At 67.0% G+C, this 53,569-nt stretch carries 67 protein-coding genes and 1 tRNA gene (1 of these 68 cut by a window edge); 55 read left to right on the top strand and 13 right to left on the bottom strand.

Going from position 1 to position 53,569, the window contains the following annotated elements; all coding sequences use genetic code 11:
- Positions 1–118 carry the final stretch of an endopeptidase La gene (gene lon / locus ACZ5IK_RS08640; protein WP_465487192.1) on the top strand. Its footprint begins 2,285 nt before the window's first position, so the window shows 118 of its 2,403 coding nt (coding positions 2,286–2,403); the start codon falls outside the window, past its left edge; its stop codon occupies positions 116–118.
- Between the two features lie 234 nt (positions 119–352).
- Complete coding sequence (locus ACZ5IK_RS08635; protein ID WP_410662976.1) at positions 353–1,513, top strand: alkaline phosphatase PhoX; 1,161 nt, start codon at positions 353–355, stop codon at positions 1,511–1,513.
- Between the two features lie 63 nt (positions 1,514–1,576).
- Here the strand turns inward: ACZ5IK_RS08635 and ACZ5IK_RS08630 are convergent, their stop codons facing one another.
- Positions 1,577–2,227 carry a DedA family protein gene (locus tag ACZ5IK_RS08630; RefSeq protein WP_465487191.1) on the bottom strand — a complete coding sequence of 217 codons (651 nt, stop codon included), beginning with the start codon at positions 2,225–2,227 and terminating at the stop codon, positions 1,577–1,579.
- Positions 2,228–2,361: 134 nt separating this feature from the next.
- On the opposite strand from ACZ5IK_RS08630, the gene ACZ5IK_RS08625 reads away from it, so the two are divergent.
- The 4 genes from ACZ5IK_RS08625 to ACZ5IK_RS08610 are packed head-to-tail and all read left to right on the top strand — an operon-like array spanning position 2,362 to position 4,869.
- On the top strand, positions 2,362–3,513 hold the full coding sequence (locus ACZ5IK_RS08625; RefSeq protein ID WP_465487190.1) for a sensor histidine kinase: 1,152 nt from the start codon (positions 2,362–2,364) through the stop codon (positions 3,511–3,513).
- A complete protein-coding gene (locus ACZ5IK_RS08620) occupies positions 3,504–4,148 on the top strand; it encodes a response regulator (RefSeq protein WP_465487189.1) in 645 nt (214 codons plus the stop codon). The genes ACZ5IK_RS08625 and ACZ5IK_RS08620 overlap by 10 nt, the downstream gene beginning before the upstream one ends.
- A gap of 44 nt (positions 4,149–4,192) precedes the next feature.
- On the top strand, positions 4,193–4,483 hold the full coding sequence (locus tag ACZ5IK_RS08615) for an ArsR/SmtB family transcription factor (protein ID WP_465487188.1): 291 nt from the start codon (positions 4,193–4,195) through the stop codon (positions 4,481–4,483).
- Positions 4,480–4,869, top strand: a complete 390-nt coding sequence (locus tag ACZ5IK_RS08610) for a VOC family protein (RefSeq protein ID WP_101612118.1) — start codon at positions 4,480–4,482, stop codon at positions 4,867–4,869. The genes ACZ5IK_RS08615 and ACZ5IK_RS08610 overlap by 4 nt, the downstream gene beginning before the upstream one ends.
- 52 nt (positions 4,870–4,921) lie before the next feature.
- Here the strand turns inward: ACZ5IK_RS08610 and ACZ5IK_RS08605 are convergent, their stop codons facing one another.
- Together ACZ5IK_RS08605 and ACZ5IK_RS08600 are read right to left on the bottom strand one after the other, a co-directional pair.
- On the bottom strand, positions 4,922–5,302 hold the full coding sequence (locus tag ACZ5IK_RS08605; protein ID WP_465487187.1) for a VOC family protein: 381 nt from the start codon (positions 5,300–5,302) through the stop codon (positions 4,922–4,924).
- A 47-nt stretch (positions 5,303–5,349) separates the two neighbouring features.
- The gene (locus ACZ5IK_RS08600) at positions 5,350–5,493 is read right to left on the bottom strand and encodes a hypothetical protein (RefSeq protein WP_465487186.1); all 144 of its coding nucleotides are present in this window, start codon (positions 5,491–5,493) and stop codon (positions 5,350–5,352) included.
- Positions 5,494–5,589: 96 nt separating this feature from the next.
- On the opposite strand from ACZ5IK_RS08600, the gene ACZ5IK_RS08595 reads away from it, so the two are divergent.
- The 3 genes from ACZ5IK_RS08595 to ACZ5IK_RS08585 all read left to right on the top strand — a co-directional run bounded on the left by ACZ5IK_RS08595 (position 5,590) and on the right by ACZ5IK_RS08585 (position 8,053).
- Complete coding sequence (locus tag ACZ5IK_RS08595) at positions 5,590–6,228, top strand: TetR/AcrR family transcriptional regulator (protein ID WP_465487185.1); 639 nt, start codon at positions 5,590–5,592, stop codon at positions 6,226–6,228.
- Positions 6,229–6,398: 170 nt separating this feature from the next.
- Complete coding sequence (locus tag ACZ5IK_RS08590; protein WP_465487184.1) at positions 6,399–7,613, top strand: DUF4241 domain-containing protein; 1,215 nt, start codon at positions 6,399–6,401, stop codon at positions 7,611–7,613.
- A 17-nt stretch (positions 7,614–7,630) separates the two neighbouring features.
- On the top strand, positions 7,631–8,053 hold the full coding sequence (locus ACZ5IK_RS08585) for a PPOX class F420-dependent oxidoreductase (RefSeq protein ID WP_465487183.1): 423 nt from the start codon (positions 7,631–7,633) through the stop codon (positions 8,051–8,053).
- On the opposite strand, the gene ACZ5IK_RS08580 is transcribed toward ACZ5IK_RS08585, so the two are convergent.
- Positions 8,038–8,574 carry a GNAT family N-acetyltransferase gene (locus tag ACZ5IK_RS08580; RefSeq protein WP_465487182.1) on the bottom strand — a complete coding sequence of 179 codons (537 nt, stop codon included), beginning with the start codon at positions 8,572–8,574 and terminating at the stop codon, positions 8,038–8,040. The two genes, ACZ5IK_RS08585 and ACZ5IK_RS08580, sit on opposite strands and share 16 nt — an antisense overlap.
- A 40-nt stretch (positions 8,575–8,614) precedes the next feature.
- Between ACZ5IK_RS08580 and ACZ5IK_RS08575 the strand changes: the two genes are divergently transcribed.
- On the top strand, positions 8,615–9,166 hold the full coding sequence (locus ACZ5IK_RS08575) for a dihydrofolate reductase family protein (RefSeq protein WP_465487181.1): 552 nt from the start codon (positions 8,615–8,617) through the stop codon (positions 9,164–9,166).
- A 45-nt stretch (positions 9,167–9,211) separates the two neighbouring features.
- Complete coding sequence (locus ACZ5IK_RS08570; protein ID WP_465487180.1) at positions 9,212–9,586, top strand: hypothetical protein; 375 nt, start codon at positions 9,212–9,214, stop codon at positions 9,584–9,586.
- 3 nt (positions 9,587–9,589) lie between these two features.
- On the opposite strand, the gene ACZ5IK_RS08565 is transcribed toward ACZ5IK_RS08570, so the two are convergent.
- Entirely contained in the window at positions 9,590–10,096 is a 507-nt protein-coding gene (locus ACZ5IK_RS08565) for a GNAT family N-acetyltransferase (RefSeq protein ID WP_465487179.1), read from the bottom strand.
- Between the two features lie 349 nt (positions 10,097–10,445).
- On the opposite strand from ACZ5IK_RS08565, the gene ACZ5IK_RS08560 reads away from it, so the two are divergent.
- Complete coding sequence (locus ACZ5IK_RS08560; RefSeq protein WP_465487178.1) at positions 10,446–11,471, top strand: hypothetical protein; 1,026 nt, start codon at positions 10,446–10,448, stop codon at positions 11,469–11,471.
- A gap of 591 nt (positions 11,472–12,062) precedes the next feature.
- Here ACZ5IK_RS08560 and ACZ5IK_RS08555 read toward each other — a convergent pair.
- Entirely contained in the window at positions 12,063–12,905 is an 843-nt protein-coding gene (locus ACZ5IK_RS08555) for a glycosyltransferase (protein WP_465487177.1), read from the bottom strand.
- A 3-nt stretch (positions 12,906–12,908) separates the two neighbouring features.
- Entirely contained in the window at positions 12,909–13,709 is an 801-nt protein-coding gene (locus tag ACZ5IK_RS08550; protein ID WP_465487176.1) for a GntR family transcriptional regulator, read from the bottom strand.
- Positions 13,710–13,854: 145 nt separating this feature from the next.
- Between ACZ5IK_RS08550 and ACZ5IK_RS08545 the strand changes: the two genes are divergently transcribed.
- From ACZ5IK_RS08545 to ACZ5IK_RS08485, 13 genes are all read left to right on the top strand, one after another.
- The gene (locus tag ACZ5IK_RS08545; protein WP_465487175.1) at positions 13,855–14,172 is read left to right on the top strand and encodes a hypothetical protein; all 318 of its coding nucleotides are present in this window, start codon (positions 13,855–13,857) and stop codon (positions 14,170–14,172) included.
- A complete protein-coding gene (locus ACZ5IK_RS08540; RefSeq protein WP_465487174.1) occupies positions 14,172–14,606 on the top strand; it encodes a RapZ C-terminal domain-containing protein in 435 nt (144 codons plus the stop codon). The genes ACZ5IK_RS08545 and ACZ5IK_RS08540 overlap by 1 nt, the downstream gene beginning before the upstream one ends.
- On the top strand, positions 14,603–14,974 hold the full coding sequence (locus ACZ5IK_RS08535) for a hypothetical protein (protein ID WP_465487173.1): 372 nt from the start codon (positions 14,603–14,605) through the stop codon (positions 14,972–14,974). Before ACZ5IK_RS08540 ends, ACZ5IK_RS08535 begins: the two co-directional genes overlap by 4 nt.
- A complete protein-coding gene (locus ACZ5IK_RS08530; protein ID WP_465487172.1) occupies positions 14,974–15,543 on the top strand; it encodes an RRQRL motif-containing zinc-binding protein in 570 nt (189 codons plus the stop codon). The genes ACZ5IK_RS08535 and ACZ5IK_RS08530 overlap by 1 nt, the downstream gene beginning before the upstream one ends.
- The gene (locus ACZ5IK_RS08525) at positions 15,544–15,861 is read left to right on the top strand and encodes a hypothetical protein (protein WP_465487171.1); all 318 of its coding nucleotides are present in this window, start codon (positions 15,544–15,546) and stop codon (positions 15,859–15,861) included.
- Positions 15,858–16,793, top strand: a complete 936-nt coding sequence (locus ACZ5IK_RS08520; RefSeq protein WP_465487170.1) for a hypothetical protein — start codon at positions 15,858–15,860, stop codon at positions 16,791–16,793. The genes ACZ5IK_RS08525 and ACZ5IK_RS08520 overlap by 4 nt, the downstream gene beginning before the upstream one ends.
- Positions 16,793–19,066, top strand: a complete 2,274-nt coding sequence (locus ACZ5IK_RS08515) for a cell division protein FtsK (protein ID WP_465487169.1) — start codon at positions 16,793–16,795, stop codon at positions 19,064–19,066. The genes ACZ5IK_RS08520 and ACZ5IK_RS08515 overlap by 1 nt, the downstream gene beginning before the upstream one ends.
- Positions 19,067–19,313: 247 nt before the next feature.
- On the top strand, positions 19,314–19,835 hold the full coding sequence (locus ACZ5IK_RS08510) for a hypothetical protein (protein WP_465487168.1): 522 nt from the start codon (positions 19,314–19,316) through the stop codon (positions 19,833–19,835).
- Entirely contained in the window at positions 19,835–21,091 is a 1,257-nt protein-coding gene (locus ACZ5IK_RS08505) for a DUF3631 domain-containing protein (protein ID WP_465487167.1), read from the top strand. Before ACZ5IK_RS08510 ends, ACZ5IK_RS08505 begins: the two co-directional genes overlap by 1 nt.
- Positions 21,092–21,191: 100 nt before the next feature.
- Positions 21,192–21,380 (top strand): helix-turn-helix transcriptional regulator, encoded by a 189-nt coding sequence (locus ACZ5IK_RS08500; protein WP_240595884.1) that lies wholly within the window; start codon positions 21,192–21,194, stop codon positions 21,378–21,380.
- A complete protein-coding gene (locus ACZ5IK_RS08495; protein ID WP_465487166.1) occupies positions 21,380–22,747 on the top strand; it encodes a tyrosine-type recombinase/integrase in 1,368 nt (455 codons plus the stop codon). Before ACZ5IK_RS08500 ends, ACZ5IK_RS08495 begins: the two co-directional genes overlap by 1 nt.
- 1,257 nt (positions 22,748–24,004) lie before the next feature.
- Complete coding sequence (locus ACZ5IK_RS08490) at positions 24,005–25,474, top strand: helix-turn-helix domain-containing protein (protein ID WP_465487165.1); 1,470 nt, start codon at positions 24,005–24,007, stop codon at positions 25,472–25,474.
- Between the two features lie 4 nt (positions 25,475–25,478).
- On the top strand, positions 25,479–26,387 hold the full coding sequence (locus tag ACZ5IK_RS08485; RefSeq protein WP_465487164.1) for an NAD-dependent epimerase/dehydratase family protein: 909 nt from the start codon (positions 25,479–25,481) through the stop codon (positions 26,385–26,387).
- Between the two features lie 147 nt (positions 26,388–26,534).
- On the opposite strand, the gene ACZ5IK_RS08480 is transcribed toward ACZ5IK_RS08485, so the two are convergent.
- Positions 26,535–26,894 carry a GntR family transcriptional regulator gene (locus tag ACZ5IK_RS08480; protein WP_465487163.1) on the bottom strand — a complete coding sequence of 120 codons (360 nt, stop codon included), beginning with the start codon at positions 26,892–26,894 and terminating at the stop codon, positions 26,535–26,537.
- A 115-nt stretch (positions 26,895–27,009) separates the two neighbouring features.
- Between ACZ5IK_RS08480 and ACZ5IK_RS08475 the strand changes: the two genes are divergently transcribed.
- The 22 genes from ACZ5IK_RS08475 (at position 27,010) to ACZ5IK_RS08370 (ending at position 41,373) form a co-directional block, all read left to right on the top strand.
- Positions 27,010–27,324 (top strand): hypothetical protein, encoded by a 315-nt coding sequence (locus ACZ5IK_RS08475; protein ID WP_465487162.1) that lies wholly within the window; start codon positions 27,010–27,012, stop codon positions 27,322–27,324.
- Positions 27,324–27,542, top strand: a complete 219-nt coding sequence (locus ACZ5IK_RS08470) for a hypothetical protein (protein ID WP_465487161.1) — start codon at positions 27,324–27,326, stop codon at positions 27,540–27,542. The genes ACZ5IK_RS08475 and ACZ5IK_RS08470 overlap by 1 nt, the downstream gene beginning before the upstream one ends.
- Positions 27,543–27,552: 10 nt before the next feature.
- Positions 27,553–27,771: a hypothetical protein gene (locus ACZ5IK_RS08465; protein ID WP_465487160.1), complete on the top strand. Its 219-nt coding sequence runs from the start codon at positions 27,553–27,555 to the stop codon at positions 27,769–27,771.
- Positions 27,772–27,878: 107 nt separating this feature from the next.
- A complete protein-coding gene (locus ACZ5IK_RS08460) occupies positions 27,879–28,145 on the top strand; it encodes a hypothetical protein (RefSeq protein ID WP_465487159.1) in 267 nt (88 codons plus the stop codon).
- 49 nt (positions 28,146–28,194) lie between these two features.
- Positions 28,195–28,431, top strand: coding sequence for a hypothetical protein (locus ACZ5IK_RS08455; protein WP_465487158.1), 237 nt, complete (start codon positions 28,195–28,197; stop codon positions 28,429–28,431).
- A gap of 10 nt (positions 28,432–28,441) precedes the next feature.
- On the top strand, positions 28,442–28,939 hold the full coding sequence (locus ACZ5IK_RS08450; RefSeq protein WP_465487157.1) for a transglycosylase SLT domain-containing protein: 498 nt from the start codon (positions 28,442–28,444) through the stop codon (positions 28,937–28,939).
- Positions 28,940–29,038: 99 nt separating this feature from the next.
- On the top strand, positions 29,039–29,197 hold the full coding sequence (locus tag ACZ5IK_RS08445) for a hypothetical protein (RefSeq protein ID WP_465487156.1): 159 nt from the start codon (positions 29,039–29,041) through the stop codon (positions 29,195–29,197).
- A gap of 122 nt (positions 29,198–29,319) precedes the next feature.
- Complete coding sequence (locus ACZ5IK_RS08440) at positions 29,320–29,757, top strand: SsgA family sporulation/cell division regulator (protein WP_465487155.1); 438 nt, start codon at positions 29,320–29,322, stop codon at positions 29,755–29,757.
- On the top strand, positions 29,754–30,284 hold the full coding sequence (locus ACZ5IK_RS08435) for an RRQRL motif-containing zinc-binding protein (protein ID WP_465487154.1): 531 nt from the start codon (positions 29,754–29,756) through the stop codon (positions 30,282–30,284). The genes ACZ5IK_RS08440 and ACZ5IK_RS08435 overlap by 4 nt, the downstream gene beginning before the upstream one ends.
- A gap of 33 nt (positions 30,285–30,317) precedes the next feature.
- Complete coding sequence (locus tag ACZ5IK_RS08430; protein ID WP_465487153.1) at positions 30,318–30,668, top strand: hypothetical protein; 351 nt, start codon at positions 30,318–30,320, stop codon at positions 30,666–30,668.
- A 65-nt stretch (positions 30,669–30,733) separates the two neighbouring features.
- Entirely contained in the window at positions 30,734–31,153 is a 420-nt protein-coding gene (locus ACZ5IK_RS08425) for a hypothetical protein (RefSeq protein ID WP_465487152.1), read from the top strand.
- Between the two features lie 2 nt (positions 31,154–31,155).
- Positions 31,156–31,386, top strand: a complete 231-nt coding sequence (locus tag ACZ5IK_RS08420; RefSeq protein ID WP_465487151.1) for a hypothetical protein — start codon at positions 31,156–31,158, stop codon at positions 31,384–31,386.
- Positions 31,386–31,634 (top strand): hypothetical protein, encoded by a 249-nt coding sequence (locus ACZ5IK_RS08415; protein ID WP_465487150.1) that lies wholly within the window; start codon positions 31,386–31,388, stop codon positions 31,632–31,634. Before ACZ5IK_RS08420 ends, ACZ5IK_RS08415 begins: the two co-directional genes overlap by 1 nt.
- A complete protein-coding gene (locus ACZ5IK_RS08410) occupies positions 31,627–32,019 on the top strand; it encodes a hypothetical protein (protein WP_465487149.1) in 393 nt (130 codons plus the stop codon). Before ACZ5IK_RS08415 ends, ACZ5IK_RS08410 begins: the two co-directional genes overlap by 8 nt.
- A gap of 160 nt (positions 32,020–32,179) precedes the next feature.
- On the top strand, positions 32,180–33,358 hold the full coding sequence (locus ACZ5IK_RS08405; RefSeq protein ID WP_465487148.1) for a hypothetical protein: 1,179 nt from the start codon (positions 32,180–32,182) through the stop codon (positions 33,356–33,358).
- Between the two features lie 93 nt (positions 33,359–33,451).
- Complete coding sequence (locus ACZ5IK_RS08400) at positions 33,452–35,686, top strand: ATP-binding protein (RefSeq protein WP_465487147.1); 2,235 nt, start codon at positions 33,452–33,454, stop codon at positions 35,684–35,686.
- 240 nt (positions 35,687–35,926) lie between these two features.
- Positions 35,927–36,418, top strand: coding sequence for a M23 family metallopeptidase (locus tag ACZ5IK_RS08395; protein WP_465487146.1), 492 nt, complete (start codon positions 35,927–35,929; stop codon positions 36,416–36,418).
- Positions 36,419–36,453: 35 nt separating this feature from the next.
- Entirely contained in the window at positions 36,454–37,452 is a 999-nt protein-coding gene (locus ACZ5IK_RS08390; protein ID WP_465487145.1) for a hypothetical protein, read from the top strand.
- A 109-nt stretch (positions 37,453–37,561) separates the two neighbouring features.
- Positions 37,562–38,518 carry a bifunctional DNA primase/polymerase gene (locus ACZ5IK_RS08385; RefSeq protein WP_465487144.1) on the top strand — a complete coding sequence of 319 codons (957 nt, stop codon included), beginning with the start codon at positions 37,562–37,564 and terminating at the stop codon, positions 38,516–38,518.
- A 25-nt stretch (positions 38,519–38,543) separates the two neighbouring features.
- A complete protein-coding gene (locus ACZ5IK_RS08380; RefSeq protein ID WP_465487143.1) occupies positions 38,544–39,515 on the top strand; it encodes an AAA family ATPase in 972 nt (323 codons plus the stop codon).
- Positions 39,516–39,823: 308 nt separating this feature from the next.
- Complete coding sequence (locus tag ACZ5IK_RS08375; RefSeq protein WP_465487142.1) at positions 39,824–40,012, top strand: helix-turn-helix transcriptional regulator; 189 nt, start codon at positions 39,824–39,826, stop codon at positions 40,010–40,012.
- A complete protein-coding gene (locus tag ACZ5IK_RS08370) occupies positions 40,012–41,373 on the top strand; it encodes a tyrosine-type recombinase/integrase (RefSeq protein WP_465487141.1) in 1,362 nt (453 codons plus the stop codon). The genes ACZ5IK_RS08375 and ACZ5IK_RS08370 overlap by 1 nt, the downstream gene beginning before the upstream one ends.
- A gap of 131 nt (positions 41,374–41,504) precedes the next feature.
- On the opposite strand, the gene ACZ5IK_RS08365 is transcribed toward ACZ5IK_RS08370, so the two are convergent.
- A tRNA-Tyr gene (locus tag ACZ5IK_RS08365) sits at positions 41,505–41,586 on the bottom strand.
- Positions 41,587–41,705: 119 nt separating this feature from the next.
- Here ACZ5IK_RS08365 and ACZ5IK_RS08360 point away from each other — a divergent pair.
- The gene (locus ACZ5IK_RS08360; RefSeq protein WP_007030975.1) at positions 41,706–42,197 is read left to right on the top strand and encodes a YajQ family cyclic di-GMP-binding protein; all 492 of its coding nucleotides are present in this window, start codon (positions 41,706–41,708) and stop codon (positions 42,195–42,197) included.
- Between the two features lie 54 nt (positions 42,198–42,251).
- On the opposite strand, the gene ACZ5IK_RS08355 is transcribed toward ACZ5IK_RS08360, so the two are convergent.
- Positions 42,252–42,935, bottom strand: coding sequence for a hypothetical protein (locus tag ACZ5IK_RS08355; protein ID WP_465487140.1), 684 nt, complete (start codon positions 42,933–42,935; stop codon positions 42,252–42,254).
- 183 nt (positions 42,936–43,118) lie between these two features.
- On the opposite strand from ACZ5IK_RS08355, the gene ACZ5IK_RS08350 reads away from it, so the two are divergent.
- Both ACZ5IK_RS08350 and rfbA read left to right on the top strand, forming a co-directional pair.
- Complete coding sequence (locus ACZ5IK_RS08350; RefSeq protein ID WP_465487139.1) at positions 43,119–44,267, top strand: sialidase family protein; 1,149 nt, start codon at positions 43,119–43,121, stop codon at positions 44,265–44,267.
- 53 nt (positions 44,268–44,320) lie between these two features.
- A complete protein-coding gene (rfbA, locus tag ACZ5IK_RS08345) occupies positions 44,321–45,202 on the top strand; it encodes a glucose-1-phosphate thymidylyltransferase RfbA (RefSeq protein ID WP_101612110.1) in 882 nt (293 codons plus the stop codon).
- On the opposite strand, the gene ACZ5IK_RS08340 is transcribed toward rfbA, so the two are convergent.
- From ACZ5IK_RS08340 to htpX, 3 genes are all read right to left on the bottom strand, one after another.
- Positions 45,192–46,508 (bottom strand): NtaA/DmoA family FMN-dependent monooxygenase, encoded by a 1,317-nt coding sequence (locus tag ACZ5IK_RS08340; RefSeq protein WP_465487138.1) that lies wholly within the window; start codon positions 46,506–46,508, stop codon positions 45,192–45,194. The genes rfbA and ACZ5IK_RS08340 overlap by 11 nt on opposite strands.
- Before the next feature lie 3 nt (positions 46,509–46,511).
- Positions 46,512–47,585, bottom strand: coding sequence for an LLM class flavin-dependent oxidoreductase (locus tag ACZ5IK_RS08335; protein ID WP_465487137.1), 1,074 nt, complete (start codon positions 47,583–47,585; stop codon positions 46,512–46,514).
- A 74-nt stretch (positions 47,586–47,659) separates the two neighbouring features.
- A complete protein-coding gene (gene htpX / locus ACZ5IK_RS08330) occupies positions 47,660–48,529 on the bottom strand; it encodes a zinc metalloprotease HtpX (RefSeq protein WP_465487136.1) in 870 nt (289 codons plus the stop codon).
- A 144-nt stretch (positions 48,530–48,673) separates the two neighbouring features.
- On the opposite strand from htpX, the gene ACZ5IK_RS08325 reads away from it, so the two are divergent.
- The 5 genes from ACZ5IK_RS08325 (at position 48,674) to ACZ5IK_RS08305 (ending at position 53,390) form a co-directional block, all read left to right on the top strand.
- A complete protein-coding gene (locus ACZ5IK_RS08325) occupies positions 48,674–49,642 on the top strand; it encodes a YncE family protein (protein WP_465487135.1) in 969 nt (322 codons plus the stop codon).
- 92 nt (positions 49,643–49,734) lie between these two features.
- Positions 49,735–50,922 (top strand): BtrH N-terminal domain-containing protein, encoded by a 1,188-nt coding sequence (locus tag ACZ5IK_RS08320; protein ID WP_465487134.1) that lies wholly within the window; start codon positions 49,735–49,737, stop codon positions 50,920–50,922.
- 10 nt (positions 50,923–50,932) lie between these two features.
- Positions 50,933–51,166, top strand: a complete 234-nt coding sequence (locus tag ACZ5IK_RS08315; protein ID WP_465487133.1) for a hypothetical protein — start codon at positions 50,933–50,935, stop codon at positions 51,164–51,166.
- Positions 51,130–51,327 carry a hypothetical protein gene (locus ACZ5IK_RS08310; RefSeq protein ID WP_465487132.1) on the top strand — a complete coding sequence of 66 codons (198 nt, stop codon included), beginning with the start codon at positions 51,130–51,132 and terminating at the stop codon, positions 51,325–51,327. The genes ACZ5IK_RS08315 and ACZ5IK_RS08310 overlap by 37 nt, the downstream gene beginning before the upstream one ends.
- Before the next feature lie 137 nt (positions 51,328–51,464).
- The gene (locus ACZ5IK_RS08305) at positions 51,465–53,390 is read left to right on the top strand and encodes a S8 family serine peptidase (RefSeq protein WP_465487131.1); all 1,926 of its coding nucleotides are present in this window, start codon (positions 51,465–51,467) and stop codon (positions 53,388–53,390) included.
- Positions 53,391–53,569 lie beyond the last annotated feature (179 nt).

Raw genomic sequence — 53,569 nt, 5'->3', positions numbered from 1 at the left:
CGACGACGTCCCGGCCGAAGTGCTGGCCCAGCTGGACGTCCACGCGGTGGCGAACGTCCGCGAAGTGCTGGACATCGCGCTGGCCCCGGCGACGGCTCCGGTCGCCCAAGCGGCGTAACGGCGCGAGGCCGAAGCCCCGGATCCTGCCCAGGATCCGGGGCTTTCGGCGTCATCACCGCGATGGCGGATGCGCTCCACAAAGCGCGGGAAATAGGGCCGGGTGAAGGGTCCTACGAAAGTTCTCTCTCACCGGTGAATACGCCGCGAATTCACCTGGAAGTCCCGTTCCGCCCGTACTCTCCGATCCGCTCCTTCCCGCACCACCACATCAGCGGATGTCTCGGAGGCACGAGTGAAGCGACGGAATTTCCTGCGCGCGGCCGTGGTCGGCGCCGGCGTCACGGCGTTCGGAAACAGGCTTTCGGGGACGGCACTGGCCGCTCCCGCGCAGAACGGTCCCAGCCCGTACGGCGCGCTCCAGGCCGCCGACGCGAACGGGATCCAGCTGCCGGCGGGATTCACCAGCCGCGTCATCGCGCGCTCCGGCCAGCAGGTCGCGAGCACCGGTTACACCTGGCACAGCGCGCCGGACGGCGGCGCGGTGTTCGCCGACGGCAGTGGCTGGATCTACGTGTCGAACTCGGAGATCACCCCCGGCGGAGGCGCGAGCGCGGTCAAATTCGACGCGAGCGGGAACATCACCGGCGCCCACCGCGTGCTGGCGAACACCCGTCAGAACTGCGCGGGCGGCAAGACCCCTTGGAACACTTGGCTTTCCTGCGAGGAGGTCGACCTCGGGTTCGTCTACGAGTGTCAGCCGAACGGACCGGCCACGGCCGCCGTCCAGCGGCCCGCGATGGGGAAGTTCAAGCACGAGGCCGCCGCGGCCGACCCGGTGCGCAAGGTCGTCTACCTGACCGAGGACACCTCGGACGGCTGCCTCTACCGGTTCGTCCCGACGACCTGGGGCAACCTCTCCGCCGGAACGCTGCAGGTACTGAAGGCGGGCACGGCGACGTCGGGCAGCTTCACCTGGGCGAACGTGCCCGACCCGGACGGCTCGCCGACGGCCACGCGTAACCAAGTGTCCGGCGCGAAGCGGTTCAACGGCGGCGAAGGACTGCACTACGCCAACGACACCGCGTGGTTCACCACCAAGGGCGACAACCGCGTCTGGCAGCTCAACCTGACCACCAGCACCTACGAGCTCGCCTACGACGATTCGCTGGTGAGCCCCGGTTCGGCGCCGCTGACCGGCGTCGACAACGTCACCGGGACCTCGTCGGGCGATCTGTTCGTCGCCGAAGACGGCGGGAACATGGAGATCTGCATCATCACGCCGAACGACATCGTGGCGCCGTTCCTGCGGATCGGCGGCCAGAGCTCGTCGGAGATCTGCGGTCCCGCGTTCACCCCGGCCGGGAACCGGCTGTACTTCTCGTCGCAGCGCGGCACTTCCGGGTCGTCGTCCGGCGGGATCACCTACGAGGTGACCGGTCCGTTCCGCTCCTGATCCCGCGTGAAGGCCCCCTTCCCTCGGCTGAGCCGAGGGAAGGGGGCCTTCACGCGCGTTTCGTCAGGCGTTGGTGCGGTTCTTTTCGCGGACGCGGCTGACGACGAAGAGGATCACCGCGACCGCGACGGCCGCGATCACGAAGTACTGGAAGAACCCGGCGTACTCCTCGACCAGGTGCCAGCTCTCCCCCAGGGCGTAGCCCGCCAGGACGAACACCGTGTTCCAGATCAGGCTGCCCAGCGTCGTCAGGGCCAAGAAGCGCCAGAACGGCATGCGCTCGATCCCGGCGGGCAGGGAGATGAGGCTGCGGAAGATCGGCACCATCCGGCCGAAGAACACCGCCTTGGTGCCGTGTTTCTGGAACCATGCCTCCGTCTTGTCGAAGTCTGCGGCCTTGACCAGCGGGATCTTCGCCATCCAGCGGCGCGTGCGGTCGCGGCCGAGCAACTGGCCGAGGTAGTACACGATGATCGCGCCGGCGACCGACCCGAAGGTCGTCCACACCAGCGCTTCCACCAGGGTGAACGTCCCCTGGCTGGCGGAGAACCCGGCGAGCGGCAGCACCAGTTCGCTGGGGATCGGCGGGAACAGGTTGTCCAGCCCGACGATGATCGCGGCTCCCGGACCTCCCAGTGAGTCCATCAGTGATACCGCCCAGCCGGCGAGGCCGCCCATCGGTTCACTGGCGGCTTGGGCGAGGAGGAGGTTCATGGCGGCCTTTCGTGGTCGTCTTCGGTTTCAACGAACGTACGAATTGCCCGGGTTCCGCACCCTGCGGTGAAGCGGCACAGATCACTGCGGAAAACCTCAGTACCGAGTTCCGGATACCCCGCTAACCTGGCGTTATGCCTGTTCCGGCCGCGACGCGCCGCTACCTGCGCAAGATGCTCCGCGGCACGCTGGGCCTGGCGATCGGCTCCGCGACGGCGTTCGCCGAGTTCTTCTACGTCCTCTTCGGCGGCATCGCGCTCACGGTCCCCGCGCTGCGGCGGCCCGTCTTCGCCGGCGCCCGCGTTCTGTCCGAAGTGGAGCGACGACGGCTGGAGGAGTACCTCGGCGCCGAGAACGCGACGGACTACACCGGCCGCCGCGCGATGACCTATCTCGTTCCGCGCTGTGTCGTCGGCCTGCTCGCCGCCGGGATCTTCGCCCTGATCCTCTGGGGCGTCGTCTCCGGCGTGATCATCGTCGCCCAACTGGTCAGCGGCGAGTCGCCCGGCGGCGGCGCGCCTTCGAGCTGGTACGACTTCATCACCGTCGGCCTCTTCGGCGCTCTGCTTCTCTTCCTTGCCCTGCAAGGGCTCGTCGGGATCGCGACGCTGGAGCGCAAGCTGGCGAGACGTTTTTTCGGGCCCAGCAAGAAAGAACAGTTGCGCCGCCGGGTTTCCGAACTCGCGACGAGCCGCGCCGAAGTGGTCGAAGCGGTCAACGGCGAGCGCCGCCGGATCGAACGGGACCTGCACGACGGCGTCCAGCAGCGGCTCGTCGCGCTCGGGATGCTGCTCGGCCGGGCGCGGCGTGCCGGCGATCCGGAACACTCGTCGGAGCTGCTGCGGCAGGCGCACGAGGAGTCCCAGCGCGCCCTCGAGGACCTGCGCGAGGTCTCGTGGCGGGTGTATCCGATCGCGCTGGACTCCGACGGGCTGCACCCCGCGCTGGAGGCGCTCGCGGAGCGCTCCGGCGTACCGGTCCACCTGCGCGTCGACCTGCCGGAACGGCCACCCGCGGCGATCGAGACCGTCGTCTACTTCGTCGCTTCCGAGGCGGTCACCAATACGATCAAGCACGCCGCGGCGACGCGGATCGACATCGAGGCAGGGCGGGACGGGGACAGGGTGCGGGTGCGGATCACCGATGACGGCGTCGGCGGGGCGCGGGAGTCCGGCGACGGTCTTTCCGGCCTCGCGCGGCGGGTGGCGGCGGCGGACGGGGAGTTCACCGTGACCAGCCCGCCCGGCGGTCCGACCGTGGTGACGGCGGTGCTGCCGTGCGAGTGATCCTCGCCGAGGACTCGACCCTGCTGCGCGAGGGGCTGATCCGGCTGCTGATCGAAGAGGGGCACGACGTCGTGGCGTCGGTCGGCGACGGCGAAGCGCTCCTCTCGACGACCGCCGCCTATCAGCCGGACGTGATCGTCACCGACGTCCGCATGCCGCCGACGCATACCGACGAGGGCCTCCGCGCGGCGCTCGAGATCCGGAAACGCTGGCCCGAGATCGGGGTGCTGGTGCTCTCGCAGTACGTCGAGAAGCGCTACGCCGCCGAGCTGATCACCGGTGACGGTGAACGCGTCGGCTACCTCCTGAAGGACAGGGTCGCCCAGGTGGGCGAATTCCTGGACGCGCTCGACCGGGTCGCCGCGGGCGGGGCGGCGTTCGATCCGGAGGTGGTCCGGCGGCTGCTGGCGAGGACCACGCACACCGATCCGCTCGCGAAGCTGACCCCCCGCGAGCGCGAAGTGCTGGAGAAAATGGCGCAGGGCCACACGAACGCCGGGATAGCCGAGTCGCTGTTCGTGTCGCAGAGCGCCGTCGAGAAACACGTGAACGCCCTCTTCGACAAGCTCGGCTTGGCCAACACCGCGGGCTACAGCCGCCGTGTCCTGGCCATCCTGCGCTACCTGGGTTCCTGACCCCCGGTTTGACAGGCAAGTGACGACTTGCCTATAACGGGGACGTGGACGACGACCTGTTCAAGGCGATCGGCGACTCGACGCGGCGAACCATCCTGGACGAGCTGACCGAAAAAGACGGCCAGACGCTGTTCGAGCTCTGCGGACGGCTGACCATGAAACACGGTCTCTCCTCGTCGAGGCAGGCCATCTCGCAGCATCTCGCGATGCTCGAACAGGCCGGTCTGGTGCACACCCGGCGGCAGGGCCGCTACAAGTTCCACCACCTCGACACGAGCCCGCTGCGCTCGATCGCCGAGCGGTGGCCCATCGACCGAGAGGAACCGAACCCGTGATCCGCATCAACATCACCAGCGTCTTCGTCGACGACCAGGCCAAGGCGCTCGCCTTCTACACCGAGAAGCTGGGGTTCATCAAGAAGCACGACGTGCCCACCGGCGACGCCCGCTGGCTCACCGTGGTCTCCCCCGCGAATCCCGACGGCGTCGAGCTCCTGCTGGAACCGGACGGCCACCCCGCGGCGAAGCCGTTCAAGAACGCTCTAGTGGGCGACGGGATCCCGTTCACCCAGTTCGCCGTCGACGACGTGTTCGCCGAGGTCGAGCGGCTCAAGGGGCTGGGCGTCGAGTTCACCCAGGACGCCGTCGACCTGGGCCCGGTGGTCACCGCCGTCTTCGACGACACCTGCGGCAACCTGATCCAGCTCGCCACGATGAAGTAGTTCCCACACGGGGCTCGGTCCACTGTGGACCGAGCCCCGACGTCGTTTTTCCTTACTGCTGCACCCATTCCACGAGTTCCACGGGCACGCCGTTCGGATCGGTGACCATGAAGAGACGCTCTCCCCACGGCTCTTCCCTCAGCGGCAACGTGATCTCGACACCCTCTTCGCGGAGGCGCTTCTCCTCGGCTTCGAGATTCTCGACCGTGAAGGCCACGATCACCCCGGACGCGCGCTGCTGCCGCAGGTTCTCCGGCAGCACCTCGATCCCTGCCTGGAGCAGGACGATGGCCAGCTTCGCGGTTTCATGCCCGAGGGACACGAAACCCTCCGCGGCCATCTGCTCCGTGAAGCCGAAGTGCTCGGTGAAGAAGCGGCTGGAAGCGGCGACGTCGTCGACGGTCAGCGAGACGGTGGAAGCAAGAACGTTCATGGGCTATCCCCTTCGGTCGGCAGTGCGTTTTCGGATGAGCTGATCGGTCAGTACGACCGGCGGCGCGGGACACCGATCGAGCGGCGCACCGGCGTCAAGCGGCCGGGGAACGGCTGCTGATGGCGGCGGTCGCCCCGGCGGACCTGGGCGCGGTCGATGCCTTCGTTGCCTTGGGGGATTCGAGCGGTCAAGGAGCCTCTTCTCTCTCAGTCGGTAGTACGGACGTAAGTTTACATCCGACCTACCATAAGTCAAGGATATTTTTACGACGGTGGTAAACTTCGCTCATGACCAGCGCGGATGTGGGTTTGCGAGAGCTCAAGAAGCAGGAGACGCGGCAGCTGATCTCCGATCAGGCGACGCAGCTCTTCATCGAGAAGGGCTTTGAGGAGACGACGATCGCCGAGATCGCCGCAGCGGCGAGGGTCGCGAAGAAGACCGTCACCAACTACTTCGCGCGCAAGGAAGACCTCGCGCTGGACCAGCACGAGGAGTTCACGAACGGGCTGGCGAACGCCGTCCGTACCAGGAAGACGGGTGAGTCGGCGCTGGCCGCGCTAAGGCGCACCTTCCTGGACGCGGTGGCGGCGCATTCGCCCGTGATCGGTTTCACCGGGCCCGTCTTCGCGAAAATGGTGCTGGAGAGCCCGACCCTGACCGCACGGCTGCGCGAGCTGCACGAACTCCGGGAAGAGGCGCTCGCCGACCTGCTCGCGACCGAGACCGGAGCCGACGCGGACGACGTCACCCCGATCATGGCCGCCGCCGAACTCAACGCGATCGACCGCGTCCTGTTCCGCGACGTCCTCCGGCGGTCCCGTGCCGGCGAAAGCAACGACGAGATCGCCACGGCACTGACGAAGGCGACCCAGCGAGCCTTTGACCTGCTGGAACCGTCCTTCGGTGACTACGCGATCCGCGAGTAGCTCACCGTTTCCGGCCCGCCATCACCACGGCGACGATGACGGCCCCGGCGAAGACGATCGCCAGCAGCAGGATGAGCAGGTGCCACGGTTGGATCGCGAACACGTTGTCCCCCTTCGGTCTGAGGGGCATCCTAGGGGTCTTGTCGGGGGGACCCGCTAGGTTCGGCCCCATGTCTGAGGGGACTTCGTTCGACGTCATCCACTGCGAGGGCTGGGATCCGGCCGCCCGCGCACTGGTCGGAAGGCTCACCCCCGGCACCGCCCGGGAACGGGACGCCGCCGGCGAGCAGTACGCCGTCGCACTGGTGCGTCCTGGCACCGAGACTCCGCCGGTGCTGCTCGAAATCGCCTGGCAGCACCGCTTCGCCCGCTGCCTGCACATCGACGAGCAGGGCAGGCGCCGCGCTTCGTTCGAGTACCGCCTGCTCGGAGACGGCGCCCTGTTCCTGATGAAAGTCGAGCAGTGGCACTACAAATCCGATGACCAGGAGGAATTCGACAAGAAGACCGCGGGCCGGACGGAGCTGTCCTTCGGGCCCGACGGCGAGGGGTGGGTGCACCGGGCTCCCCACGGCTACGGCGGCGGTTCCAGCAGTGGCCACGTACGGAAGGCGGTGTCCGAGCTGACCATGCCGAAGCCCGCCTTCGGCGACTGGGAGCCGCTCGCGAATTCGGGGCCGCTGATCCTCCAGGCCCCGGCCTCTCCCACGACCGATCCGCCGATGCCTGCCGAAGACCGCCCCTGGCGCCCTTCCGTTCCCCTGCGTCCTTCCGACCTGGACGGGATGTTCACCGCGGGCACACGCTTTTCGTTGAGCGGCAGCCGAAGTCTCGTCGAAATCGAACTTCGGGACGCGGGGAAACTCCGGATGCCCAGCGGCAGGCTGGTCGCCTCGGATCCGGCCTTCCTGGATGCGGAAGCCGGGCATTTCACGGTCACCGTGCCGCCCGGGGAGTACCGGGTCGAGCTCGCCATGATCCGGTTCCTCGACGAACCCGCCCACGAACGGGCCGCCGCCGCGAAACTCGTCGTCGCCGACGTTCCGGTGGTCACCTGGGAGGCCGCGCTCTGGCCGGGGCAGGACGCGCTCTTCCTCGGGGACGGGGAGTTCTACGGCTACGGCGTGGACAGCGGCACAGGCTGTTTCGCCGATGCCACGGCACTTCCCGAAGAGATGGACGACGAACTCCTGGAGAAGTTCACCGAGGTGGATCCCTACTGCGAAGTGACCCCCGCCGGAGCCGACGGGAACATCATCGCGTTCACCACCGGCTGGGGTGACGGGAGCTATCCGACCTGGATCGGCCGGGCGGCCGACGGCACCCCGGTCTGCTTCGTCACCGACATGCTGATCCTCAACGACGCTCGGATATCGGCGGCTTGAGCGAGCATCATGGCTCCATGGCCTTCACAGACGAAGAGATCGCGTACCTGCGTTCACAACCCTTGGCCCGCTTCGCGACCCTGTCGGAAGACGGCGAACAGCCCGACGTCGTCCCGCTGGCGTTCGAGTTCGACGGCACGCACTTCTGGGTCGGAGGCGGGGGCGAGTCGGTCCTCGCGACCCGGAAGTTCCGCAACATCCAAGCGGGACAACGCAAAGTCGCCTTGGTCGTCGACGACCTCGTCTCACTCGACCCGTTCATCGCGCGCGGCATCCGGATCTACGGCGAGGCCGCCGATCCTGTCGACCGCGTGGGAATGGTGGGCCCGGGGATCTACGCACGCGTCACGCCGACGGTGTCGTGGAGCTGGAACCTGGCGGGCGAACCCGTTGGCGAGGCCTGGTACGAATCGAGGCGCGCGGTTCACGGCGACGCGTAGAGGAGCATGTCCCGCGCGGTCCCGCCGATCTCCTGATGGGCGGGCAACAGTGCTTCGCGCCGGTAGCCCGCCTTCTCGACCGCGCGGACCGAACCGCGGTTCCATGGCTCGATGAACAACTCGATCCGCTCGACGCCCGGGACGGTCCGGGCGAAGGCGGTGATCGCCTTGAGGGCGTCCGTCGCGAAGCCGTGGCGCCGGTGCCGGGGCGAGACCGAATAGCCCACGATCCCGATGCCTTCGGCCAGTTTCCGCAGCCACAGCCCGATCGTGCCGACAGCCACTCCGTCGGCGGTGATCACAAAGGGAAAGCCCCGCCCCTCGGCGTGACGGCTCTGCTGCCGTCGCACCCAGTCTTCGGCTTCCTGCCTGGTCGGGTGGGCGGGCAGGCTGCCGATGAGCGGCACGTACGGATCTTCGCCGAGTTCGAGGGCGAGGTGGACGTCAGCGTCGGCGAACTCGCGCAGGACGACGGATCCGTGGGCCGGCGGGGTGTCGGGCCAGGGCGGCGGCTCGGTCATGGGTCCATTTTTGTCGGTGGGCGGCGGTACGGTCGGGCTCATGCGGGAGCTGATCGTCACGGAGAACAGCACGATCGACGGCGTGATCGAACTGGCGGGCGACTGGTTCAGCCCGGGCGACACCGACCTCTCGGACGTCATGGCCGCCCTCCGCGAACAACGTGAACAAGCGGACGCGTTCCTCGTCGGGCGCGTCACCTTCGAAGACATGCGCGGCTACTGGCCGAAGCAGACAGAAGACAAGACAGGGATCTCCGCGTACCTCGACGCGGTGAGCAAGTACGTGGTCTCCAGCACGCTGACGGAGCCGTCGTGGGAGAACACGACCGTCCTCTCCGGCGACCTGCGCACGGAGATCGAGAGGCTGAAGGGGGCCGAGGGCAAGGACATCGTGACCACCGGGAGCATCTCGCTGGTGCGGGCGCTCATCGCCGAGGGCCTCGTCGACGAGTACCGGCTGTTCGTCTATCCCGTCGTGGTCGGGGAAGGCCGTCGGCTGTTCGAGGGCGCCACCGGAGTCCCGAAGCTTCGCCTGGTGGAGGAGCGGACGTTCACCTCAGGGATCGTGCTGCTGCGCTACCGGGCTCGGTAGGGTCGTATTCCGGCGTAGCGGCGGGAAACGACGGAGGTGGCGGTCATGGTCGACGCGTCGAAGTTCACGGCCGAGGTGTTCGGCCGTGCGGCGGCCCGGCCCGACGTCCCGCCGCGCCTGGCTCGGGCGGCCGACTGCGTCCGGGAAGGCAAGTTCAGCTGGGAAGAGGTCGCCTCCGGGAAGTGCGAGCACCCGCTCGCGCAGGCGCTGTTCGCGCCGAGGGCCCAGGAGAAGCTATGGCCGCTGCTGGCCGAGGTCGCCGCGGAACTGGAGTCAGCGCCCGCTCCGGCCGCCCCGCCCCGTCGCGCGCGACGAGCGCCTGCGGCGGACGACGACTTCAGCGAGCACACCTACCTCGAAGACCTGGCCGAACCGAATACGCATCCGGCCTGGCCGCAGAAGCGGGGTCGCGGCCGGTAGCGCCTATGGCACCGGCGAGATCGCTATCCAGAACCGATCCTCCCCGTCGACGCGGCCGTCCGGCTCCCCGCCGTTGGCCAAGATGACCCGCCGGGAAGCCGTGTTGCCGGTGTCACAGGTGAGCAGAACCCGGTTCAGGCCGAGTCGGCGGCATTCGGCGAGCCCCGCGCCGAGCATCCGGGTGCCGTGTCCCTGCCCCCGCCACGGAGTCGCGATGCCGTACCCGAGGTGACCCCCGGTTTCGGCCAGCGCCGGGGTCAGCTCGTGACGGATGACGAGCTCCCCCAGGTAATGCGGGCCGGAGACGTACCAGAGAACGGTGGTGGGAACGCTCCAAAGCTGTCGCACTCCCTGCCGTTCGGCGACGAACCGCTCGAAGTCCGCGGTGGCGCGCTCCAGCAGCTCCGTCGAACCCCCGTCGGCCACGCGATCCGCCAGCTCACCGTCCAGCCACGACCGGCGCACCGCCGTCGTCGGCTGCATGAGCCGAGGCGGTTCGGGCAGTCGCATGTCCCCAGCGTACGAACAAGAGCGGCCCCGTGACGTGGTCACGGGGCCGCTCTGGTGTGGCGAGTGAGGGATTCGAACCCCCGAAGGCGTAGCCGTCTGATTTACAGAGAAGTCCTTACGGCACCCTGACCTGCAGGTATGCACACAGGTCGCGTCACTTTGGGGCGTATTTGGCGCAACCTGCATTCGGCACCGCTTGACGCAGCAACACACTCGAACGCTTGTTCGAGAACTGCTAGACTTGTTCGGCCGTGCCGGATCTGTTACGAGAGGAGGCCAACCCGCGACATACCGTAGAGCAACGACGCGTCACAACCCGCGGCGAACGGTGACCGAAGAGGGGGAACGCATGCCGACCTACGGATACCTGCTGTACCAGTTCGGGGTATATGAAGGGTTCAAGCGGAAGGTCGAAGCCCTTGACGACCTGAAGGGTGAGCACTTCCTCGACGTGGCTGAGCGCGACCTTAAGGCGCTCGTGGCAGACGGAGCACTCAGCGAACTTCCTCGACAGAACCCGGAAGACTCCGATGATGTCGAGGCGGCCACCCAAGACGAACCAGACGAAGACAAGAACAAGCGGGTAACACGTGTCGAATCTGTCGACCTCAAGGGGTGGACAGTTCGCTTCAAGGTAACTTACGGGCGAACCGGCACACACGAGCTGGCGGTTTCAGCCGCTGGCGAAGACGACATCGACCTAAAGAACCATGCCCCGAGTCGTACTTATCGCGGCGTGTTCATCGTCCCACCTTCCGGCAAGGTGGGCATTGTCGCAATCGAAGTTATTAGCCGCTCCAAGCCTCTAGCAGAAGTGATTCGATGGCTGAGGTCGAAATCAACGGTACCTTGGCGAGTAAAGGTTCAATCGCTGATCGACCAAGAATCTTTCCTAGATGCCCTGACAAACAGCCGAAATGTATACATGGAGCTTGAAAAGCGTCAACCGTCAGAGGACGCAACCCCGGCAAGTTCGAAGAAAATGCGGCTTTACGCACCGTTGACAACAGCCAGGCTTCGCTCAGAAGTAAAGCTTCGCGTTGAGCAGTGGGTAGCTAAGCGAAATAGCCCTCCAGACGAGGATGGAAAAGTTAAGCTTGCCGACCCACAGGAGGAAGCTCGACAACTCGCAGCCATCTTAGGACCCGAGGTCGCCGAGCTAGATTTCGAAGATGGTCGCGTGGTGGCCGAGGACGCGGATAGCATCTCGCGAAGCTTCCGCCCCAGCGCCAAACTAGACCTATTCACTTACTACCTAGGACGCGACACAGAACCAGATGACGCGCGGTTCTACGGACACGCTTTAGCTTCAGCGAAGCGAATGTTCGCATCGCTCGATATTGACATGCCCGACCAGTGGGATAAGCTAAAATAGCAAGGGACTGCTAAATGATGCGTTTCAGCGTAGTTCCAATATTCAAGGGTCACTGGGCTTCACTCTATCAGCGTCAGAGCAAAAGGCCAGATTGGGCCAGTAGAACAATCTTCACACTCGCCGCCCTATCAGGCCCCGTAGCATATTTGTTCAATTTCCAACTCGCGGCACCGGCAGGCATATTTACCGGACTCGCACTCATGTCGGGCGCCCTAGTTGGCGCCTTCACGCACCTGTCCACACTGCGTCTAAAAATCACAGAATGGGACGAAGGGCGGGTTCCGGCACGCGTCCGTGAATCTCTTGACGAGACAGCCGCTCACCTAATGGCAGCCGTTGTCGTATGTGCTTGCGACGCGGCTGTTCTGGCAGTCGGCATGAATATGCCAACACTAGATCAAAAAATGCACCAGATCCCTTCCGCAATAGCACTATCGCTGAGCTCCTATGCATTTTTACTGGTTCTCGTAATGGCACGGCGCCTACATGCAGCCTATGTCGACATGAACGATGTTTCTGGACGATCGAGCGGCTATGCGTCAACCTATCGGTAGCCGGAGGCGCAACCGCGACACTACGAGGGCCAGGTGACTACTCATGGCGCCGTGTCATGCGAGAAAGACCCTGAGCCTGACGTCCTTCCAAGGGCACTGACGCGTCGACTACTGAATCCGCGCCGTCGATCGAACCCGGCTGATATCGCGTCCCATTGGCATGAATGGCGTCCACACGCATCTGAATGAGCCGCTTCCGCGCCTCGTCTTCTTGAGGGTTCCAGTACGCCTCAGACGCCGTCGTCTGCGCGGAATGCTTCCGGTAGAGCATGCTCGGTTCGGCAATGAACTCGCCCGGCGTCGTTGCCTCGGCTGCCAACAGCGTGGCGATTGTCTCGGCCCCCGTGAGCGCCATCCAACCACCTAAGGCCCAGATGAGGTCGGTGTGCATCGCGACATTCGCCGCAAGGACGGAAAGCCTGCCCTCCGCCTGCTCTCGGTAGAGGCGACCCGGCTCAACAGGGCCATTCGGAGGGTCGTACGGTCCTGGCGTCGTAGTCCCGTCCTCGTGCAGATCAAGGCCTGCCGACACGCACCACGCGACGCGGTGCAACGCGTCGATATCCCGCGCCAATGCACCCGGCAACAGCACGTCGTCCGCGTCGAGGTTGCGAATCACGATCCCCTGAGCCTGAGATAGCGCCATGTTGCGGGTGACGGCCGCGCGGCCGGCCAAACCAGTGCCGTAGCGGACGCGAGGATCGTCGTCGGGAAGCTCTTGTTTCGGCACACCGCTACTGCCGTCTTCCTGAACACACCACTCCCAGGACCAGCCTTTCGGCATGTCCTGAGTCCGCAGAGACTCATAAGCCTCCTTGAGGTAGTGGTGCCCGCCCTCAAAGACGGCCGTCACTACGGAGATCAAGCGTGGCGTTGCCATTGCTTACTCGTCCCACTTTCGCAGTTCGGTGACGTAGGACAGGGAGATCCGGTCCGCTGGAGTCAGGAGTTCAGCCACATCCACCGCACGCCCTGACGTGTCATAGCTAATCTTCAAAATGGGAATGACGGGCACGTTGAACGGGATGTCATAGAGGGCCACCTCTTCCTCGGTGGGCATGCGCGCGGAAACGCGATCCTCAATCTTCACCACCTCCACACCTGCGGTGTAGAGCTGGTGAAGCGTGCCACCGGGCCACGGCTCGTTGGACGAGTCCAACAGGGGCGGATGATCCTTGACGAGCGAATACGGCAGGTACGAAACCATCCTGCTGTAGCCCTCGCCTTCCCGGTACTGCCGCAGGTATGTCCTGCGTAGGACGTAGTCACTCGGCACAAGCCCCAAGATCTTGGCTACCTCGCCCGGCGGAGGCACGACCTCATAAGTGACTTTGTCGTCATTGACGGTAGCGATCTCAACTTTAGCGTCCCGCTCCGCCGAGCCATGGCGCCGACGAACGCCCTCAGGCTCTCTGACTAGGTCTTTCTCCACCTGGTAGTTGCTGTTCGAGCGCGTCAGCTTCTGCGGAACCGCGCGAACACGGACGGGTTGCCCTCGACCGCCGGGTGCTAGAAGCCCCTCCCCCTTCAGGGTCTGCACAGCGGCTGAGACGACGTTCTTCCCCACGCCGAAGCGTTCGCGGAGCTGATCAGTGTTCGGCAAGGTCTCCCCCGGCACGAACTTGCCATCGTGGATGTCCGCTCGGAGCTGCTCAGCTACGGCCTTCGCGTCCATTCGTTCCATGCCTCCATCCTCGCACACCATCCCGGGCTCTGAAACTCTATCCCGGGATGGTGTTGACAAGGCTGGGATGCCTCAGGCAATGTCTCAGTTACGCCATCCCGGGATGGGGAATGCATCCCGGGATTAATCAAGTAGAGGAGACCTGATGAGGTCGGCACACATCTCCCCCCGTTCGGCCGAAGCATCGTTTGACGTGCCGGAGTTCGATGTTTCTGCTGTTCAGGACACCAAAGATGACTATTACCCGGACGGTCTGACCGAGGCGGCGATTGACACGCTGATCGCGTCGGTCGATGCCGAGCTGGCTGCTGCGACGGTCGCGGCGGATGTGCGGGTGACGCACTCGTTCACCGACGTTCGCCGGGCGACTCGCTCAGAGCGTCGGAGCGGCCGGACGGTGCTGCGTGCGCTGCCGTCGCTTCTGGACACCGCCGCCACGTCGGCTGAAGGCGAGGCCGCGTGATGACTACCGACGCCGTTCGTTACCAGTTGGATCTGCCGGGCGAGTCCATCCGCTTCGTGGTCGAGTCTTTCGGCTACCTGCACACCGACACCCCGCCCCGGGCGGACCTCGTGCTGGATGTGCGGCACAGCCTGAAGGACCCGCACGTGTCGCCTGAGCTGCGGATGCTGACTGGGCGTGACGCCAAGGTGCGGAAGAACGTCATGGTCCAGCCGGGCGCCCGCGAGTTGATCGCCGGTCTGACCGCGTCGGCTCTCGCGCTTCGTCCCAGTGCCGACGCTCGTGGCGTGTTGGTCCGGGTCGCCATCGGGTGTCAGGGCGGCCGTCACCGCTCGGTGGTTCTCGCCGAAGCCGTCGCGACCGCGCTTTTCATCGCGGGCAACGGGGTGGCCGTCGTCCACACCCACCTGACTCGCCCGGTGGTGAACCGATGACACGCCTTCTGATCGTCAGCCCCGACGCGGCGGCCCACTCCGCCAAGAACGCGCCGACCGCGCCGGGTGTCCCCAACCAGCCGACTAGCGACTCGGAGGGAAATTCGATGGTAGAGGAGGAGACCCGCGCCTACGCCGCCCGAACGCGTGAGCGTGCGGTGCGCCAGCTCAACGCCGGGCTCGACGTCGTGAACGAGTGGGTCGGTCTGATCGGCCAGTGCGCGGAAATGCGCGTGGACAGCTACGAGACCGGCGACGTGCTCGCCGACGTGGCCTATCAGGAAGCGCTGGGGCGGTTCGCGCAGCTCTCCGCCGCTGTGGCGTGGTTCAACTCCCGTGGTCCCGCGATCGAAGCGGGTGAGGTCTGATGGCGCGCCAGTTCCCGTGGACGCTGCGGGCGGTTCCGTGGTCGGACTTGCAGGAGTTCACCCGTGGCACGTGTGACGGTCTGCCGCTGCTGTCCTGGGGCATCGCACCGACGGACAAGCTCGCCACGCGCCGTCAGTTGCGGGCGATGGGGCTGCGTCCGGGCGGTCAGGACCCGGTGGCCGTTCTGTACTTCCGGTGCGCCCGTGCCGGGAAGAAGGTCTTCGCCGACCTGTTCCTGATCGACGGCGCGAAGCCGGTCCGGCCGATGACCCCGGCCCGGCAGGCAGCGCTGGACAAGGCGATGGCCGCCCGCCGCACCTGCCGCCAGTGCGGCGAGACCGGATGGGCCGAGCTGCCCAAGGCCGACCGCACCTGTGAACCGTGCAAGTACCGGGCCGGACTCGAACCCGACTCCTACCTCCACGACTACCTGGCCGGAACCCCCGTCCTCGCGCCGCACGAGCTCGCCGAGGCTCCCCGCGGCTTCTCCCCCGCCTGGCTCGCGCCGGTGATCCCGATCCGTTCCGCACGGCCCGCCCGTGCCGAGTTCCCGAAGGTGGTGGCCTGAATGTCCACACAAACCCTGATGATCCTGGGCGGGCTCGCACTGGTCGGTGTGTTCGCCGTGTGGCGTGCCGGGCGGAAGTCCGCCACCAAGGCGCAGAAGGGCGTGCGGGAGGTAACCCGCATGACCGGCAACACGATCCGGCTCATCCTGGCCACCGCCGTCATCGCGTTCGTGCAGTGGATCGTGGTCGTGAAGATCGGCAACACCACCGCCACCTGGATCGCGCTCATCGTCCCCGCGTTGTTCGCCGCCGCCACCATCGTGCGGCTCATGGCCATCACCGAGGTCGTCACCACCACGCGGGGAGGTAACCGATGAGCACCGACGTCGCCACCGCTCCGCAGGACGCGCAGCACGTGCCGCTCACCGAGGCGGACAAGCTCCGGCAGGACGCCGAGTCGGCCGCGCAGGTTCGCCGTCTGTCCAACCACCCCGACGTGATCGCGCTGCGGGTGGAGAAGGTCCGCACCCAGATCGACGTCCTGTTGTGGGTCGGGATCTTCCTCGGTCTCGCCTTCACCATGGTCAACGTCCAAGCCTTCGCCGCGTCCGGCTCTGCCGCGTGGTCGCTGGGGTGGCTGTCCGCGTGGCTGCTGGACCCGATGGTGTCGCTCGTCCTGGTCGCCGTCCTGCGAGCGGAACAGATCACCGCCCGCTACCAGGTCCAGACCGGCAAGTGGGCGCACCGGACGAAGTGGTTCGCGTTCCTGGCCACCTACGTCATGAACACCTGGAAGTCTTGGACCCATCTCGACGTCGCGGGGGTCGCGCTGCACTCCGTGCCGCCGGTGCTGGTGTTCCTCGCCGCCGAGACCGCGCCCGTCCTGCGGGACAAGCTCACCGAGGCCGTCATGGCCGCCGCTGGGCACGCCTTCACTGGCGAGGCGGATACGCGGGAGACGGCCCCGGCCGCCGAGGTCACCCCCGCCGAGACCTCGGACGCGGAGGAGCTGGTGCCCACGCCGGCACTTTCCCCGGCCCCGGCTCCGCGCCGCACCACCCGCAAGGCCAAGGCCCCCGCCAAGCAGGGCCGCAAGCTGCGCGGTGACTACCTCGCCGAGGCCCGCGCTGCCTGGGCTCCCGGCATCGAGATCACCCCGGCATGGGTGCGTGAGGTCTGCCCCGAGGTCTCTCGCGGCACCTCCAAGAACGTCGCCGACGACCTGATCGCCGAAACCCGCACCGCGCCCACCGTCCTGCCGGTGCCCGCCCCGACCACCGCCCGCACCGACTCGGAGGAGGCCGCCTGATGTCCACCACCGCCGACCACACCCCCGCCCCCGAGCCCGCGAAGGACCCCGCTGTGAACACGCCGAACCCCCTGCCCGAGAACACCACCCCGGAGACCGACGAACGCCCGGACGGCCGTGTCGTGAACGGCAACGTGGTGGAGTTCAAGCCGGGTACCGCCCGCACCGCCGAGGAGATCCCGGCCCCGCGCGAGACCGGCCCCGTGTACGCCGCCACTAGCGACACCGAGCCCGTCGACGCGGAGATCGTGGACGAGACCGAGCCCGCCACGGCCGTCGCGAAGGTGGACCCGCCCGAGGCCAAAAAGTCCTGGTGGGAGACCGTCGCCGACGCCAAGGCCCGGCCGCTGGTCGCGTCCTGGCTGCTCTCGGCCGAGGAGTTCAAGTCCCGCGCGAAGTTCCTGGTCCAGCTCGCCGCGCACCAGACCGCGTTCCACGCGCTGCGGGTCCCCGTGTACGTCCCGAGCGCCATCGTGAAAGCTCCGGGCGCGCTGTGCCGGGGCACCGTTCGTGTACACCGCTGGGTGTACGACGCGGAGTCCAAGCCGGTGCGCATGAACGCCCGCGACCGCAACGACCAGGACGCCTACCTCAAGCTGCTCGCAGTGCGGAACGAGACCGTTCGCCGCCGGGCCGCGCCGGTGATGGTCGGCATCCTGATCCTCATCGCGATCGTGTACCTCGCGATCACCTACGTCACCCCGTTCTGGAACTGGACCTGTCTCACCGTCGCCTTGACGCTCGTGGGGTGGCTGGGCGCGCCGAAGGACAAGCCGGTCGCCGGGCGCGCGGTGGACCTGTCCAAGACCCCGAAGATGACGTCGGCGATGATCGAAGACGCGCTGTCCTCGCTCGGTATCGGCGCGCTGAACCAGGCCATCTCCAAGGGCAAACGCATCGAGTTCCCCAACCCCATCGCCCGCGACGGCGACGGGTGGCGCGCCGATATCAACCTTCCCCTGGGTGTCACGGCGGGCGACATCATCGCCAAGCGCCAAGAGCTGTCCTCCGCGCTGCGCCGTCAGATCGGGTGTGTGTGGCCCGAGGGTGACGCGAAGGTCCACGAAGGACGGCTCGTGCTATGGGTCGGGGACCGGGACATGTCCAAGTCCACGCAGAAGGCGTGGCCGCTGGCCAAGCCGGGCGCGACGGTGGACCTGTTCAAGCCTCAGCCGTTCGGCACCGACCAGCGCGGCCGTTGGGTCGAACTCACCTTGATGTTCGCGAGCATGATTATCGGCGCGGTGCCGCGCATGGGTAAGACGGTCTCCCTGCGAGAACTGCTGATCATGGCCGCTCTCGACCCGCGCGCCGTGATCTACGCCTACGACCTCAAGGGAACCGGCGACTTCGCGTCCATCTCGCCGTGCGCACACGCCTACGGTGTCGGCGACGAACCCGAGGACATTGAGCGCATGGTGGCGGAGATGCGGGAACTGCGGGAGGAGATGCGCCGTCGGATCAAGGTGATCCGGAGCCTGCCCGAGTCGGTGTGCCCGGACAACAAGGTCACCCCGGAACTGGCCGCCCGCAAGGACTTGCGGCTCGCTCCGCTCGTGGTCGCGGTGGACGAGTGCCAGGTGTGGTTCGAGCACGACACCTACGGCGATGAGCTGGAATCCATCTGCACCGACCTGGTCAAGCGAGGCCCCGCGCTGGGCATCATCACCATCCTCGCCACCCAGCGCCCGGACGCGAAGTCCCTGCCCACCGGCATTTCAGCGAACGCCATCCTGCGGTACTGCCTGAAAGTCCAGGGACAGACGGAAAACGACATGGTCCTCGGTACCTCGCAGTACAAAAACGGTGTCCGCGCAACCATGTTCGCCCGTACCGACCTCGGCATCGGCTACCTCGCCGGTGAAGGCGACGACGCGAAGATCGTGAAGTCGGTCTACAAAGACGCCGCCGACACCAAGAAAATCATCGCCGGAGCACGCGCCCGCCGGGAGGCCATCGGCAACATCACCGGCTACGCCGCCGGTGAAGAGGTGGACCTGGAGGCCGCCCGCCTCGACACCCTCGCCGATGTCCTGGGCGTCTTCGCCAAGGGTGAGGAAAAGCTCTGGTCCGATGTGATCGTGTCCCGGCTCGCCGAACTCCGGCCCTCGTCATACGGGAAGTGGAACCCGGCCGCCCTGGCCACCGCGCTCAAGCCGGACGGGGTGAAGCCCGGACAGGTGTGGGCCACCGACCCCGAAACCGGCAAGGGCAGCAACCGCAACGGCTACACCCGCGAAGCCCTCACCAAGGCCAAGAGTAACCGAGCGTGACAGAAATCTAGGGCTAGGGGCGCGCCGCGTCCTAGACCGGAGCACCCCTAGACCTAGACCCCCACTCTAGAACCCTCTGGCTTTCTGACCAGGACTCTAGAGACCTAGACCACCCCCGCGCCGACCAGCGGAAACCCGCGAAACCCCCCGGCTAGCCGCCAACCACACCGGCCCTAGCCCTGGTTGAGCACTGCCCAAAACATGCACACAACGTAACCGCCAATGGCTGCCCTTGGAAGGTATTTCGATGGACACGGCACACCCGCTCACCGATCCCGAACGCCATTTCCTCGGCTGTCTCATGTGGATGTCGGCAGACCAGGCACGCCGCCTGCTGACCGGGATGCGCGCCGATGACCTGGCCGACCCCATGGCGACGTTCGTGCTTCAACTGACCATCGAACTCGTCGCCGACGGCCACCCGCCCGCACCGGTCGCGCTGTTCGTCCACGCCGTCCACACCGGCCGCGCCACCGGCGAACACCGTCAGCACCGACTCGGCGGGTGGCTGCGCGAGACCTACAGCGACGTCACACCCGCCCTCGCCGGATGGCTCAAAACCGTCGTCCTCGAGAACGCGTGGCGACGCGCTCTCACTGTGCACGCGCAGCGCCTCATCCAAGCCGCGGAATCCAGCCCCGCCGAGATCGTGCGAGACCTCACCGACAACACCGCCCCCGAGGAGCTGTGGACCCGCTACCGGGACGCCCTCGACACCACCGACGCCACCGTCTCGGACCTCAACGCACACCGAGGAAAGGCCGCCTGATGACCACCACGAACAACACCGGCGCGGAGCTGCTGTCCACGCTGCACGCCGCTCTTACCCGCTACGTCGTTATGCCCTCCGAGCACGCCACCGACGCCGTGGTGCTGTGGATCGCCGCCACACATGCCCAACCGGCATGGGCACACGCGCCCCGGCTGGTCATCCGGGCGCCGGAACGTCGCTGCGGAAAGTCCCGCCTGCTTGACGTTGTCGAGGCGACCAGCCACAACCCGTTGATCACCGTCAACGCCAGTCCTGCCGCCGTCTACCGCTCCATCACCCCGGACCCGCCTGTGCTGCTCGTCGACGAGGCCGACACCATCTTTGGCCCCAAGGCCGACGGGAACGAAGACCTGCGCGGCCTGCTCAACGCTGGACACCAGCGAGGCCGCCCGGCTCTGCGTTACGACGCCGCCAGTTCGACCGTGATCACCATCCCGACCTTCGCGATGGCCGCGCTTGCCGGGATCGGTGCCATGCCCGACACCATCGAGGACCGCGCCGTCGTCGTCCACATGCGACGCCGCGCCGCCGGGGAAAAGGCCGCCGCCTACCGCTCGCGCCGCGACCGTGACCCGTTGCGCGAACTGGCCACCCAGCTCACCGAGTGGCTTCGCGCCGACCTCGCCACGCTCGAACGTGCCGAACCTGCCATGCCTGTCGAGGATCGGGCCGCCGACACCTGGGAACCGCTGATCGCCGTCGCCGACCACGCCGGTGCCGACTGGCCCGAGCGCGCCCGAGCGGCCTCCATCGCCATGACCCAGCAAGCGAACGACACCGGCGAAATGTCGGACAGGATGCGCCTGCTCACCGACTGCCGCACCGCGTTCGGTGACGAACTGGCCCTGCCCACCGCCGAACTGCTCTCCCGCCTGCGGGGCATGCCGGAATCTCCCTGGGGCGAGTACGGACCAACCGGGCTCACCTCCATGAAGATTGGCAGCCTGCTCCGCGAGTACGGCATCCGCTCCGACACCATCCGTTTCCCCGGAAGTGGTCAGGCCAAGGGCTACCGCAAGGCCGACTTCGCCGACGCCTGGACTCGCTACTGCCCCCAGAACAACGACCCGCAGACGGGGGAGCCGTCCCAGCCGTACCAGCCTCATAACACCAGCTCAGACCCGGTACGGCTCGATTCCTGGTACGGCTCAAGCCGTACCACCAAAAAAGCCGTACCACCCCTGGCCAGCGAAAACGAGGCTGGTACGGCTGGTACGGCTCCCCCGCTCCGCGCCGTCAACGGCGACGCCTGAACGACGAAACCAGCCACCCGCCAAGCCCGCTCCGAGGAGACCGCCATGCCCATCGCGCACGCCACCTACAGCCACCACCGCGCGAGGAGAACCCGCCACCATGGCCACCACGAACTGGCTCACAGTCGCCGAGTTTTGCGCCGAGATGAAGATCTCGCGCCGGACGTTCCAGCAATGGCGCGCCACCGGGCGCGGACCTAGCTGCCTGAAACTGCCGAACGGTGATCTCCGTATCCGCCGTTCCGAGTACGAACGCTTTCTGGACATGTGCGAGGAGGCTGCTGCCTGATGGCGACCACACATGACGTCCGAATCTGGACGCTCTACAAGTACGAGGGCAAGCGGAAGACGACGCACCGAGCCCGTTGGGTAGTTGCCGGTGAAAAGTTCGGCGAAAGCTTCGACACGCTTGCTCTCGCCGACAGTTTCCGATCCAAGCTCCTCACCGCCGCCCGTGAGGGAGAAGCGTTCGACACTGAGAGCGGGCTACCGGTCTCGATGCTTCGCGCAACCGAGGTCAAGTCTTGGTTCGTGTTCGCTTGCGAGTACGCGGATATGAAGTGGCCAGAGTCGTCACCCAAGTACCGCGCGTCGCTCGCAGAGTCCTTGATGACCATCACGGTTCCCATGCTCAAGGGGAAACCGCCGTGCGACCCCAAGACCCTGCGAAAGGCCCTCAAGACAGCCTTCAACCTGAACACGCGGAACGCGCCCCAAACCGACGAGGTCCGACAGGCTCTCTCGTTCGCCGCCAAGGCGAGCCGCAACGTTGGCGAGTTGGCGAATGCGGACACGCTGCGAACTGTTCTACGTGCCCTGGATTTGAAGCTGGACGGGAAAAAGGCAGCGACCAACACCGTGCGACTTCGCCGCGTCGCCCTCGGGAACGCAATCGAGTACGCAATGTCGCCCGAACAGAAGCTCCTGACAGCGAATCCGGTTGAGGACGTGAAGATGAAGAAACGAAAGTTCGTTGTCCACGAGGTAGATCCGAAATCCGTCGTGAACCCGATTCAGGGGCGGATGCTCCTTGAAGCGGTCGGCACAGTCGGGAAGCAGGGGCCGCCCCTGGTCGCGTTCTACGGGCTGATGTACTACGCCGCTCTCCGGCCGGAGGAGGTAGCGAGCCTGAACAAGGCCGACCTGTCGCTACCCAAGGAAGGGTGGGGAGATCTTCTCCTCAGAAGGGCACGCCCGGAGATCGGGCAGGAATGGACGGACTCCGGCGAGGCATCCGAAGAGGGACCGCTCAAGCACCGGGCCGAAGAGGAGGAGCGGACGGTGCCGTGCCCGCCTCAGCTCACCGCGCTACTTCACGAGCACCTACGCCAGTTCGGGACCGCGCCCGACGGAAGGCTGTTTCGCGGTGCCCGCGACGGCGGCCGGGTCGGCAGCTCGGTCTACGGCCGGGTGTGGGCGACGGCACGCGAACGAGTCTTCACCGCTGAGGTTGCCGCTGGGCCGCTAGGAAGGCGTCCCTACGACCTTCGCCACGCTGCTGTGTCGACGTGGCTCAACGGCGGTGTGGAGCCCACCCGAGTGGCCAAGTGGGCCGGGCACAGCCTCTCCGTGCTTCTGAGGGTCTACGCCAAGTGCCTCGACGGCGGGGAGCAGGCCGCCCGAGACCGCGTGACCAGGGCCCTTGGCGGCGAGTAGGCCCCGAAACTTTGGCGCGTATTTGGCGTGGCCACCCGCTATCAGCCGCGCAGCGCTGCACACGACTGCACATACAAGATCGGCCCCCTGGTCCTGGTTTCCCAGGTCAGGGGGCCGATCTTGCTGGTGTGGCGAGTGAGGGATTCGAACCCCCGAAGGCGTAGCCGTCTGATTTACAGTCCGCCCCGGAAATGCCCTCCGACCAGCGCGGATACGTCAAAATGGCGTTCCGTAGGGGCACATTAGGGGTCACAAGGGCAATATCGCCGCGACCTGCCTGTAGAACTCGGGCTAGTTGACGTAGCGAGTAACAGATAGAACGGCTGCAACATGACTACGTGAAGTAGTGCGTCACTACTCCACGTAGGTCACCCGTTCGTCGCGACGCACCCGCTGACCGCACTCATACCCCGACCGAGTCATGTTTCAGCCGTAGTTCGGTGACACCTGTGACATAGAGAGAGTGTGGGGAAAGACCTGTCACTCCCGGTGTCACTCCCCTGTCACTCCTCTTTCTGCAGGTCAAAGCCACAGAGTGACAGGAGTGACAGGGGTGACAACTTGGACATGTCCCCCGGTGTCACCCCCGCCACTCCAATGTGGCCGTAGCGCTCCGCGTTACGACCACATCAGCTACTTCTTGCGCTTCTTACCGGCATCGCTGCGCTTTTCGCGCCAACTGCCGTCCTTGTTGCGGTCACGCTCTTGCTCGCCGCCACCCTTGCGCGGCACCTTCGGCACTGGCATTGCTGCTCCTAGCTACTAGGACCTCAGAGCAGCTAGCTACCGTCCAGGATCAACCTGCATCGGCACCTTCGCGTAAGTTCCTAGTGTCACCCGGGTTCCAGACGAAGGCAGCTGCCCAGCTAAAGACGGACGCCTTCGGCTGGTCCCATTCTAGGCGGAAGCCTGAAATATCAACGTTTCTCAGCGGCCGACCGTTACCAGCCGTAGTTCGGTGACACCTGTGACATAGAGAGAGTGTGGGGAAAGACCTGTCACTCCCGGTATCACTCCCCTGTCACTCTTCTTTCCCCAGGTCAAGCGGCATGGAGTGACAGAGTGACAGGGGTGACAGTCTGGACATGTCCCTCCTGTCACTCCCCCTGTAGGCCTAATGTCACCCCGTGGTGGCCCATGGCGGCTTGAGCGGAGTTCCCCAGCTTGTCGTAGCCCCTGTCCAATCTCCGCCCGTCTGGTTTGCCTCGGCCTGCCACACTGGGGCTGTAGTGATCCACGTGCGCAGGAGGGAACCTAGTGACCGACGTAGCGAACACAGGAAGTTGGTTGCACGTCGCCCACATCGTTGCTGCGCCGCCGGACGGATCCGACGTCGGCGAGGTCATCCGCTGGTACCGGAAGCACCACAACATGACCCAGGAGACTGCCGCCAAGGTGCTCAACACCACCCAGTCGCGGTTGTCCAAGTTGGAGAAGGGCGTTCTGTCCTTAAGCCTCGATGAGCTTCGACTTGTGGCGAACAAGTTCGGGATACCACCGGAGCGGCTAGGCGTTCTACCTGATCGTTCTTTCGAGGCGGTACCGAACCCAAAGACTGTCAGCGATTCCCCCGGCGCGGCTCATGCCAGCCAGGAGCGCTGGAAGTCCGTTCGTGCAACTCTGAACAAGAACCGCGCGACGCTTGGCGCGATGGCCTCGGAGCTCTACCCACAGGCGAACAGAGTGCCCAATACGAGTGTGCTCACAAAATCCAGTTGGCTACCTTCGGCACCTGTTGAACTGGGAAAAGTGAATCTACTGTGGCAGCTTGATCCGCCGCCGAAACCGTTTGTTACGGGGCAGGGACCCGAGACAGAACTGGTTCGCCCTTTGGCTGCCGACGGTGAGCGATACCGGAAGTACTCAAGTGCGCTGCGAGACTTGACCCGTCCGAAATTGTTGGACAATCGAGTTAGCTACCGACTGCTTGGCGCCAACTGGGAAGATGGGTGCGGTCAACTTGAGTTTGGCTATACCAGCTACTTCGATGTACTGGACATCGGCGAGGCTGTTGGGCATGAGTTCGCCGAAGCGTGGGTCAATTCTGGTCACCGGCGTCCGAGTCTCGCAGACCTCCGCCTACGGCGCCATATTGCCGATCCGTTCGATCTCTTGGCGCGGCCAATGCTTCCAAGCATCAATACCCTGACAATCAGGCGCGATCCCATCGACGGGCATCGAATGTACCTGCATCAGCGGGACGCGAAGGCTGTTGCTGTGGCAGGCGGAATGTTGCATGTCATCCCAGCTGGTGCGTTTCAGCCAGCCGCACTCGCTCCTCAGTATCAAGCGAATGACTTTTCGATCTGGCGAAATATTCAGCGCGAGTATTCCGAGGAATTTCTTGGAAATCCGGAGCATGACGGAAATTCCGTTGATCCCATTGATTACGAAAATGACGATCCTTTTAAAGAGTTTTCCAAAGCTCGGCAATCGGGAGATTTTCGCGTCTTCGCACTGGCTACCGTACTGGAACCTCTAACGCTCTGGGTCGAGCTCCTTACCGTTGCAGTGATTGAGGCCCCGACCTTTGATCGACTGTTTAAGAATATGGTGGATACCAATGAAGAAGGTTCGGCCGTGAGCACCCAGGCTGGTCAGCCGCTCATTGGAATACCTTTTTCCTCAGATTCTCTGGAGCGGCTAAAAAGCGAACCTCTGTCGCCAATATCTCGGGCATGCATTGAACTGACGTGGCGGCACCGCCAGAACCTTTTGGCAGGCTGAGGCAATGCGCGTACTTGTCACCGGCGGCTCAGGCTTTCTTGGTCGCGCTGTCGTTGCGTCGCTTCAACGGCATGGGCACACCGTGGTCACCATGCAGCGAACGCCCGACGGAGAGTCGTCGGCACAGGGCGACGTCCGCAACCCTGATTCCGTTCGGCGCGCGGTCGCGGACGTCGACGCCGTGTGCCACCTCGCCGGATTGACAAGAGTTCGAGAGTCGTTCGCGCGGCCGGTGGACTACTGGGCCACAAACACGAGCGGCACGATCAACGTGCTAAACGCTTTGGTCGCCACCGCTGAGGACACACCAAAACGCCTGGTCCTGGCATCGACCGCGGCCGTCTATGGCACACCGGACAAGCAACCCATCGACGAGAGTGCAGAGACCGCGCCCAACAGCCCGTATGGCGCTAGCAAGCTCGCGGCAGATCAAGCAGCAGCGGATGCGTGCAGGCTCAACCTAGTCGGAGCTGTCAGCTTGCGTGCGTTCAACATGGCCGGCGCGTCACTGGGAAAGCCTGACTCGGACCGGACACGCCTCATTCCGAAGATCCTTGCCGTCCAAGCTGGCCTGGAATCCCACCTCACGGTCAATGGCGATGGAACCGCCGTCCGCGACTTCGTGCACGTCTTAGACATGGCTGACGCGTTCGCATTGGCTGTTGTTGCGGCTACGCCGGGCAGGTGGCGCGCCTACAACATCGGCGCAGCAAGGGCGAGCGTCGCCGACGTCGTCCGGACTGCGGAAGAGGTGACCGGGCGACCAGTCCCCGTTGATCACCTCCCGCCTGCGGATGAACCGCCAACGCTGGTCGCAGATTCGGGCCGCGCCCGAGTCGAGCTTGGTTGGCAAGCCAAAAAATCGACACTTACGCAGATTGTTCAGGACGGCTGGACGGCTCTGACCAGCTGATATGCCGGTGAGGAATAGTCCGATATGGAATATCCCCGAACCGCTTAGGAACCGCCTACCAAAGTGTCTCCAGCTGCTGTTTTCTTGAGTCATCAAGCAAACAGCAAGCGATTCACGGAGGTGGCAATGGCTAGGAATCGAACACGTTCACTGCTGCTCGGTCTCCCGCTGCTCGGTCAATCGATCGAACCGGGTTTCCAGCCGCGCAAGTGCTCGACTGAGCTCGCTTACCTGGTCCGCGACGGACCGCAAGCTGAGCGGCTCACGTCCTGCTGAGTCGCTTACAAAATGGCCGACACCGACGCGGGAGACCACCCAACCCTCGTCTTGCAGGTGCTTAAGTGCCCGCTGTGCGGTAGCGACTGCAACGCCGTATTCCGTCGCAATCTCTCGCTGACCAGCCAGTTTTGCGCCTGGCGCCAATCGTCCAGCCTTGATTGCGCCCGCAATCTCACCTGCGATGCGCTCGAACGGCGCTCTACCTGCATCACCCGCGTTGACGTCCATGGCGACAGCCTATCGAACTGAACCGACCAGAACTAGTTCACTCAATTGGCCGATTCCCAGCTGAACTAGTCCACCTTAGTCTTAGCTAGTCCACGCAACGAGAGGAACGCCGAACATGAGGCACGCTTTCACCCCCCGCCGCCAGGCCGAAGCCGGGTTCGACGGCATGGACCTGGACTTCGACACCGTGCAGGACGCGGTACCGCATGACGGTTTCGAACTGGACCTCTACCAGTTCGAACTGGACTTCGACGCGCTGATGGAAACCGTCGAGTTCGAGCTGTCAGACGAGGCGATGACCGAGATCTACGCCAACACGTTTGGTGCTCGGAGCCTGGCCCATAAGGCCCGCCTCGACGCACCGAGTGCGTCGCTGCACACCCTGCCCGCCCTCCCGGAGACCGCCACCACCGAAAGGGAGGCCGCGTGATGGCCGCGGTACTGGGTCGACTGTTCGTCCCGGCCGCGTTCGTCTCGCTGTTCTCGGACATGCCCGCTGTGTCCGCCCCGGCCCCGGTGCGGGTGGCGTGGCTGGACACGACGAGGGCCCGGCTTCGCGCGGCAGTCGCCACCGATCACGGGCTGGTGGCTCTGCGGTTAGCGGGGGTCATCAACCGGGAGCGTCACGCGGCGCTCGCCGAGCAGTAAGGCCCCTTCCATGGTCACCGTGTACGTGGACGTGATCGAGGCGGGTCGGGCGTTCGTCATCGCCGATGGCCACCAGGCCCGGGTGGGTCGCGAAGGCGCCCGGTTCTACGTCGAGGACGCCGACACCGAAGAGGTCATCGGCTACGCCCGGTCCTACCGGCAGGCCGCTGCCCGTGTGGCCGCCCGGTTCGGGATCACCGACTACGACGTCGTGATCGACAAGGAATGACCTCCCGGCAGCGTCACTGACGCTGATCTGCCCGATTCTCTTTTCTCGCAACACCTTTCCCGCTTTCCGGTCGGGGCCTTGTGCGCCAAAAAACAGGAGGATTCGCCATGCCCGCTACGTCGCTGCCCACCATCACCGCTCTCGCTGCTGACCTGGTCGAGGGCCGGACCGGTGCGGTGCTGCGCACGGAGATCGTGGAGCCGGTGGTGACCGCGATCATCGCCCGGCACTCCCGCGGCTGGGATGTCGACCGGATCGCGCTGTGGATGGGGAACCTGCCTGATTTGGCCGGTCACCCGGTGGCGCAGCGCTGGTTCATCGCCTACGTCACCGACCTGTGCCACCGACCGGCCGCCACACTCGCCGCCGCCTAGTTTTCCCTGCTCTACCAGCCTGATCGCCCATTGGAAGGGACACGTCGTCATGAACCGCAAGGACCGTGAGGCCGCTGCTCAGCAGGTCAGGACCGCGCACGAGGACGGGGTCTTGGAGCTCGCCGACAGTCTCTCGCCCGAGGACACCAGCGAAGGCGCCCAGTACCTGCGCGACACGGCCGGATCGATCCGCGATCACCGCGAGGCCGAGGCATACCGCGCCGCCCACGGGGTGACACCGCTTCACCTGTCCCCGGCCTTCCCCTATCCCCACGAGCGCACGTGAAGGAGCCGCTATGTCCGCATTGGGCAAGTTAGGGGTCGCGGCGGTGCTGATCGGTGTGGCCGCGTTCGCGGTCGACCAGAAAAGCGACGCGACAGACCAGGGAATCGGCCCGGTCGCGGACATCCCCGCCGCCTACCTCACGCACTACCGGGCCGCGGCCGATACCTGCCCGAAGCTGGACTGGTCACTGCTGGCCGCGATCGGGAAAGTCGAGACCGACCACGGCCGCCTCAACGCCCCCGGGGTCCGTTCCGGCGCCAATTTCGCCGGGGCGAAAGGCCCGATGCAGTTCTTGGGGCCGACGTTCGCCGGGGTGCGGGCCCGGCATCCCGGCATCGGATCGAACGTCTACGACCCGGCGAACGCGATCCCCGCCGCCGCGCACTACCTGTGTGACAGCGGCCTGAAAACCGGGGACACCTACCGCGCGATCTACGCCTACAACCACGCCGGGTGGTACGTGGCGAAAGTCCAGGCCCAAGCCCTGGCCTACCGCCGCGCCGCCTGAGCCCTCACCAGGTTTTCCACCAGCACCACCCGAAGAAAACGCACCACCGCTAGTGCAGCACACCAACCAATTTCCCTTACCAGTAAAGGAAAACCCGTCATGAAGAGCTTCATCTGCTGGACCGCCGTTGTCGTCTTCCTCGCGCTGACCATGGCCGCGATCAACCTGCACGAATACACCATCGCCGTGGTCATGGGCCTGATCGCGTTCGGCGCGATGGTCGCCGCCCCGTCCGGCACGAAGGCCGGTAGCCGCTGACCCCGCCCCGGTCAGGCGGGAACGACTCCCGCCAAGAAGACACCCCGCCTGACCGGGCCCCTTTTACCCGCACCACCACCGCCGCCACGCAGGACAGCGGCACTGTCACGGAAGGATTTGCCATGGTAGCCACCCGCGTGCTCGGCATCCCGCTCACCGCCCGGGTCAACGCCGACATCCCGGTCCGGGTGAACCTCGTCTACGACCCCGCTGACCCGTGGGCACTCACGATGGACGTCGGATCCCCCGGACGGTTCGCTCTCGCACGAAATTGGACCCGTTGGCACTTCAGTAAGGATCTGCTCTCGGCGGGGCTTCACCGGCTCGCCGGGGACGGGGATGTGCGGGTGTTTCCCGACGAGGCCAACGCCGCGGTGTGGGTGGAGCTGTTCTCCCCGTCCGGGCACGCCTACATCGTGTTCGGACGCGCCGACGTCGAGAAGGTGTTGGAGCGCATCGACAACCTGGTCGAACCGGGCACCGAGCACCGTCACGTCGACTGGGACAGCGAGTGGGCGAAGCTCGCCATCGGTTCGGCCGGCACTGGCGAGCCGCGGTGAGCCGCCGGTTCCCGTGGGTCCTGACGACGGTCGCCTGGTCGAGCGATACCGAGTTCACCCGCGGGAACTGGCATGGCAAACCCCTGCTGTCCTACGGCATCGCCGACCGCACCGTGCTGGCCACCCGGCGGCAACTGCGCGCGATGGGCAAACGCCCCGGCGGGCAGGACCCGGTGGCGTTCCTGTACTTCCGGTGCCGCACAGCGGGCAAGCTCGTGTTCGCCGATCTGTATCTGATCGAGAAGGCGAAACCGGTCCGGCCGATGACCCCCGCCCGGTGGGCGGCGCATCACAAGATGATGGCCGCCCGCCGCACCTGCCGCGAATGCCGGGACCTCGGATGGGCCGAGCTGCCCAAAGAGCACCGCACCTGCGAAGCCTGCCTCTACAGCGCCGGACTCGACCCGGACAGCTACCTGCACGACTTCCTGATCGGCACACCGGCCCTCACCGCGGCCGAACACGCCGCCCTCGCCACCAGTCATCTCGGACTGTCCACACCGGACGTTCGTTCCGTCGCCGCCTGAACCACACCACCGTGTTTCCGCGAAAGGATCTCCATGCCCACCGTCAAGCTCGGCCCGGTCCCGGTTCTGCTGGCCGGAGTGACCGCGGTAAGCCTCCTCACCGCTTGCGCCGTCCCCGGCGGTAACAGCCCCAGTGTCCCGGCACGGTCGGCCACACCTACGGCCAACGCCAATCGATGGCTGATCGATCACCTGTCCAGCGAGGAACACGGCCCCGCGCCGTCGAGGACGACCTACCTCGCGTTCTGCGCCCCGTCCGACGCGTTCAACCCCGCGCACGTTCCCGACGACGACGAGCTGGTCCCGGTGGAGATCACCGCCACCGACTTCACCCGGCTGCAAGCGGGTGACCCGTGCCCGGCAGACCCCGGCGACAAGCCGTGAGCGCCTCATCTGCCCGATCGCTGTCTGAACCGCGCACCCCGGATCGTCTCCTGGAGGAAAAGCTCATGTCCTACATCAAGCTCACCGGCCACTACAACGAGCAGGTTCCCGGTGGCGTCTACACCGGTTTCATCAGCTTGACGCTCGGTTTCGGGAACGGCGTCACGGTCGAGTTGCCACTGCCGTTCATGCCGCTGGGCAACAACCTCGGCATCGCCCCGATGGTCGAGCCGGACGGCGACAGTTCGGTCCGGTTCGACTTCACCCGGTGGTCCCCGGTCAGCTACGGCCGCGTTACCGCCCGGTTCCCGTTCAACTTCGACAGCCAGGACATGGCCGTGAAGGTCACCCGCGCTTTCGACGCGGACCCGTCGACGACCTGGAACGACACCCGCGACCAGATCACGGCGTGGCTGCGCGCATGGTGCCCCGGTCGCGGCATCGACACGACCGGCATCGACACAGTCACCGGGGAGGAGTGCTGATCATGAGCGACGCCTACACCAACGAAGTGCTCCGCGAGATCTCTTGCGCGGTCAGCGATTTCGGCCACCGGCTGCGCACGGTGGCCGGTCACGACCGGGACGCGGGGGTGTGCGATCAGGCCGTCCGGGTCGCCGAGCTGCTGGAGAAGCAGGCCCGTCTTTATCGGCGGTTCGCCGACGCGTGGCGACCGGACGAGGACAGCGGCACCGCGGACGCCGAAGGCGGGTCCTGATGTCCGCCTTCGATGTGCTGGAGCGGTTCGGTACCGCCGCCCTGCTGCGGTTCGCCACCGCGGTGGCGCTGTTCCTGCTGCTGCACCTGATCCGGATTCCGCTGGTGGTCGTGGCACGGGTGCTGGAAGGGGTGATGCGCCGCGCGAACGCCTACGCCACCACAGCGGCCACCCGCCCGCCGTCCGGGCCGATCAACCACTTTTTCGCCCACGACAACCACGTCGACAGGGAGCCCCGTCATGCCTGAGGACCCCGGTCCCATCACGGTCACGATGACCACCACCTCCCCGCACCCGCCGTCTGCGCTGTCCACGATCCCGGCCCTGGAGCCGGGAGGGGACCGGACCCGGCTCGACGCCGCGATCGGCTGGACGGTCGGGCACGTCGCCGAGCTGTCCGGGACCACGGTGCCGGTGGTGGTGGGCGCGTTCACCACCGCCTGGCTGGACCTGCTGTCGGTGGCGGTGGCCGCGTGGTGGGCGGTGCACGAGTACCGCGAACACCGTGTGCGGGCCGACATCGCCCGTCACGCCCTGGCCACACACCACGCGGCCGCGGTCGCCGCGGTGCAGGACATGCCCGCCAACGCGGAGGCGGACGTCCCGTGGCGTCGGGACGGGGCCGGGCAGTGAGCCGGGAACTGGCGGACATGTCCGCCGTACCGCGCCCGGGCCGCCGTCGCCCGCCCCGCCCGGCCGGCAGTTTCGCCGCGGCCCGGCATGACCGGCTCGAACAGCGCCAGCGGCGACGCGACCGCCGCGCCACCACCCACCGAGACAAGGGAGAGCAGGGATGAGCCGCTACAGCGAACGACGCGACGCCGACCGTGCCGACCGGCTGGCCCGGTCCGAGGCCGCCCGGCTCGACGCCGCCGCCAGGACCGACCTCGCGGTCGCGACGCTGTCCGCGCGCGGCGACGAACGCCGCAAAGACGAGGCCCTGGCCCAGGAACACCGTGACGCGGCCAAGAAGAAGCGCGCCGCGGCCTGGTCGGCCCGCTGGGCGGCGGTCCGGGCGTGGAGCACCGCGCATGTGGTGGATCTGCTGATCTACCCGCTCGCGGTGGCGTCGGCGGTGATGGCGGTTCCGGCGATGGCGAAGTTCGGCCACGACACCTACGGCACCGCCACCGGCTACCTGCTGCCGCTGCTGTCCGAGTTCGGCATGTGGAGCTTCGCCATCGCGGTCAGCCGGTCGCGCAAGGCGTCGCCGGACAAGCCTGTCGGGTGGTTGCAAGCGGGCATCTGGCTCTCGGCGGCCGCGGCGGTGGTGCTCAACGCCGTGCATGGGCTGACCGGACCGGAACACGACCTCGGCAAGGCCGGGGTGATGGCCATCGTGTCGGTGTTCGGCGTCGCCGCCCACCAGCTACTCACCGCCTCGCCGCGGCGCTCCCGTGCCGAACGGCACTCCCGGGCCGCGGCCCGGGAGTCGGCCCGGATCGCCCGGGCCGCCGACGCGAAGGTCGCCGCCGCCCGGCGGGCAGCGGTGGCGCGGGCGGTGACCGAGATCGACCCGGACGGCACCGCACGGCTGGTGTTCACCCCGGGCCGGTTCACGCTCCGACGCGGTCGGCTCGCACCGGCCGTGATCCCCGGCCTGCCCGTCACCCCGGTCGAACCGGTCGGCGAATCGATCGCCGAGCAGGCCGCCGCGTGGCTGCGCGACGGAGCCGTCCCGACCGACACCGCCACCCCGACTGACCCGCCCAAACCGACCGATCCGCCGGACGGGCAGGGGCCGGTCGGGACGCTCGACCGGCCCTCTGACCTGCATCGGTCGGGGTCGGACCGGCCGACGATCCCGAATCCGAAACGCCGCTCGATGGAGCAGTTGCGGGCGGAACTGGCCGACAAGGTCGCCGCCGGAACGGTCGACCCGACCGTCATCAACTCGATCCGCACCGGCCTGCGAATCAAGGTCGACCGGGCCCGGCAACTGCATCGCGAGTTCAACAGCGACACGAAGTAACCACCCGCTCGGTCGGGTGGGCACCTGATGCGAGATCGGTGCCCGCCCGACCGGACCACCCGCCCGTTTCACCCGCGCGGAAGGACCACCCCTGTGAAGCCCACCGACCCGACCACACCTAACACGACCGACCACAACCCCACGGACCTGGCGACCGTGCACCACCTGCCCGGTGCCGACGACGCGATCGATGGCGAGATCGTCACCGACGAGGAATGGGCGCTGCTGACCTCCCAGCGCGCCCAGCAGCAATGGCGGCACGAGCAGTACCGGCGCGACCTCGCCGTGGTCGCGCACCTCGCCGCCACCGGCGTGCGGGTCGGTGGCCGGGTGACCGGCCATGGTGTCGGGCACGCCGGCCGATTCCTCGCCCGGCACGGCACGTTCGTCCTGCGTGGCGCGGAGTCCGCGCGGCAGCGCCGCAAGGCCGAACGTGGCCAGACCCACGCCCTGGCCGCCCGCGCGGAAGCGCTGGAGAAAGGCGACCTTGCCCAGGTCGCCGAGCTCAACAGGCAGATCCAGGAATCCCGGCACACCGTCGTCGACGTCCTTGACAAGTGGTCGGAGCTGTCCTGGTCGATCACCAAGAAGGTCGCCGCCGGGCTGGGCATCGCCCTGGTGGTGTCGCTGGTGGCGGGCATCGCCAACGGGTTCGGTGGCTGGTTCGGCCAGTGGGGCGTCACCGACGTCCTCAATGGCATCGGCACCGGCCTAAGTGCCATCGGCGACGTCATCGGCTGGCTCGTCACGTTCTGGTGGGTGCTCGCCGCGGCCGGGGCCACGGTGTGGTGTTTCCGGCGGTGGAAGGACGGCACCCGCCTCGGGGAACAGGTTCTCCCGGAGAAGCTGCGCCGCGAGACCGCCACGAGCACCGACTACCAGGAACTCAACGAGTCCACACTGGTCCAGGCACTCGCGAACATCGGCCTGACCAGCCTCAACAACCACATCAAGCAGGGCTGGCCCAACCGTGACTCCGACAACGCGTGGGTGCGGTTCCCGATGGTCGACGGCAAGGGCTACTCGGCGAAACTGCGCCTGCCCCAGGGCGCGTCGGTGGCGAAAGTCAACCAGGCCAAGGAGTTGCTCGCGCACAACCTCGGATGCCGGGCGGTGGAGTTGTTCATCGACGAGGACACCAACGACGCGACCGTGATGGACCTGTTCCGCCTCGACCCCGGGGAGCTGCGCAAGCCCGTCGCCGCGTATCCGTTGCTGCACGAGGGCACCACCGATTACTGGTCGGGTTTCCCGGTCGGCATCAACGCCCGCGCCGATGTCGTGCTGTGCCCGGTGTTCGAACGGAACTTCGTGTTCTCCGGGGCGATGGGGTCGGGCAAGTCCACGCTGGTGCTCGCCCTGCTCGCCGGGGCGGTGCTCGACCCACTGGTCGACATCGACGTGTTCGTGTTCGCCGAGAACGCCGACTACGACCCGCTGGAACCGGTGCTCTCGACGTTCGTCAAGGGCGACACCGCCGCCAACGTCCAAGCGTGCCTGGACCACATCGACACTCTGCACGCCGACCTCTCCACCCGCGGCAAGTTGCTCGCCCAGCACGGGGAACGGGCCGTGACCAGGGAACTCGCCGCGAAGGAACCGAAGTTGCGGCCGCGGATCGTGGTCATCGACGAGTGCCAGAGCTACTTCCGCCAGGACAAACCCGAAGACCGCAAGGCCGTGGTCAACAAGATGGTGAGGTTCTACTCCGCAGCCCGCAAATACGGCATCAACCTGGTGTTCGTCACCCCCAACCCCTCGGACGCGTCCCTGCCGCGGGACCTGATGGCCGTCACCAGCAACCGGGCGTGCGGCGCGATCGGGGACAAGGCCCGCAACAACATCGTCCTCGGGGAGAAGGCCCACGAGAACGGCGTCTCCGCGCTCGGGTTGAAACCCAAGACCAAAGACCAGCTCAACGACACCGGAACCCTGGTCACCGTGGGATTCATGGACACCCCCGGCATCGTCCGCTCCTTCTACAACACCACCGGCGACCTCGCCGCGATCGCCGCCCGCGGCCTGGAACTGCGCGGCGGGCACGTCGTAGTCCTCGAGACCCCGGCGGTCGTGGAACGGGACTGGCTCGCCGACCTCGCGTCGGTGTGCGAGGGCCGCGACAAGGTCAACCTCGCCCACGCCGCGAAGTGGCTCGCCCAGCTCGACCCCACCTACCCGCCGTATCACGGGCTGGACGGCAAAACCCTTGCCGGATGGCTCACCTCCGACGAGGTCGGGGTGCCCGTGACGTTCCCGTCACGGGTCCCCACCGCGACCACGGAGAGTATCCGGAACGCGGTCGCCGGACGGACCGTGTCCGACCGGTGAGTGAGCGCCCGCCGCCGCGCGAAACCCGTCCCTGACGGGGCGTGCGCGGCGGCGGGCACCCCGCTCACTGCAGTCACTCCGCACACATCACCGCTGATCAGGGCACGTGAACGGTCTCACCAGCGGAACTGGTGAATATTCACGCTCCCGACACCGATTCACGCGCCCATTCACGCGGCGCCCCACCCTGCCCGAAAACACGCACAGTGACCGCCGTGGCTCGCTGGGAAGGACTACCCGATGGCCAGGAAAGGCAAGAATTCCAGTGGGTGCGGCTGCCTGCTGCTCATCGTCGCGGCACTGGCCGTGATCGCCGCCCGCGGAAACACCAGCCCCGCCGGGGACTACGTCGCGCCCGCCGACGGGAAACTCACCTCCGGATTCGGGGCCCGCTGGGGCACCGCCCACTACGGCATCGACATCGCCAACAAGCCCGGCACCCCCATCCGGGCCGTCACGGCAGGCACGGTGATCGTCGCCGGACCCGCCACCGGCTACGGCCTCTGGATGCAGGTCCGCCACCCGGACGAAACCGTCACCGTCTACGGCCACATGAACACCATCGACCGGCCCAAAGGCAGCGACGTCGCCGCCGGGGAACAGATCGCCACCATCGGCGCCCGCGGCGAGTCCACCGGCCCGCACCTGCACTTCGAGGTCTGGCCCCACGGGCAACGCGCCCAGCGCATCGACCCCGTGCCCTGGCTCGCCGACCGCGGCGTCCATCTCTGAACCGCACTCCACCTCACTGCTGGAAGGACACCACCATGTTCGGTCTCTTCAAAAAGAAGTCCAAGCCCGCCAAGAAGACCAGCGCCCGCAAGGCCGCGCCCCAGCGCGCCACCGCGCGGAAAACCACGGGTGGGAAGAAAGCCACCCCGGCGAAGAAGACGACCCCGCGCACGACGCGGGCGGTGTGCGTGGTGTGCAGGGAACGCACCCAGACCAACACCACCCTCCGGATCTGCGGGCGGAAACGCTGCGCCGCCGAGCTACGGCAGCGTTCCCAGAGCACGCCCACACCCACGCCGACCCCGAGGAAAGCGCCGGCATCCCGCCGCCGGGAGGCGCCGCGCACCCGGACCACACCGCCCGCGGCGGCACCGTCGATGTCGACCCGGGAACTCGCCGCGTGGTGGCAGAACGCCCAGGCGAGCGGGCAACGCGCCCAGATCCGGGACTGGAACCACCACCACCGCCAGTGGCGCGACGAGATCATCCGCAACGCCGCCGCGCTCAACCAGGCCGCCGCGCTGCTGTCCGGGACCGACCGGGCCGCGCTCAACGACATCGCCCGCGCGGCGACGGCCATCACCGACGAGCAGATCAGCCGCGCCGCCGACACCGACACCGCCGCCCGCCGGGCCAGCAGCACCGCCGCCCGCCTCCTGGCCCTCGGTGACCGGCTCACCGCACTCACCGTCAAGAACGAACGAGCCGGGGTCATCCGCGTCACCCGCACCCGCGACACCACCCCACCCGCACCGACCACCGTCACCAACGTCAACCACGCCGCCCCCGGCGCCACGGTCGGCTCCCAGCACGACGTGACGACCAGCCCGCCGCCCGCACGCGGCCAGAGCACCCCGGGCGCCACGACGCGGACACCGCGGGCAACCGGGCAGGCACGGGCGGAAGGACGCGACACCGCTGCCACCCGCTCGCCGAAGGTCCCCCGCAACCCGACACGGACCACCCGCAACGTCGCCTCCGGTGACGACGTCGTCGACCGCCAGATCGGGATCGACCTGCGCCGCGACCACTAGCCCGCACGACACCACGCAAACATCACCAGGGAAGGCAACCGATGAACCCCCACGACCACACCGACATCCTCACCGACGCCCTGACCGTGCTCACCGCCCAGGAGACCCGATGAGCACCCTGCTGGGCACCCCGGACAACTCCCTGCGGGCGGCTGCGCTGGACGCCGCCGCCCGCGGCTGGCCGGTCTTCCCGCTCCGGCCGGGCCGGAAAACACCCGCCGGGCACAACGAATCCGACTGTCCCGGCACCGGTCGATGCACAGGCGGGCATGTCAAGTGGGAGGCCCGCGCCACCCGCGACACCGAGAAGATCCAGGCCGCCTGGACCCACGCGGACTACAACGTCGGGTTGGCCACCGGCCCGGCCGGGCTGTGCGTGGTCGACCTCGACCGGCTCAAGCCCGGTGAGACCGTGCCGGACCGGTGGGCCGACCTCAGCGCGAACAGCGGTGAGGACGTGCTCGCCGCGATCGCGGCCGAAGCCGGGCAGCCGATGCCCGGCGACACCCTGACCGTCCGGACCCCCTCCGGGGGACTGCACCTGTACTACACCGTCCCGGCGGGTGTGGTGCTGCGCAAGACCGAAGGCGACAAGGGCAACGGTCTCGGCTGGAAGATCGACACCCGCGCCTGGGGCGCCTACGTCGTGGCGCCCGGCAGCACCACCCCGCAAGGCCGCTATGAATACCTGCACGACCAGCCGGTCGCGCCCCTGCCCGACTGGCTTGTCCAACGCCTGGCCCCCGCCGAACCGCCCGCCGCGCCCGCGGTGCCGATTCGGCCGGCACTCAGCCGCCGATCCCGGTACCTCAACGCCGCGATCATCGCCGAAGCCGGGAAAGTCGCCGACGCCACCGACAACCGCAACGCCACCCTCTACGCCGCCGCGATCGCACTCGGGCAACTCGTCGCCGGGGGCGCGCTCGGTGCCGACGAGGTGCGGGCAGCGCTGATGACCGCCGCCGGACGGCACATCGGCATCCGCGCATTCACCGCCCGCGAGGCCGACAACACGATCACCTCCGGCCTCCGGGCCGGGGCGAACCGTCCCCGCCGGATCGCCTGAGCACCCGACGCTAGGAGCCTCGTCCATGACTGCCGCCCGCCCGTTGGCCGCTGTGCACACACCGCCCGCCCGCCGCACCCGCTGGACCGACGCGGAACTGATGACCGAGCACTTCCCCGAACCGAAATGGGCCGTCCCCGGCCTGCTGTGCGAGGGAATCAACGTGCTGGCAGGCGCGCCCAAACTGGGCAAGTCATGGATGAGTCTCGGCATCGGTGCCGCGATCGCCAACGGCGACCCCGCCCTCAACGCCATCGACGTCGAACGCGGCCCGGTCCTCTACTGCGCGCTAGAAGACACCGGCCGCCGGTTGCAGCGCCGCCGCAAGCAGATGATCGCCGCCGGTGGCCGCGCCGCACCCCTGCTCACCCTGGAAACCTCCTGCCCGACCATGACCGCGGGCGGTGACGCCGTACTCATCGACTGGCTGGAGGAAAACCCCGGAGCGCGGCTGGTCATCATCGACACCTTCGAGAAAATGCGCGGCAACGACACCACCGGCGGGTCCGCCTACACCTCCGACTACGCCGCCGCCGCCCGGTTCAAAACCCTCGCCGACCACTACGGCGTGCCGTTCCTGCTCATCCACCACGTCCGCAAACAGGGCGCCGATGACTTCCAATCCACCGTGTCCGGCACCAACGGCCTCACCGGAGCCATGGACGCAATCCTCGTACTCGAACGCGGACGCGGACAAGCAGACGGCGTCCTGCACGTCACCGGCCGCGACGTCGAAGAAGCCGACTACGCCATGACCTTCGACGCCACCTCCGGGGCCTGGACCAAACTCGACGGCCCCGCGAGCCAACATCTGGTGAGCGACGGCCGCGCGGACATCCTGCGCCTGCTGGACAAGCACGGGCCACTCAAACCCGCACGGATCGCCGAAGCGCTCGGCCTGGTCCCCAACACCGCCCGCCAAACCTGCAAACGCATGGCCGAAAAAGGCCAGCTGCACGTCGCCAACGACGGCACCTACAGCGTCGTTGGCGAGTGACAGCAGAGACACCCCTGTCTGTCACCACTGTCACCCGTGTCACTCCAAGGCGCTGACCTGGCAAAACGGGAGTGACAACGGAGTGACACCCCCGCACACCTGTCACTCCCGCGGAAGGGGACAGCAGGGAAACCCCGTTCCCTGTCACACCCGTCACCTCTGTCACTCCGAGCCCCTCACCTGCACAAACGTGAGTGACACCTGGGTGACACCCCTTTGGGGTGTCACCCAGGTGTCACCGAGCCGAAAGGACCCGCGCCACATGTTCGCCAGCGCACTCGCCCAGCCGCACGACGCAAAGGGACATCATGGCCACGCCACGCAAGCACATCACTGTCGCCGAGTTCTGCGACGAAATGACTATCTCGCGCCGCACCTTCTACGAATGGCGCAAGACCAGGAAAGCGCCGCCATGCATCAAGCTCCCAAACGGCGAAATCCGCATCCGCCGCATTGACGTCGACAACTGGCTGGACACATGCGAGGAGGCCGCCTGATGCCAACAACGCACAACGTCAAGATCTGGAAAATCGAAGAGTACAAGGGCAAGAGTAAGACCACGTATCGAGTTCGCTGGCTTGTCGACGGCAAGAAGTTTGGACCTTACTTCGCCACGTTCCCTCTGGCTGAAAGCTTCCGCTCCAAGCTGGTGACCGCTGCGCGTGAGGGTGAAGCGTTCGACGCCGAATCTGGCCTTCCTGTATCGCTAGCCCGCAAGACGACGACACAGACGTGGTTTGACTTCGCGTGCTCCTACGCGGACATGAAGTGGCCGGATTCGTCGCCAAAGTACCGGAAATCGCTCGCAGAGTCGTTGATGACCATCACCGTGCCGATGCTGAAAGGGACATCTCTGCCTGAATCGAAGCTTCTCCGGAAGGCACTCAAAACCGCATTCAACTCTAAGGCGCGAGATAGCGATCTCACCCCGGAAATTCGGCACGCTATATCCGCTGCCAGCAAGGCTAGCCGGAACGTGTCTGACCTCGCCAACCCCGAAATACTGCGGTCATTACTGCGCGTCCTGGACCTGAAGTTAGACGGCGAACGCGCGGCAGCAAATACGGTCAGACTGCGGCGAGTGACGCTCGGAAACGCCATCGACTACGCAATCGAAAAGAAGCTTCTCGACACGAACCCGCTGGAAGAGGTGAAGACCAAGAAACGCAATTTCGTGCTGCACGAGGTCGATCCAAAGTCCGTCGCGAACACGATTCAGGGCCGGATGCTCTTGGAAGCGGTCGGCACGGTCGGCAAACCGGGTCCGCCGCTGGTGGCGTTCTTCGGGCTTATGTACTACGCCGCGCTGCGCCCGGAGGAGGTGACCAACCTGAAGAAGCAAAACCTGTCGATTCCGGAGAAGGGTTGGGGTGACATCCACTTGGAGAAAGCGCGACCGGAGGTCGGATCGGAGTGGACGGATTCCGGCACAGCAAACGAGGAAGGTCCGCTCAAGCACCGCGAGGCAGACACGGGGCGGACGGTCCCATGCCCGCCTGCGCTCACCGAGCTGCTGCACAAACACCTGACGGAATTCGGTACCGCCTCGGATGGGCGTCTGTTCCGCGGGGCCCGGGACGGTGGGCGGGTCGGCAGCACTGTCTACGGGAAGGTGTGGGCTGCAGCGCGGGAGCGCGTATTCACCGCTGAGGTGGCCGCTGGTCCCCTTGCTAAGCGGCCGTACGACTTACGCCACGCTGGGGTGTCCACGTGGCTCAATGGCGGCGTAGAAGCTACCCGCGTGGCCAAGTGGGCAGGACACAGCCTCTCGGTGCTGCTGAGGGTCTACGCGAAGTGCCTAGACGGCGGGGAGCAGGCAGCCCGGGACCGGGTGACGAAGGCGCTGGATGGCTGGTGAGGCACTCAGAACGTAGGGGCACATTAGGGGCGGCTAGCCGTCAAACGCTGCCTACGGCTGCACACAACTGCACATAACAAGATCGGCCCCCAGTCCTGGTTTCCCAGGTCAGGGGGCCGATCTTGCTGGTGTGGCGAGTGAGGGATTCGAACCCCCGAAGGCGTAGCCGTCTGATTTACAGTCAGATCCCTTTGGCCGCTCGGGCAACTCGCCGTGGCCGGGCAAGCCCGGTCGAGACGAAAGAATACCCAATGCCGTGGCGGGCCGGTCAACCGGGTTCCGCAGGGCTAGGGTGGAAGCTCCTGACAAGCGAGTACGAGGTGTGAGAACACGTGGCGGATCCCTCTTTCGACGTGGTGAGCAAGGTCGATCGCCAGGAGGTGGACAACGCCCTCAACCAGGCCAGCAAGGAACTCGGTACACGGTTCGACTTCCGGGGTACCGGGACCAAGATCGACTGGTCCGGCGAGGAGGCGATCGCGATCGAGTCGGAGACCGAAGAGCGGGCGCTGGCGGCGGTCGAGGTGTTCAAGGAGAAGCTGATCAAGCGCGGCATCTCCCTGAAGGCCTTCGAGGCGGACGAGCCGGCGTTGTCCGGCAAGATCTACAAGATCGGCGGCAAGATCCTGCAGGGGATCGCGTCGGACAAGGCGAAGCAGATCGCCAAGTTCATCCGCGACGAAGGTCCCAAGGGCGTCCAGGCGCAGATCCAGGGCGACCAGCTGCGGGTGTCCGGCAAGAAGAAGGACCAGCTGCAGGACGTGATCGCCTTGCTCAAGGGCAAGGACTTCGAGATCGCGCTGCAGTTCACGAACTACCGCTGACAGCGGCACCGACAAGGCCACCTTCGGGAGCACCGAAGGTGGCCTTCGTCATACCTAAGACGCGGTGACCGTCCAGGTCCCGTCGCCTTCGAGCGAGACGTACGCGGGGCCGGGCACGGGCACGCTGCCCTTGTAGTCGCCGAGCTGGTTCACGGGGAGATCCGAGTAGTCGCCGCCGTGCACCCACACCGCGGTGTTGCCGTTGCCCTTGGTGGTGACGGCGACCGACGAGACGGCCTCGGGCACGAAGAAGACCACGTCGCGCTTGCCCGAGAGGGCCTTGCCCGGCTCCAGCACGGGCAGGCCGCTTTCGTCGGTGATGGTCAGCGTCCAGGCGGCGTTGGCCTTGATGGTGAACGTCTTCGCCTGGTAGCCGGGCATGTCGTTGATCCACTGCGTGCCCTTGTAGGGCCCGGCGTCGTTGACGATCAGCTCGTGCTCGGTGTTGACCGCGACGTGCCCGGAACACTTCGGACAGTCGAAGGTCACGAAGCCGAGGCGCATCGGCCAGGTCGTGGGGACCGACGCGTTCCCCTTGCCCGAATGCTTCTCCACCGGCTGGGGGCCGGGTGGCGGGGTGGTGGTGGACGTCGGCGGCGGTGTGGGAGTCGCCGAAGGTGAGCGCAGGCCGTCCGCCGCGGCCCGCGGGACGACGCGGCCCGTGTTCGGCGGCGAGCAGGCCAGCAGGCCCGCGGTCAGCAGCACGGCACTCGCGGCCGCGCACAAGCGCCTGATCACGTACGTCCCCCTAGATGGTCACTCCTGGGATCTTCGCGGGCCGATAGCCCAGCGTTACCGGGCCACCCGGCCGAGCGATTCACGCCACTCGGGCGTGGGTTTCTTCCGCAACGCCTTCTCTGGAGTCCGAAATGGACAAATGCCCGTGTTGTAATCCGGCGATCGCGTTCAAGGAAGGTTCCGATGAAGCGCCGTTTCAGCTCCGCACTCGCCCTAGCGCTGTCACTCACCGTGATCGCGTCGCTGTTCACCTCCGCGCAGGCCGCGGAACGGCAACAGCTCGTGCCCGGCTACGGCTCGTACGCACGGCTGATCCGCCTGGAGCATTCCGCGATCGGCCGCGGCCGCATCCTCGCGTCGCTGACCAGCGAAGACGGCAGCGGCAAGTTCACCCCGATCATGGAAAGCACCGACGAGGGGCAGAGCTTCCACAAGATCGGCGAGGTCCGCGACCGCGACGGCCGCTACGGCATGTGCTGCGGAACGCTGTACGAGCTGCCGCAGCGGGTCGGCAGGCTTCGCGCGGGCACCCTGCTGTGGGCCGCGAGTTACCGTCAGGACGCCGGTCCGCAGCGGCGGATCGGCATCAAGATCTGGTACAGCCGGGACGCGGGACGCAGCTGGTCCTTCCTGTCCGAGGCCGCCCGCTCCCACAACCACGACGGCATCTGGGAGCCGGAGTTCGTCGTCGACGCGGGCGGCACGCTGTGGCTGCACTACGCCGACGAGACCGAGGCGCCGCAGTTCGCGCAGGTGATGAACCGGGTCGCCTCCACGGACGGGGTGCACTGGGGCACCAAGCAGCGCACGATGGCCATCCCGCCCCACCGGGTGCGGCCGGGGATGCCGATCATCCGCAGGCTCCCCGACGGCCGGTACTACCTGGCCTACGAGATCTGCAACTACGGCAACCGCTACTGCGACCCGTACTTCAAGATCTCCTCCGACGGCGCCAACTGGGGCGATCCTCTCGATCCCGGCACCCGCGTCACCACCGCGAGCGGCAACTACTTCCAGCACGCCCAGACGATCACGCTGTTCCCCGGCGGCCCGACCGGCGTGCGGCTGGTGATGGTCGGGCAGATCTACACCAACGCCGCCGGGGACCCGCAGCCCAAGAACGGCCAGGTCCTGCTGGCGAACGACAACTTCGGCGCCGGGAACTGGTACGAGCTGCCCGCTCCCGTGCACATCACCGGCATCCACAACAACTTCTGCCCCAACTACAGCTCGACCCTGCTGCCGGTCGACGGCGGCAAGAACGTGCTGCAGATCTCCACCGAGTACAACCTGGGCTGCAAGGCGTATTTCGCGAAGGGCCCCGCGTTCTGATCCACCCGGTAGTGTGAGCCGTCGAGCGAACGGCTACGAAGCGGGGGCTGAGGATGAAGGGCATCGTGCTGGCCGGGGGCAGTGGGACGCGGCTGCATCCCATCACCCAGGCGGTCTCGAAACAGCTGCTGCCGGTCTACGACAAACCGATGATTTACTACCCGATCTCGGTGCTGATGTTCGCCGGGATCCGCGAAATCCTGATCATCTCGACCCCCGTCGACCTGCCGCACTTCCGCAGGCTGCTCGGCGACGGCAGCCAGTTCGGGCTCAGCTTCACCTACGCCGAGCAGGCCGCCCCCAACGGACTGGCCGAGGCGTTCGTCATCGGCGCGGACTTCATCGGCGATGACGACGTCGCGCTCGTGCTCGGCGACAACATCTTCTACGGCCAGGGGTTCTCCAGCCGGTTGCAGGCCGCCGTGACCGCGCTCGACGGCTGCGTGCTGTTCGGCTACCCGGTCAAGGATCCGCAGCGCTACGGCGTCGGCGAGATCGGCGCCGACGGCAAGCTCCTCTCCATCGAGGAGAAGCCCGAGAAGCCGAAGTCGAACAAGGCCATCACCGGCCTGTACTTCTACGACAACCAGGTCGTCGAGATCGCCCGTGACCTCAAGCCCTCGCCTCGTGGCGAGCTCGAGATCACGGACGTCAACCTCGCCTACCTGCGGCAGGACCGCGCGACCCTGGTGGACCTCGGCCGCGGGTTCGCCTGGCTCGACACCGGCACGCACGACTCGCTGCTCGAAGCGGGCCAGTTCGTGCAGGTCCTCGAACACCGGACGGGCGTCCGGATCGCCTGTCTCGAAGAGGTCGCGCTGCGAATGGGCTTCATCGACGCGGACCAGTGCTTCGCGCTCGGCGCGAAGCTGGCGAAGTCCGGCTACGGCGAATACCTGATGAACGTCGCGCGCACCCAGGGCGCTACCGGCTGAACAAGTGCTCCCGCAGGGTGTCGCCGGTGTAATCCGTCCGGAAGACACCCAGCTCCTGCAGGTGGGGAACGACGTCGTCGACGAACGCGTCCAGCCCGCCCGGGGTCAGATGCGGCACCAGCACGAAGCCGTCGGCGGCGTCACTCTGGACGTACTCGTTCACCGAGTCCGCGACCTGACGGGCGGTGCCGACGAACTGCTGGCGCGCGGTCACCTCGATGACCAGTTCGCGGATCGAAAGCTTCTTCTCCTCCGCGATCGCCCGCCATTTCGCGGCCACGGCCAGCGGATCCTTCTCGTGCCGGACGCGGCCCCAGGTCAGCGGTTCGGCGTCGGGATCCGGGTCGACCTCGGGTAGCGGGCCGTCGGCGTCGTAGGCGGAGAGGTCGCGGCTCCAGACCTGTTCGAGGAACTGGATCGCGGTGGCGGGACGCACCTGCTGATAGCGGATCTCGCGTGCGTACTCGTGCGCGTCCTCCTCGGTGTCGCCGAGGACGAACGTCGCGGCGGGCATGATCAGCAGCTCGCCGGGCTCGCGGCCGTGGGCGGGCAGCCGCCGTTTGACGTCGGCGAAGAACTCCTTGCCGCTTTCCAGCGAACCGTGGCGGCTGAAGATGACGTCGGCGGTCTTGGCCGCGAACTCCCTGCCCTCGTCGGAATCCCCGGCCTGGATGACGATCGGCTGTCCTTGCGGCGTCCTCGGGACGGTGAACTCGCCGCGGATGTCGAACTGCGGTCCACTGTGGACGAAGCGGTCGATGCCGCGGGCGAAGACGCCGTTCTCCTTGTCCCCCACCAGCGCGTCGGGCGCCCAGCTGTCCCAGAGTTCCCGGACTGTGGCGAGGAATTCCTCGGCGCGGCGGTAGCGGTCCTCGCGTTTCAGGAAGCCGCCGCGCCGGAAGTTCTGCCCCGTCCACGCGTCCGGTGAGGTGACGACGTTCCACGCGGCGCGACCGCCGGAGAGGTGGTCGATGCTCGCGACCTGCCGCGCGACCTCGTAAGGCTCGTTGAAGGTCGAGGACAGTGTTCCGGCGAGGCCGAGGCGGGTGGTGACCGCGGAGAGCGCGGCCAGGACGGTGGTGGTGTTCGGCCGCCCGACGACGTCGGAGTCGAGGATCTCGCCCGCGTGCTCGCGCAGGCGCAGCCCTTCGGCGAGGAACAGGAAGTCGAACTTGCCCCGCTCGGCGGTGCGCGCGAGATGCTCGAAGGACGAAAAGTCGATTTGGCTACCCGAACGCGGGTCGCTCCACACGGTCGTGTTGTTGACGCCGGGGAAATGGGCGGCGAGTTTGACCTGCTTGGGCATCTGTCACGCCTCCGCGTACTGGTTGGCTGCGACCCCGAGGCCGAGATGGTCGCGCAGGGTGGTGCCGGTGTAGGCCTGCCGGAACACGCCCGCCGCCTGGAGCGCGGGGACGGTCTCGGCGGTGAAGAGCGCCAGATCGTCGGGCAGGACGGCGGGCCTGATGTGGAAGCCGTCGAGACCGCTCGCGGCGGCGAGGCGGGGCAATTCGGCGGCGAGGTCGGCCGGGGTGCCGGTGAAGCTGAGCCCGCCGGTCGGGAAGGGGGCGTACGCCTCCAGCGCGCGACGGCGGCCGATGGCCGCCTGCTCGGTCTCGGCGAGCACGATCGACAGGCCCGCCAGGAGTTTGGCGGCCGGGAAGCGCACGCGGGCGTCCCGGACCTCGTCGATCAGGACGACCTCGGCGCCGTGCGCGTACGGCGAATCGCCGTACACCGCGACGACGGGGTGGCCTTGCGGCGGGCGCGGCGTGATCGAAGGTCCCTTGACGCTGAAGAAGCGGCCTTCGAAGTCGACGTAGTGCAGCTTCTCGCGATCGATGAAGCGGCCTGTCGACTCGTCGCGGATGATCGCGCCGTCCTCCCAGCTGTCCCAGAGCCGGGCGATGACGTCGACGACCTCGGCGTTCTCCGCTTCGGCGTCCACCTCGGACGGCAGCGTGCGCCTGCCGAAGTGCGTGACCTCGGCTTCGGTGCGCGAAGGCACCGCGAGAACGCCGGCGCGGCCACGGCTCGCGAAGTCGAGCGAAGCGACGGCCGTCGAGAGGTGGAACGGCTCGGTGTGCGTGGTGGTGACCGTCGGGACGAGGCCGATTCCGCTGGTCACGGGGGCTATCGCGGCGAAGGTCAACAACGCGTCGAGCCTGCCTCGGACGACCTCTTCGCCTCCTGGTTGGAGCGCGAGAGTGTCGTCGAGGGTGACGAAGTCGAGCGAAGCCGCTTCGGCGAGCTTCGCGTGGGCTAGGTAGTGGGCGGCGGTGAACAAGGCTGCCGGGCGGACGCCGGAAACCCGCCAGGCGGCCGGATGCTGCCCGGCCCCGTCGAGCGCGACCCCGAGGTGCAACTGCTGTGCGGAACCCATGCCCGGGGAACTCCCGCACCCACCCCTCGATTCCCCCTCCCACGAGGTGGGACACCCTCCCCGCAATTCGTCCTCTAGATGCGGGGGTGGCGGGCCATTTCTTCCAGGCGCCGGATGCGTTCGTCCATGGGCGGGTGGGTCGAGAAGAGCTTCGAGAGGCCCTCGCCCGGCTTGAACGGGTTCGCGATCATGAGGTGCGACTGCGAGACCAGCTTCGGCTCCGGCACGAGCGGCGCCGCACGGGTCCCCCGGTCGAGTTTCCGCAGCGCCGACGCCAGGCCGAGCGGGTCACCGGTGAGCTCCGCGCCCGACGCGTCGGCCTGGTACTCCCTCGACCGGCTCACCCCGAGTTTCACGATCGCGGCCGCGATCGGCCCGATCAGCACCAGGAGCAGCGCGACCAGCGGGCTGTCGCCGTCCTCACGGTCGTTGCCGCCGAAGATGCTCGCGAACATCGCGATGTTGGCGATCACGCTGATCACGCTCGCCAGCGCGCCCGCGACACACGAAATGAGGATGTCGCGGTTGTAGACATGCGACAGTTCGTGCCCGAGCACGGCCCGCAGTTCGCGCTCGTCGAGCAGGTCGAGGATGCCGGTCGTGCAGCACACCGCCGCGTGCCGGGGGCTGCGGCCGGTGGCGAAGGCGTTCGGCGCCTGAGTGGGGCTGATGTAGAGCCTCGGCATCGGCTGACGCGCCGTGGTCGCCAATTCCCGCACGATCCGGTACATCGCCGGCTGCTCGGCCTCGGAAACCGCCCGGGCGCGCATCGCCCGCAGCGCCAGGTTGTCGGAGTTGAAGTACGCGTAGGCGTTGACCGCCAGCGCCACCACCAGGCCGATGACCAGCGCGCCTCGTCCGAAGAAACCGCTGATCCCGACGATGAGCGCGGACAGCGCGCCGAGCAGGACGACGGTCTTCAGCCCGTTCTGGTGTTTGTGCACGGCGTCCTGCTCCTTTCTTTCTCCGAGGTGGGGGCAAAGGGAGGTTACCCACCGGAAACAACGCGATCGGGGGATGCGAAGTTCCTTCGCCCGGACGAACCGCGGGTTATCGTCAAGTTCCGGAACGATCATGGGGAGGCGCCTGTGCGAGGACCCGAACTGAGCCGCCGAGCCCTGCTCACGCTGGCCGCGGCCGGCGCTTCCGCGGTCGCCTTCGCTCCGGCGGCCAGAGCCGAAAAGGTCCTCCTCGTCGAGGTCGGGGGCACCCCGGAGGCGGTCGCGGTGAATTCCGTCACCGGCTTCGCCTACCTCTCGGACCCGTCGACAGGCACGGTCGTCGTCCTCGACTCGCGGAGCGGCACCGTCGGCGCGGTGATCCCGGTCGGCGGCGAGCCCGCCGGCCTGGCCGTGGACACCGTGACCAACCGGATCTTCGTCACGAACCCGCCCGCCGGGACCGTCCTCGTCATCGACGGGATGAGCAACGACGTCGTCAGCGTCATCCCCGCCGGCCCCGGCGCGTCCAGGGTCGACGTCGACGAGCAGGCGAACCGCATCTACGCGGTCAGCGACCTCACCGGGACGCTCGCCGTCCTCGACGGCGTCGGCTGCCGCCTGCTGAAACTGGTCCCCGGGCCCACGCCCGGGCTGTCCTCGATCGCGGTGGACGGCGGCCGCAAACTCGCCTACGCCACCAGCACGCGCACGGACTCCCTCGAAATCTTCGATCTCGGCGCCGAGCGGTTCACCGGCGGGATCCCGGTCGGCAAGTCACCGACCGGGATCACCGTGCACCGCGGGAGCGGAACGGTGTTCGTCGCGAATTCGGCGATCCATCATCTGTCCGTTGTGGACCCGGGCGCGCGCAAGGAGAAAGCGACCGTGCTCCTGCGCTCGGAATCGTCGGCGGTCGCGGTCCACCAGGGCACTAACACCGTGTACGCCAACGGCGGCCCCAACGGCGTCGCCCGGATCGACGGCGTGACGAACCTGCTCACCGGTGATCTGTCACTGGGCGTGAACCCCGGCGCGGTCGCGATCGACCAGCGCACCAAAACGGTGTACGTGACGGATCCCTTGCGCGGCAGGGTTTCCTTGATCAGGGACTTCTGAGTTCTCACGTGGAGTAACTCCGGGTACATCCCGGTCGCGGAAAAGCTCTGACGGCACTCGCCCGCCCCGCCATCCACGGGCATGATGGCGGGGTGAGCGAGTACGAATTGCGTGGCGGACTGCAACCGGACGTGTCGGCCGTGGCCGCCGTACTGGCACACCACGGTGTCGAAGGGCCGGACGGGACGGCGCCCAGCGAGGCGCTGATCTTCGCCGTGTCCGGCGGGATCGGCGCGGGTTACATCCTGTGGGACTTCGCGCACGAGTCGATGTCGACCATCGTGTTCGGTTTCCGTGCGCGCTGGCAATATCCGCACGACTGGCTCAAGTCCACAATGGACCGACTCGGGCTCGGCGTGGACATCCACACCACCGGCGGCAAACGCGCCGCCGCGAAACGGCTCACCGCCGACCTCGAGGCGGGGAGGCCGGTGATCGTCCTCCCCGACCGTGAGTCGCTCGGTTACTGGCACCTGCCGCCGGAGATGTCCGGCGGTGGCGGGCATCTCGTCGTCGCGTACGGCGAAGAGGACGGCCGGGTGCTCGTCGACGACCGGAACCTCGCCCCGCTGACGGTCGACCGGAAGACGTTCGACTCCGCACGCGCCCGGGTCGGCTCGTACAAGAACCTGCTCGCGACGCCCCGGCCCGGTGAGGTCGCCGACTGGCGCGCGGCCGTCCGCGGCGGGCTGACGGACTGCGCGCGGAACCTCTCGGCGCCGTCGAAGTCGTTCTCGCTGCCCGCCTGGGGACGTTGGGCGAAGGCGATGACCGACGACCGCGATCCCAAGGGGTGGCCGCGCGCGTTCGGCGAGCGGCGCGGGCTCGTCGGGGCGCTCCTCAACGTCTGGGAAAGCATCACCCCGGCCGGGGCGGAGGGCGGGCACCTGCGCGGGCTGTTCGCCGACGCGCTCACCGAGGCCTCCGGCCTGCTCGAACTGCCCGAGCTGGCCGAGCTGGCGTCCACCTGGCGAGAGATCGGGGAACGCTGGGCCGAACTGGCCGAAGCCGCCGTTCCGGCGTCGACAGCGGAGTTCGCCTGGGTGCGGGGGCTGGTCAGCGCGGTGTCCGCGGGCGTCCGCGAGGGCGACGCGGGGCAGGAGGCGGCCGCGGCGGCGGGCGAGGAGATGTGGAAGCTGCGCGCGCACTACAACGACGAGATGCCGTTCACCGACGTCGAGGTCGGTGACCTCTTCTCCAGGATGGGCACGCTGATCCGGGACATCCACACCGCCGAGACCGCCGCGATCCGCGAGCTTTCCGAAACCCTGGTGGAGTGAACCCGGGCCGATGTCCGTTGCGCCGCGCGGCCGGATCACCGCGCGATCGTTGAAGATCCATTTCGTGGAAGCGCAGGTCGCGATGCTCGACCCGCTGCGCGAACGGGTCTTCCAAACGGAAGGACCGACCTATCTGATCGCGAAGCACAACGTCAGCTACGTGCGGCGGCTGACGTTCCGCGACCATCCGGTCGAGGTGGAGACCGGATGGTCGGCCGGATCGGGACCTGTGACGTCGTGGTGAACAGCAGGCTGCGTGACGAGGGTGCGATCTACGCGCGCTGCCGCACCATCTGGGTCGCGTGCACCCTGCCCGAGGGCAGCACCCGGCGCCTCGATGAAGAGGAATGCACGCGGCTGACGCGGTTCATCGGGACGATCGACGAAATCCCCGCCGCCCGCTGAATCGACTTTTTAACCGTTAATGCTCCATTTCCCGCAACACCGGAAAACGGCTGGGCCGTTCAGGGGCTGATCATCACGCTTTTCGGCCGGTACCTTCGAAAGACCTCTCCCCCCTGCAGAGTCCCCGGAGGTATTTCATGCCACGGCCGAAGTCTGTCCGCTTTCTCGCGCCCCTGGTCGGCGCGCTCCTCCTGACGAGCGGGGTGGCCGTCGCCGCCCCGTCCGGCGAAGATCCGCAATTCATCCGTCTGGCCAGCAGGACCTTCGATCCGCTCAGCGAGCGGACGGCCGCGAGCCAGGACTGGAAGGGCGCCTACCTGCTCCAGGTCCGTGGTTCACTGACCGACACACAGCGCGAGCGACTGCGGTCGCTCGGCGTGCGAATCGGGACCTACATTCCCGATTTCGCCTACGTGGTCCGGCTGAAGCCGGAGAACCGTGAATCGGTCGCGAAATTGAATTTCGTCCGCTGGCTCGGCGAATACCGGCCGGACGACAAGGTGGAGATCTCGCTGGCCGGGACGGGCAGCTATCTGGTGACGCTGGTCGAAACCGACCCGCGGGACCAGCGCGCGGTCGCCGAGCGGATCCTGCGGCTCGGCGGCGGCATCGAGGCGATCTCGCAGAGCGGGCAGCACCTCGTCGCGAAGCTCGGCTCCGGCCAGGCCGCCACCGTGGCGCAGGGTGCCGAGGTGCTCGCGGTCGGCGCGATCACCGCGCCAGGGACCGACATGGCGAACGCGCGGGAAAGCAGCGGCGCGAACTACATCGAGAGCGTCGGCGGCTACCGCGGTCAGGGGGTGCGCGGCGAGGTGATGGACGGCGGTCTGCGCGCCACCCACCAGGAGTTCAAGGCACGGCCGACCGTGCTGCACGGCACGAACTCGACCGACACCAGCCACGGCACCTCGACGTACGGCCAGATCTTCGCCTCCGGCGTGAGCGCGCCGCAGCGTGGCCTGCTGCCCGAGGCCCAGGGCATCTTCGCCACCTACAACAAGCCGGACCGCTACGCCCACACCAAGGAACTGGTCGACGCGAACGGCAAGTACCGCGCGGTGTTCCAGAGCAACAGCTGGGGCGGTGGGCTGACGACGGCGTACAACTCGGTTTCGGCCGAGCTCGACCGCATCGTTTTCGACCACGACCTGCTGATCTGCCAGTCGCAGAGCAACGCGGGGAGCCAGCAGTCGCGGCCGCAGGCCTGGTCGAAGAACGTGCTCTCGGTCGGCGGGCAGTACCACTACAACACGCTGGGCCGCACCGACGACAAGTGGAACGGCGGCGCGAGCATCGGCCCGGCCGCCGACGGCCGGATCAAGCCGGAGCTGTCGAACTACTACGACCGGATCGACACCACGTCGTCCGGAAGTGACACCTCGTACACGACGTCGTTCGGCGGCACGAGCGGCGCGACGCCGATCACCTGCGGGAACGCCGGCCTGCTGTTCCAGATGTGGGCCGACGGCGTGTTCGACGGCGGCCCCGGCAAGGGCCGCGACGTCTTCACCAGCCGCCCGCACGCCGCGACCGCGAAGGCGCTGCTGATCAACGGGGCCGACCAGTTCGCGTTCACCGGCACCTCGCACGACATGACCAGGACGCACCAGGGCTGGGGTACCGCGAACGTGCGCTACCTGCACGAACAGGCCAAGGCGAACGGCTGGAAGCTGCCGGTGCTGGTCAACGAGACGGATCTGCTGGGCACCGGGCAGTCCAAGAAGTACACGGTCGCGGTGAACGGGACCAAGCAGTTCAAGGCGACGCTGGCCTACACCGACCCGGCGGGCTCGCCGAGCGCGTCGGTCACCCGGGTCAACGACCTGACGCTGAAGGTCACCGCTCCGAACGGGACCGTGTACTACGGCAACAACGGGCTGAAGGCGGGCAATTTCTCGACCGCGGGCGGGGCGCCGAACACCATCGACACGGTGGAGAACGTGATCCTCGAGAAGCCCGCCGCGGGCACTTGGACGGTGGAGGTCGTGGCGACGCAGGTGAACGCCGACGGTCACCCGGAGACGTCGGCGACCGACGCGGACTACGCGTTGGTGGTTTCTTGACGGTGTGAGGGGCGCCACTGCGGCGGCGTGCTTCTGGCGCTTCTGCTTTGCGCGTGAAGGCCCCCTTCCCTCGGCTGAGCCGAGGGAAGGGGGCCTTCACGCGGGTATCGGGGGTGACGGAGAGCGGTCGGTCCAGGGGGTCGTGAGTGGCGTTTCGGCTTAGAACCCGAATCGCCACT

The organism is Amycolatopsis sp. NPDC031561 (genome assembly GCF_055580625.1).
Note: the sequence above shows the minus strand (reverse complement) of the source record. Positions and strands in the feature narration are given on the sequence as shown.

Coding starts and splice junctions, on each gene's coding strand:
- rfbA (WP_101612110.1), top strand. CDS start 44,321: ATGAAGGGCATCGTGCTGGCCGGGGGCAGTGGGACGCGGCTGCATCCC.
- ACZ5IK_RS08480 (WP_465487163.1), bottom strand. CDS start 26,894: ATGGACGTCAACGCGGGTGATGCAGGTAGAGCGCCGTTCGAGCGCATC.
- ACZ5IK_RS08350 (WP_465487139.1), top strand. CDS start 43,119: ATGAAGCGCCGTTTCAGCTCCGCACTCGCCCTAGCGCTGTCACTCACC.
- ACZ5IK_RS08445 (WP_465487156.1), top strand. CDS start 29,039: ATGAAGAGCTTCATCTGCTGGACCGCCGTTGTCGTCTTCCTCGCGCTG.
- ACZ5IK_RS08520 (WP_465487170.1), top strand. CDS start 15,858: ATGAGCACCGACGTCGCCACCGCTCCGCAGGACGCGCAGCACGTGCCG.
- ACZ5IK_RS08385 (WP_465487144.1), top strand. CDS start 37,562: ATGAGCACCCTGCTGGGCACCCCGGACAACTCCCTGCGGGCGGCTGCG.
- ACZ5IK_RS08335 (WP_465487137.1), bottom strand. CDS start 47,585: ATGGGTTCCGCACAGCAGTTGCACCTCGGGGTCGCGCTCGACGGGGCC.
- ACZ5IK_RS08450 (WP_465487157.1), top strand. CDS start 28,442: ATGTCCGCATTGGGCAAGTTAGGGGTCGCGGCGGTGCTGATCGGTGTG.
- ACZ5IK_RS08315 (WP_465487133.1), top strand. CDS start 50,933: ATGTCCGTTGCGCCGCGCGGCCGGATCACCGCGCGATCGTTGAAGATC.
- ACZ5IK_RS08580 (WP_465487182.1), bottom strand. CDS start 8,574: ATGACCGAGCCGCCGCCCTGGCCCGACACCCCGCCGGCCCACGGATCC.
- ACZ5IK_RS08410 (WP_465487149.1), top strand. CDS start 31,627: ATGCCTGAGGACCCCGGTCCCATCACGGTCACGATGACCACCACCTCC.
- ACZ5IK_RS08485 (WP_465487164.1), top strand. CDS start 25,479: ATGCGCGTACTTGTCACCGGCGGCTCAGGCTTTCTTGGTCGCGCTGTC.
- ACZ5IK_RS08570 (WP_465487180.1), top strand. CDS start 9,212: ATGGTCGACGCGTCGAAGTTCACGGCCGAGGTGTTCGGCCGTGCGGCG.
- ACZ5IK_RS08305 (WP_465487131.1), top strand. CDS start 51,465: ATGCCACGGCCGAAGTCTGTCCGCTTTCTCGCGCCCCTGGTCGGCGCG.
- ACZ5IK_RS08555 (WP_465487177.1), bottom strand. CDS start 12,905: ATGGCAACGCCACGCTTGATCTCCGTAGTGACGGCCGTCTTTGAGGGC.
- ACZ5IK_RS08525 (WP_465487171.1), top strand. CDS start 15,544: ATGTCCACACAAACCCTGATGATCCTGGGCGGGCTCGCACTGGTCGGT.
- ACZ5IK_RS08375 (WP_465487142.1), top strand. CDS start 39,824: ATGGCCACGCCACGCAAGCACATCACTGTCGCCGAGTTCTGCGACGAA.
- ACZ5IK_RS08395 (WP_465487146.1), top strand. CDS start 35,927: ATGGCCAGGAAAGGCAAGAATTCCAGTGGGTGCGGCTGCCTGCTGCTC.
- ACZ5IK_RS08380 (WP_465487143.1), top strand. CDS start 38,544: ATGACTGCCGCCCGCCCGTTGGCCGCTGTGCACACACCGCCCGCCCGC.
- ACZ5IK_RS08390 (WP_465487145.1), top strand. CDS start 36,454: ATGTTCGGTCTCTTCAAAAAGAAGTCCAAGCCCGCCAAGAAGACCAGC.
- ACZ5IK_RS08605 (WP_465487187.1), bottom strand. CDS start 5,302: ATGAACGTTCTTGCTTCCACCGTCTCGCTGACCGTCGACGACGTCGCC.
- ACZ5IK_RS08535 (WP_465487173.1), top strand. CDS start 14,603: ATGACACGCCTTCTGATCGTCAGCCCCGACGCGGCGGCCCACTCCGCC.
- ACZ5IK_RS08505 (WP_465487167.1), top strand. CDS start 19,835: ATGACCACCACGAACAACACCGGCGCGGAGCTGCTGTCCACGCTGCAC.
- ACZ5IK_RS08510 (WP_465487168.1), top strand. CDS start 19,314: ATGGACACGGCACACCCGCTCACCGATCCCGAACGCCATTTCCTCGGC.
- ACZ5IK_RS08630 (WP_465487191.1), bottom strand. CDS start 2,227: ATGAACCTCCTCCTCGCCCAAGCCGCCAGTGAACCGATGGGCGGCCTC.
- ACZ5IK_RS08340 (WP_465487138.1), bottom strand. CDS start 46,508: ATGCCCAAGCAGGTCAAACTCGCCGCCCATTTCCCCGGCGTCAACAAC.
- ACZ5IK_RS08415 (WP_465487150.1), top strand. CDS start 31,386: ATGTCCGCCTTCGATGTGCTGGAGCGGTTCGGTACCGCCGCCCTGCTG.
- ACZ5IK_RS08430 (WP_465487153.1), top strand. CDS start 30,318: ATGCCCACCGTCAAGCTCGGCCCGGTCCCGGTTCTGCTGGCCGGAGTG.
- ACZ5IK_RS08425 (WP_465487152.1), top strand. CDS start 30,734: ATGTCCTACATCAAGCTCACCGGCCACTACAACGAGCAGGTTCCCGGT.
- ACZ5IK_RS08370 (WP_465487141.1), top strand. CDS start 40,012: ATGCCAACAACGCACAACGTCAAGATCTGGAAAATCGAAGAGTACAAG.
- ACZ5IK_RS08540 (WP_465487174.1), top strand. CDS start 14,172: ATGACTACCGACGCCGTTCGTTACCAGTTGGATCTGCCGGGCGAGTCC.
- ACZ5IK_RS08625 (WP_465487190.1), top strand. CDS start 2,362: ATGCCTGTTCCGGCCGCGACGCGCCGCTACCTGCGCAAGATGCTCCGC.
- ACZ5IK_RS08585 (WP_465487183.1), top strand. CDS start 7,631: ATGGCCTTCACAGACGAAGAGATCGCGTACCTGCGTTCACAACCCTTG.
- ACZ5IK_RS08470 (WP_465487161.1), top strand. CDS start 27,324: ATGGCCGCGGTACTGGGTCGACTGTTCGTCCCGGCCGCGTTCGTCTCG.
- ACZ5IK_RS08500 (WP_240595884.1), top strand. CDS start 21,192: ATGGCCACCACGAACTGGCTCACAGTCGCCGAGTTTTGCGCCGAGATG.
- ACZ5IK_RS08515 (WP_465487169.1), top strand. CDS start 16,793: ATGTCCACCACCGCCGACCACACCCCCGCCCCCGAGCCCGCGAAGGAC.
- ACZ5IK_RS08560 (WP_465487178.1), top strand. CDS start 10,446: ATGCCGACCTACGGATACCTGCTGTACCAGTTCGGGGTATATGAAGGG.
- ACZ5IK_RS08440 (WP_465487155.1), top strand. CDS start 29,320: ATGGTAGCCACCCGCGTGCTCGGCATCCCGCTCACCGCCCGGGTCAAC.
- ACZ5IK_RS08475 (WP_465487162.1), top strand. CDS start 27,010: ATGAGGCACGCTTTCACCCCCCGCCGCCAGGCCGAAGCCGGGTTCGAC.
- ACZ5IK_RS08545 (WP_465487175.1), top strand. CDS start 13,855: ATGAGGTCGGCACACATCTCCCCCCGTTCGGCCGAAGCATCGTTTGAC.
- ACZ5IK_RS08405 (WP_465487148.1), top strand. CDS start 32,180: ATGAGCCGCTACAGCGAACGACGCGACGCCGACCGTGCCGACCGGCTG.
- ACZ5IK_RS08530 (WP_465487172.1), top strand. CDS start 14,974: ATGGCGCGCCAGTTCCCGTGGACGCTGCGGGCGGTTCCGTGGTCGGAC.
- ACZ5IK_RS08420 (WP_465487151.1), top strand. CDS start 31,156: ATGAGCGACGCCTACACCAACGAAGTGCTCCGCGAGATCTCTTGCGCG.
- ACZ5IK_RS08590 (WP_465487184.1), top strand. CDS start 6,399: ATGTCTGAGGGGACTTCGTTCGACGTCATCCACTGCGAGGGCTGGGAT.
- ACZ5IK_RS08565 (WP_465487179.1), bottom strand. CDS start 10,096: ATGCGACTGCCCGAACCGCCTCGGCTCATGCAGCCGACGACGGCGGTG.
- ACZ5IK_RS08455 (WP_465487158.1), top strand. CDS start 28,195: ATGAACCGCAAGGACCGTGAGGCCGCTGCTCAGCAGGTCAGGACCGCG.
- ACZ5IK_RS08595 (WP_465487185.1), top strand. CDS start 5,590: ATGACCAGCGCGGATGTGGGTTTGCGAGAGCTCAAGAAGCAGGAGACG.
- ACZ5IK_RS08495 (WP_465487166.1), top strand. CDS start 21,380: ATGGCGACCACACATGACGTCCGAATCTGGACGCTCTACAAGTACGAG.
- ACZ5IK_RS08460 (WP_465487159.1), top strand. CDS start 27,879: ATGCCCGCTACGTCGCTGCCCACCATCACCGCTCTCGCTGCTGACCTG.
- ACZ5IK_RS08550 (WP_465487176.1), bottom strand. CDS start 13,709: ATGGAACGAATGGACGCGAAGGCCGTAGCTGAGCAGCTCCGAGCGGAC.
- ACZ5IK_RS08310 (WP_465487132.1), top strand. CDS start 51,130: ATGGTCGGCCGGATCGGGACCTGTGACGTCGTGGTGAACAGCAGGCTG.
- ACZ5IK_RS08465 (WP_465487160.1), top strand. CDS start 27,553: ATGGTCACCGTGTACGTGGACGTGATCGAGGCGGGTCGGGCGTTCGTC.
- ACZ5IK_RS08575 (WP_465487181.1), top strand. CDS start 8,615: ATGCGGGAGCTGATCGTCACGGAGAACAGCACGATCGACGGCGTGATC.